The 57671-nt window shown below is 36.7% G+C and carries 54 protein-coding genes (2 of these 54 only partly in view); 52 read left to right on the top strand and 2 right to left on the bottom strand.

The annotated features are described in order from the left end of the window. From J4O15_RS12775 to J4O15_RS12720, 12 genes are all read left to right on the top strand, one after another. Nucleotides 1-1313: the 3' portion of a U32 family peptidase gene (locus J4O15_RS12775; protein WP_208101029.1), read on the top strand. The gene continues 937 nt to the left of window position 1, outside the view; 1313 of the gene's 2250 nt are visible here — the last part of the coding sequence; its start codon lies off the left edge, out of view; the stop codon is at nt 1311-1313. Between the two features lie 68 nt (nt 1314-1381). Further along, nucleotides 1382-1828: an NUDIX hydrolase gene (locus J4O15_RS12770; RefSeq protein WP_009218999.1), complete on the top strand. Its 447-nt coding sequence runs from the start codon at nt 1382-1384 to the stop codon at nt 1826-1828. Beyond that, on the top strand, nt 1815-2438 hold the full coding sequence (locus J4O15_RS12765; RefSeq protein WP_208101028.1) for a hypothetical protein: 624 nt from the start codon (nt 1815-1817) through the stop codon (nt 2436-2438). Before J4O15_RS12770 ends, J4O15_RS12765 begins: the two co-directional genes overlap by 14 nt. Before the next feature lies 1 nt (nt 2439). Continuing rightward, the gene (locus J4O15_RS12760; RefSeq protein WP_009218997.1) at nt 2440-2934 is read left to right on the top strand and encodes a dihydrofolate reductase; all 495 of its coding nucleotides are present in this window, start codon (nt 2440-2442) and stop codon (nt 2932-2934) included. 17 nt (nt 2935-2951) lie between these two features. Then, nucleotides 2952-3977 carry a sugar kinase gene (locus J4O15_RS12755; RefSeq protein ID WP_208101027.1) on the top strand — a complete coding sequence of 342 codons (1026 nt, stop codon included), beginning with the start codon at nt 2952-2954 and terminating at the stop codon, nt 3975-3977. Nucleotides 3978-4118: 141 nt separating this feature from the next. After that, complete coding sequence (locus J4O15_RS12750) at nt 4119-5012, top strand: sulfide/dihydroorotate dehydrogenase-like FAD/NAD-binding protein (RefSeq protein ID WP_208101026.1); 894 nt, start codon at nt 4119-4121, stop codon at nt 5010-5012. Beyond that, nucleotides 5012-6409, top strand: a complete 1398-nt coding sequence (gene gltA / locus J4O15_RS12745; protein ID WP_009218994.1) for an NADPH-dependent glutamate synthase — start codon at nt 5012-5014, stop codon at nt 6407-6409. The genes J4O15_RS12750 and gltA overlap by 1 nt, the downstream gene beginning before the upstream one ends. A 200-nt stretch (nt 6410-6609) precedes the next feature. Continuing rightward, nucleotides 6610-7809: an ABC transporter substrate-binding protein gene (locus J4O15_RS12740; RefSeq protein WP_208101025.1), complete on the top strand. Its 1200-nt coding sequence runs from the start codon at nt 6610-6612 to the stop codon at nt 7807-7809. Between the two features lie 120 nt (nt 7810-7929). Further along, nucleotides 7930-8811 carry a branched-chain amino acid ABC transporter permease gene (locus J4O15_RS12735; protein ID WP_208101024.1) on the top strand — a complete coding sequence of 294 codons (882 nt, stop codon included), beginning with the start codon at nt 7930-7932 and terminating at the stop codon, nt 8809-8811. A gap of 7 nt (nt 8812-8818) precedes the next feature. Then, complete coding sequence (locus tag J4O15_RS12730; RefSeq protein ID WP_009218991.1) at nt 8819-9778, top strand: branched-chain amino acid ABC transporter permease; 960 nt, start codon at nt 8819-8821, stop codon at nt 9776-9778. Further along, nucleotides 9778-10530, top strand: coding sequence for an ABC transporter ATP-binding protein (locus J4O15_RS12725; protein WP_009218990.1), 753 nt, complete (start codon nt 9778-9780; stop codon nt 10528-10530). Before J4O15_RS12730 ends, J4O15_RS12725 begins: the two co-directional genes overlap by 1 nt. Before the next feature lie 8 nt (nt 10531-10538). After that, nucleotides 10539-11249 (top strand): ABC transporter ATP-binding protein, encoded by a 711-nt coding sequence (locus J4O15_RS12720; RefSeq protein ID WP_208101023.1) that lies wholly within the window; start codon nt 10539-10541, stop codon nt 11247-11249. 22 nt (nt 11250-11271) lie between these two features. Here the strand turns inward: J4O15_RS12720 and J4O15_RS12715 are convergent, their stop codons facing one another. Then, nucleotides 11272-11799 (bottom strand): DUF4364 family protein, encoded by a 528-nt coding sequence (locus J4O15_RS12715; RefSeq protein WP_208101305.1) that lies wholly within the window; start codon nt 11797-11799, stop codon nt 11272-11274. 202 nt (nt 11800-12001) lie between these two features. Here J4O15_RS12715 and J4O15_RS12710 point away from each other — a divergent pair, with 202 nt between their 5' ends. The 10 genes from J4O15_RS12710 to fsa all read left to right on the top strand — a co-directional run bounded on the left by J4O15_RS12710 (nt 12002) and on the right by fsa (nt 25409). Then, the gene (locus tag J4O15_RS12710) at nt 12002-15559 is read left to right on the top strand and encodes a DUF5717 family protein (RefSeq protein WP_208101022.1); all 3558 of its coding nucleotides are present in this window, start codon (nt 12002-12004) and stop codon (nt 15557-15559) included. Nucleotides 15560-15619: 60 nt separating this feature from the next. Next, complete coding sequence (locus J4O15_RS12705; protein ID WP_208101021.1) at nt 15620-16849, top strand: DUF5716 family protein; 1230 nt, start codon at nt 15620-15622, stop codon at nt 16847-16849. Next, the gene (locus tag J4O15_RS12700) at nt 16840-17655 is read left to right on the top strand and encodes a hypothetical protein (RefSeq protein WP_208101020.1); all 816 of its coding nucleotides are present in this window, start codon (nt 16840-16842) and stop codon (nt 17653-17655) included. The genes J4O15_RS12705 and J4O15_RS12700 overlap by 10 nt, the downstream gene beginning before the upstream one ends. Nucleotides 17656-17666: 11 nt before the next feature. Next, entirely contained in the window at nt 17667-20309 is a 2643-nt protein-coding gene (locus J4O15_RS12695; protein WP_208101019.1) for a valine--tRNA ligase, read from the top strand. Nucleotide 20310: 1 nt separating this feature from the next. Beyond that, a complete protein-coding gene (locus J4O15_RS12690; protein ID WP_208101304.1) occupies nt 20311-21528 on the top strand; it encodes a bifunctional folylpolyglutamate synthase/dihydrofolate synthase in 1218 nt (405 codons plus the stop codon). Next, nucleotides 21515-21655 (top strand): hypothetical protein, encoded by a 141-nt coding sequence (locus J4O15_RS12685; protein ID WP_009218982.1) that lies wholly within the window; start codon nt 21515-21517, stop codon nt 21653-21655. Before J4O15_RS12690 ends, J4O15_RS12685 begins: the two co-directional genes overlap by 14 nt. Before the next feature lies 1 nt (nt 21656). Further along, complete coding sequence (locus J4O15_RS12680) at nt 21657-22991, top strand: tetratricopeptide repeat protein (RefSeq protein ID WP_009218981.1); 1335 nt, start codon at nt 21657-21659, stop codon at nt 22989-22991. Continuing rightward, nucleotides 22991-23536, top strand: coding sequence for an HdeD family acid-resistance protein (locus J4O15_RS12675; protein ID WP_009218980.1), 546 nt, complete (start codon nt 22991-22993; stop codon nt 23534-23536). The genes J4O15_RS12680 and J4O15_RS12675 overlap by 1 nt, the downstream gene beginning before the upstream one ends. A gap of 88 nt (nt 23537-23624) precedes the next feature. Further along, entirely contained in the window at nt 23625-24677 is a 1053-nt protein-coding gene (locus J4O15_RS12670; RefSeq protein ID WP_208101018.1) for a hypothetical protein, read from the top strand. An 81-nt stretch (nt 24678-24758) separates the two neighbouring features. Beyond that, a complete protein-coding gene (fsa, locus tag J4O15_RS12665) occupies nt 24759-25409 on the top strand; it encodes a fructose-6-phosphate aldolase (protein WP_009218978.1) in 651 nt (216 codons plus the stop codon). Between the two features lie 69 nt (nt 25410-25478). On the opposite strand, the gene rpmB is transcribed toward fsa, so the two are convergent. Further along, entirely contained in the window at nt 25479-25664 is a 186-nt protein-coding gene (gene rpmB / locus J4O15_RS12660; RefSeq protein ID WP_007592637.1) for a 50S ribosomal protein L28, read from the bottom strand. A gap of 243 nt (nt 25665-25907) precedes the next feature. Between rpmB and tkt the strand changes: the two genes are divergently transcribed. The 30 genes from tkt to murQ form a co-directional block, all read left to right on the top strand. Continuing rightward, the gene (gene tkt / locus J4O15_RS12655; RefSeq protein WP_208101017.1) at nt 25908-27899 is read left to right on the top strand and encodes a transketolase; all 1992 of its coding nucleotides are present in this window, start codon (nt 25908-25910) and stop codon (nt 27897-27899) included. A 209-nt stretch (nt 27900-28108) separates the two neighbouring features. Beyond that, nucleotides 28109-28558 carry a MarR family winged helix-turn-helix transcriptional regulator gene (locus J4O15_RS12650; protein ID WP_009218976.1) on the top strand — a complete coding sequence of 150 codons (450 nt, stop codon included), beginning with the start codon at nt 28109-28111 and terminating at the stop codon, nt 28556-28558. A 100-nt stretch (nt 28559-28658) separates the two neighbouring features. After that, a complete protein-coding gene (metG, locus tag J4O15_RS12645; protein ID WP_208101016.1) occupies nt 28659-30623 on the top strand; it encodes a methionine--tRNA ligase in 1965 nt (654 codons plus the stop codon). Between the two features lie 68 nt (nt 30624-30691). Then, nucleotides 30692-31363 carry a TraX family protein gene (locus tag J4O15_RS12640; RefSeq protein WP_208101015.1) on the top strand — a complete coding sequence of 224 codons (672 nt, stop codon included), beginning with the start codon at nt 30692-30694 and terminating at the stop codon, nt 31361-31363. Between the two features lie 32 nt (nt 31364-31395). Continuing rightward, complete coding sequence (locus J4O15_RS12635) at nt 31396-32181, top strand: TatD family hydrolase (protein WP_009218973.1); 786 nt, start codon at nt 31396-31398, stop codon at nt 32179-32181. Between the two features lie 36 nt (nt 32182-32217). After that, entirely contained in the window at nt 32218-33096 is an 879-nt protein-coding gene (rsmA, locus tag J4O15_RS12630; RefSeq protein ID WP_208101014.1) for a 16S rRNA (adenine(1518)-N(6)/adenine(1519)-N(6))-dimethyltransferase RsmA, read from the top strand. A gap of 21 nt (nt 33097-33117) precedes the next feature. After that, nucleotides 33118-34737, top strand: coding sequence for a C40 family peptidase (locus tag J4O15_RS12625; protein ID WP_009218971.1), 1620 nt, complete (start codon nt 33118-33120; stop codon nt 34735-34737). Between the two features lie 206 nt (nt 34738-34943). After that, nucleotides 34944-35729, top strand: a complete 786-nt coding sequence (gene udp, locus J4O15_RS12620; protein ID WP_208101013.1) for a uridine phosphorylase — start codon at nt 34944-34946, stop codon at nt 35727-35729. 88 nt (nt 35730-35817) lie between these two features. Continuing rightward, the gene (locus tag J4O15_RS12615) at nt 35818-36918 is read left to right on the top strand and encodes a BMP family lipoprotein (protein ID WP_208101012.1); all 1101 of its coding nucleotides are present in this window, start codon (nt 35818-35820) and stop codon (nt 36916-36918) included. A 102-nt stretch (nt 36919-37020) separates the two neighbouring features. Beyond that, a complete protein-coding gene (locus J4O15_RS12610; RefSeq protein WP_208101011.1) occupies nt 37021-38565 on the top strand; it encodes a YjjI family glycine radical enzyme in 1545 nt (514 codons plus the stop codon). Next, a complete protein-coding gene (locus tag J4O15_RS12605) occupies nt 38535-39407 on the top strand; it encodes a YjjW family glycine radical enzyme activase (protein ID WP_243762064.1) in 873 nt (290 codons plus the stop codon). Before J4O15_RS12610 ends, J4O15_RS12605 begins: the two co-directional genes overlap by 31 nt. Nucleotides 39408-39449: 42 nt before the next feature. Further along, nucleotides 39450-40967 carry an ABC transporter ATP-binding protein gene (locus J4O15_RS12600; protein ID WP_208101010.1) on the top strand — a complete coding sequence of 506 codons (1518 nt, stop codon included), beginning with the start codon at nt 39450-39452 and terminating at the stop codon, nt 40965-40967. Next, nucleotides 40960-42027 (top strand): ABC transporter permease, encoded by a 1068-nt coding sequence (locus tag J4O15_RS12595; protein ID WP_208101009.1) that lies wholly within the window; start codon nt 40960-40962, stop codon nt 42025-42027. The genes J4O15_RS12600 and J4O15_RS12595 overlap by 8 nt, the downstream gene beginning before the upstream one ends. Further along, the gene (locus J4O15_RS12590) at nt 42027-42962 is read left to right on the top strand and encodes an ABC transporter permease (RefSeq protein WP_009218964.1); all 936 of its coding nucleotides are present in this window, start codon (nt 42027-42029) and stop codon (nt 42960-42962) included. Before J4O15_RS12595 ends, J4O15_RS12590 begins: the two co-directional genes overlap by 1 nt. Before the next feature lie 7 nt (nt 42963-42969). After that, nucleotides 42970-43626 carry a deoxyribose-phosphate aldolase gene (gene deoC / locus J4O15_RS12585; RefSeq protein ID WP_208101008.1) on the top strand — a complete coding sequence of 219 codons (657 nt, stop codon included), beginning with the start codon at nt 42970-42972 and terminating at the stop codon, nt 43624-43626. A gap of 13 nt (nt 43627-43639) precedes the next feature. Then, on the top strand, nt 43640-44608 hold the full coding sequence (add, locus tag J4O15_RS12580) for an adenosine deaminase (protein WP_208101007.1): 969 nt from the start codon (nt 43640-43642) through the stop codon (nt 44606-44608). Nucleotides 44609-44651: 43 nt separating this feature from the next. Continuing rightward, nucleotides 44652-45839, top strand: a complete 1188-nt coding sequence (locus J4O15_RS12575) for a phosphopentomutase (RefSeq protein WP_009218961.1) — start codon at nt 44652-44654, stop codon at nt 45837-45839. A gap of 21 nt (nt 45840-45860) precedes the next feature. Continuing rightward, entirely contained in the window at nt 45861-46682 is an 822-nt protein-coding gene (locus J4O15_RS12570) for a purine-nucleoside phosphorylase (protein ID WP_208101006.1), read from the top strand. Nucleotides 46683-46908: 226 nt separating this feature from the next. Continuing rightward, nucleotides 46909-48360: an acyl-CoA carboxylase subunit beta gene (locus J4O15_RS12565; RefSeq protein WP_208101005.1), complete on the top strand. Its 1452-nt coding sequence runs from the start codon at nt 46909-46911 to the stop codon at nt 48358-48360. A gap of 9 nt (nt 48361-48369) precedes the next feature. After that, a complete protein-coding gene (locus J4O15_RS12560; RefSeq protein ID WP_208101004.1) occupies nt 48370-49083 on the top strand; it encodes an OadG family protein in 714 nt (237 codons plus the stop codon). Nucleotides 49084-49094: 11 nt separating this feature from the next. Beyond that, nucleotides 49095-49460, top strand: a complete 366-nt coding sequence (locus J4O15_RS12555; protein WP_208101003.1) for a biotin/lipoyl-containing protein — start codon at nt 49095-49097, stop codon at nt 49458-49460. 18 nt (nt 49461-49478) lie between these two features. After that, entirely contained in the window at nt 49479-50630 is a 1152-nt protein-coding gene (locus J4O15_RS12550) for a sodium ion-translocating decarboxylase subunit beta (protein WP_009218956.1), read from the top strand. 9 nt (nt 50631-50639) lie between these two features. After that, nucleotides 50640-52055 (top strand): oxaloacetate decarboxylase subunit alpha, encoded by a 1416-nt coding sequence (locus tag J4O15_RS12545; protein WP_208101002.1) that lies wholly within the window; start codon nt 50640-50642, stop codon nt 52053-52055. A gap of 59 nt (nt 52056-52114) precedes the next feature. Next, a complete protein-coding gene (locus tag J4O15_RS12540; protein WP_009218954.1) occupies nt 52115-53455 on the top strand; it encodes a TrkH family potassium uptake protein in 1341 nt (446 codons plus the stop codon). 19 nt (nt 53456-53474) lie between these two features. Beyond that, nucleotides 53475-54164: a potassium channel family protein gene (locus tag J4O15_RS12535; protein ID WP_009218953.1), complete on the top strand. Its 690-nt coding sequence runs from the start codon at nt 53475-53477 to the stop codon at nt 54162-54164. Further along, nucleotides 54151-54747 (top strand): GNAT family N-acetyltransferase, encoded by a 597-nt coding sequence (locus tag J4O15_RS12530; RefSeq protein WP_330638817.1) that lies wholly within the window; start codon nt 54151-54153, stop codon nt 54745-54747. Before J4O15_RS12535 ends, J4O15_RS12530 begins: the two co-directional genes overlap by 14 nt. 202 nt (nt 54748-54949) lie before the next feature. Further along, nucleotides 54950-55300, top strand: coding sequence for a PTS lactose/cellobiose transporter subunit IIA (locus tag J4O15_RS12525; protein WP_208101001.1), 351 nt, complete (start codon nt 54950-54952; stop codon nt 55298-55300). Nucleotides 55301-55343: 43 nt separating this feature from the next. After that, nucleotides 55344-56186 (top strand): MurR/RpiR family transcriptional regulator, encoded by an 843-nt coding sequence (locus tag J4O15_RS12520; RefSeq protein WP_208101000.1) that lies wholly within the window; start codon nt 55344-55346, stop codon nt 56184-56186. Nucleotides 56187-56208: 22 nt separating this feature from the next. Next, nucleotides 56209-57654, top strand: a complete 1446-nt coding sequence (locus J4O15_RS12515) for a glycoside hydrolase family 1 protein (RefSeq protein ID WP_208100999.1) — start codon at nt 56209-56211, stop codon at nt 57652-57654. Then, nucleotides 57641-57671: the 5' portion of an N-acetylmuramic acid 6-phosphate etherase gene (murQ, locus tag J4O15_RS12510; RefSeq protein ID WP_009218948.1), read on the top strand. It continues 884 nt past the right edge of the window; the window shows 31 of its 915 coding nt (coding positions 1-31); the start codon lies at nt 57641-57643; its stop codon lies off the right edge, out of view. Before J4O15_RS12515 ends, murQ begins: the two co-directional genes overlap by 14 nt.

The following is a 57671-nucleotide window of genomic DNA, read 5'->3' as shown; positions in this document are numbered from 1 at the left end:
CTGAAAACAGACAGGTGAATACACAATACTTTGAATATCTTGATAAGACCTTTGTGGAAACTCAAAGAAAGTTGGATATTTTCGGAAGTATAAAAATAAGGGAAAATGAGCCTATTACCTTTGATATCAGTGTAAAAAAATTGGGAGAGCTTTATTTAAGAGATAAGAGCGGTGAAGAGGAATTAAAAATAAATATGATTTTTGACGCACCTCAGAGGGCAATAAATAAAGCAATCAGCCTTGAAGATGTGGATAAACAGCTGAAAAAGACCGGAAATACATTATTTAATTTTAAAAATCTGGATATTTTATTGGATGATAATTTATTTATACCTGTAAAAGTATTAAATGAGATAAGAAGAGAGTCATTGGAAAAATTAGGCTTAGAAATATTACAAAGGTATAGAAGAGATGATGAAGATATAAAGCAATATGAAGGCTTTATACATCCTGTTATAAATATGGCAGGAAAAAACGATAATGTATTTAAGCTCAATATACTTTGTGAAAGTATGGAGCAGATAGATGCGGTAATTGAACTTTCAAGGGAAGAAAATACGGTATTTGATGAAATCAGTATAGAGAGTGAACTTCTTGGTGAAAAAGAATTTGCATCAAAGATTAAAAGTATAAAATCCTGTGCAAGGGCTTGCAATCTGTATATGCCGCATATTTTTAGGAATGAGGCGAAGTCATTTTTTTTAAAATATTTGGAGGACATAAAGCAATATAAGTTTGATAATTTTTTGGTCAGAAGTCTGGAAGAGATTTTTTATATAAATGAAAAAATAAATCCTGATGCAAATATTATACTTGACTATAATATCTATGCATATAATAAAAACACCATAGATTTTTATAATAAAGAATTTAATATAAACAGGCTTACATATCCCTTGGAGCTTAATTTAAATGAAATAAAGCAACTTAAAAATCCGGGAAATGAGATTATTGCCTATGGTAAAATACCTATGATGGTATCTGCACAATGTTTAAAAAAGACTACAAAGGGCTGTGACCATAAAAAAGAAATACTTATATTAAAGGATAGAAAAAACAGCGATATGCAGGTAAAAACGCATTGTGATTTTTGTTATAATACCATATTAAACTCAAAGCCACTTTCAATTATAGGTATGGAAAAGGAAATCAAAAAGATTTCGCCGGGCATATTAAGGCTTTGGTTTACCACAGAGAACGCCCGTGAAACAAAGTTTATTATAAAAAAATATATAGATAATTTCTGCAAAAATCTGGATGTGGACAATATTTCGGATTTTACCAGAGGACATTTAAAAAGAGGCATAGAGTGATATCTTCTTTACTATGAAGCGGCATTGGTTTATACTTCTTTTAGTTATCACTAAAGTGGAGGTGTTGAATGATAGAAGCAACCAGCTGCGGTGGTGTAGTTATATATCATGGCAAGATATTGACCTTGTTTAAGAATTATAAAAATAAATATGAAGGTTGGGTTTTGCCTAAAGGAACTGTGGAAATAGGCGAGACATTTGAACAGACTGCACTAAGAGAGGTTTATGAAGAGACCGGAGCAAAGGCTAGGATAGTACAATTTATAGGAACCAGCCATTATACCTTTAATACAAGTAATGATATTATTGATAAGAAGGTGCATTGGTTCCTTATGAAGACAAACAGTTATTTTTCAAGACCGCAAAGAGAGGAGTACTTTGTGGATTCGGGTTATTATAAATACCATGAGTCCTTTCATCTGCTTAAGTTTTCAAATGAGAGGATGATGCTTGAAAGAGGCTATAATATTTATATGGAATTAAAAAGAATAGGGAGATGGGATGATAGATTTTGATAAATGTTATGTGATGAATTTTGAAAATGCCATGAGAGGAGCGAGAAATCCCATGAATTCATGGGAAAGAGCGGACAGCTATTATGATGATAAAGGTCAATATATTCTGGGAGAGAATGATCTTTCACTTGCAAAGAGACTTAGAAATGCAGGGACAAGCGATCATAGAAAATTTTTAAGACAGATAATGCTCTCAGTGGATATAACCGCTCCGCTTTACTGGTGGAAGGAATATGATACTTATAAGGTTGCTACGGTTGCCAACTCCACTTCCACAATGCATAAGATTCATTCAAAACCTTTTGAAATAAATGATTTCTCACATGATCATCTAAGTGAGAACGGACTTAATATATTAAAGAATATTGTAAATGAATTGGAAAAAATAAGACTTGAATATATAGAGAAAAAAGATAAAGCATTGTGGTATGCTCTGATACAGCTTTTACCTTCAAGCTATAATCAGATGAGAACCTGTACACTGAACTATGAAACTCTTGTAAATATATATAAATCAAGAAAAAATCATAAGCTTGATGAGTGGAGAAGCTTTTGCGAGTGGATAAAGACATTGCCGTATGCAAAGGAAATTATTATAGCTGAGGAATAGGATGAATTTAATCGTTGCGGTGGATAAAAAATGGGGTATAGGAAACAAGGGGAAACTTTTGGTTTCAATCCCCAGAGATAAAAAGCTTTTTAGAGAGGAGACTATCGGAAAGGTGATAATAATGGGACATAATACATTATTAGCACTTCCGGGGGCTCAAGTTTTGCCGGAAAGAACAAATATTGTTTTATCAAGGGATGAAAACTTTAAAGTAAAAGGTGCCATAGTTTTGAACAGTGTGGATTCATGTATTAAATATCTAAGAGAAAATAATATAGAGGATAAAGATGTTTTTGTGATAGGGGGAGAAAGTATATATAAGGATTTCTTGCCCTATTGTGATGTTGCACATGTTACATATATTGATTATGAGTACGAAGCTGACAGATATTTTGTGAATTTGGATATTGATAAGGATTGGAAGCTTGTTTTGGAAACGGAAGAAGAGACTTATTTTGATATTCCATACACATTTAGGTTGTATAAAAGAATTTAGCATTGTGAGGTAGAAAAATGGAGAAGACATTTGATTTGTTGACCTTAGGACAGGCGTTGCTAAGACTTTCACCTGTCAGGGATGACAGACTTACCAGAGGAGATACACTCATCAGACAGGTAGGAGGGGCGGAGCTGAATGTAGCGGTCGGAGCTTCACTGCTTGGACTTAAAACAGGTGTTATTACAAAGCTTCCGGCACATGAAATGGGCGCATATATAAAAAATACTGTCAGATCCTATGGCATAAGTGATGATTTTATAATCTATGATCCGGATAAGGATGCAAGAGTCGGTATTTATTTTTATGAAAACGGAGCATATCCAAGAAAGCCCAATGTAATATATGATAGAAAAAATACCTGTTTTGAGACGATAAGCAGTAAGGAGTTTCCTGAGAGTATGTATAAATCAACCACCTGTTTTCATACCACGGGCATTACATTGGCACTCTGTGAAAACTCAAGAGAAACAGCTGTTGAAATGATAAAAAAGTTTAAGGAAAACGGCTCCATTATATCATTTGATGTAAATTTCAGAGCAAATCTATGGTCGGGAGAAAAAGCAAGAGAGGTGATAGAGAGAATATTGCCATATGTGGATATATTCTTTTGCTCCGAGGATACGGCAAGACTTACATTTGGAAAAGAAGGGAATGTAAGGGAGATGATGAAATCCTTTACCGATGAATATCCGATATCAATAGTCGCATCTACTCAAAGGGTGGTACATTCACCAAAGGTACATGATTTCGGCTCGGTGATATACAATGCATATCAGGATAAATATTATACCGAAGAACCTTATAAGGCTATTGATGTGGTGGACAGAATAGGAAGCGGTGATGCATATATTGCCGGAACACTTTACGGACTTTTACATTACAGACTTGACTGCGAAAAAGCTCTTACCTATGGAAATGCATATTCGGCGGTAAAAAACACAATACCGGGAGATGTTCCGTCATCAAATCTGCATGATATAGATGCTATTATAGCAGACCATAATATGACTGAGGGTTATAAGTCTGAAATGAACAGGTAGCAAAACATAACATTTAGTGTTAAAATAGCTAAAAAAATAACGAACTGTTCTTATATATTGCTTTTATTTAGGTTGGTTTTTTTGTTTTTTTATGTTAATATTAAGGATGAGATTTTATCTAATTTTGGAGGGATAAGCAATATGTTTCCTATTGTAAAGAAAAGAAAGCTGGCTGAAAACATCTATTTATTTGATGTTTTGGCTAAAAGGGTGGCAGCGAAATGTCTTCCCGGAGAATTTGTTATAGTAAAACAGGATAAGCAGGGAGAAAGAATTCCTTTAACTATCTGTGATTATGACCGTGAAGCGGGTACAGTTACTATAGTTATTCAGGTTATTGGCGGCTCAACCAAGCTGATTACAGAGGGATTAAATGAAGGAGATGAATTTATGGACTTTGTCGGACCGCTTGGAAATGCAAGTGATCTCATTTCAGAGGACATAGAGGAATTAAAGAAGAAAAAGCTCCTTTTTGTGGCCGGTGGACTTGGAACAGCTCCGGTTTATCCACAGGTTAAGTGGCTCCATGAAAGAGGTATAAAGGCTGATGTGGTTCAAGGTGCAAAGAGCAAAGACTTTGTAATTCTTGAAGATGAACTTAAATCGGTATCAGATAATTTATATGTATGTACAGATGACGGTTCTTACGGCTTTAAGGGACTCGTAACGGACAAGGTAAAAGATCTCGTTGAAAACGAAGGAAAGAAGTATGATCACTGCGTAGTTATAGGTCCGATGATTATGATGAAATTTGTGGCACTCCTCACAAAAGAACTCGGCATACCTACAATTGCAAGTATGAATACCATTATGGTGGACGGTACAGGTATGTGCGGTGCCTGCAGACTTTCTGTAGGAAAGGAAATTAAGTTTGCATGTGTTGACGGACCTGAGTTTGATGCACATGAAATTGATTTTAATGAGGCACTTCAAAGATTACAAATCTATAAATCGGAAGAAGGAAGAGAACTTTTAAAGATTGTAGAAGGCGATACACATCATGGCGGATGTGGAGTATGTGGAGGTGACAAATAATGGCACAGGATATGTGGAAAAAAGTTGCTGTTGCTGAGCAGGAGCCTGAAGTAAGAGCTAAGAATTTTGAAGAGGTATGTCTTGGATATACCAAGGAAGAAGCTATGGCAGAGGCTGTCAGATGCTTTAATTGTAAAAATGCAAAATGTATAAAGGGTTGTCCCGTATCTATAAATATTCCTGCATTTATTCAGGAGATATTAAAGGATAATATTGAAGGTGCATCAGATGTTATTGCACAGTCAAGTTCATTGCCTGCTGTATGCGGAAGAGTATGTCCTCAGGAAACACAGTGTGAAGGTGTATGTATCAGAGGCAACAGAGGTGAGGCTGTTTCCATAGGTAAGCTTGAAAGATATGTAGCCGATACGGCAAGAAAGATGGGCATTAAGCCAAAGGCAAATCCGAATAAGAACGGTAAGAGAGTGGCGGTTATAGGCTCAGGTCCTGCAGGACTCAGCTGTGCCGGCGACCTTGCAAAGCTTGGATATGAAGTTACAATATTTGAGGCATTACATGAGCCGGGTGGAGTTTTGATTTATGGAATTCCTGAGTTCAGATTGCCAAAGGATGAAGTTGTTTTACCTGAGATACAAAATGTTATTGACCTCGGTGTAAAGATTGAAACCGATGTTATTATCGGAAAAACTGTTACTATAGATGAACTTTTGAATGAGGAAGGATTTGATGCGGTATTTATCGGTTCAGGTGCAGGACTTCCTATGTTTATGGGTATCCCCGGAGAGAATGCAAACGGAGTGTTCTCGGCAAATGAGTATCTGACAAGAAACAACCTTATGAAGGCTTTCAGGGATGACTATCACACACCTATTATAAAGAGTAAGAAGGTATGCGTTGTAGGTGGCGGAAATGTTGCTATGGATGCCGCAAGAACAGCTTTAAGACTTGGTGCGGAAGTTCATGTTATTTACAGAAGAAGTGAAGCCGAGCTGCCTGCGAGAGTTGAGGAAGTTCACCATGCAAAGCAGGAGGGTATCATATTTGATATTCTTACAAATCCTGTAGAAATCCTTGAAGATGAAAAAGGTTGGGTAAAGGGCATGAAGGTTGTAAAGATGGAACTTGGAGAGCCTGATGCCAGCGGAAGAAGAAGACCTGTAGAGGTAAAGGGAAGTGAGTTTATCATTGACTGTGATACTGTTATTATGTCACTTGGTACTTCACCTAATCCTCTTATCGCAAGAACTACAGACGGTCTTGTAATAAATAAGTGGAAATGTATTGAGGCGGATGAAAAGACCGGACAAACTTCAAGAAAGGGAGTATTTGCCGGAGGAGATGCGGTTACAGGAGCTGCTACAGTTATCCTTGCAATGGAGGCGGGAAGAGCCGGAGCAAGGGGAATTGATGAATTTCTTTCAGGAAAATCCGAGTAAACAGTCTAAGAGAAATATATAAATATTTATTATAACCCCTATTATCAATATTTTTTATTGGTAATAGGGGTTTGTTATGTCTTTATGTTATAGGCGATATAAAAAAACAATATACATATTTTACAGGTGTTTATTGACAGAGGTATTTGAAATAAATATAATGAGATGAGTTTTATAAAATTAAAGTTTATGGAGGATTTATGAAAAAAAGAGTATTATTGTCGGCGCTTGCGTTGACTTTCGGATTGGCATTGAGTGCCTGTGGAAATTCAGGTACAGATAAAGGGGCGGATTCAGGCTCAAAGGCGGAGACAGCAGCTGCAGATTCAGGCTCAAAGGCTGAAACAGCTGATGGTGATGTTTTTACAATCGGTACAACAGGACCGCTTACAGGAAGTGCAGCTTCTTACGGTAATTCTGTAAAGAACGGTGCAACTATAGCTATTGATGAGATAAATGCGGCAGGCGGTGTAAAAGTTGGAGATAAGACATATAAGCTTGCACTTAACTTTCAGGATGATGAAGCTAAAGAAGATAAGGCGGTAAATGCTTATAATAACCTTATGGACAGCGGAATCAATGCATTTATGGGTGCCGTAACCAGCGGTTCATCACTTGCACTTACAGATTTAACAGCAAAGGACAATATTTTACAGATTACACCTTCAGGTTCCGCTAAGGCAATTACAGAGAATCCTAATGTATTCAGACTTTGCTTTACAGATCCTCTTCAGGGAAAGATGATTGCCGATTTTGTTGTAGAACAGGGATATGAGAGTGTTGCCGTTCTTTACAATAACTCGGATGAGTACTCAACAGGAGTATATGAGTCATTTAAGGAGGAATTAACCGCTGACGGAAAGGCTGATTTACTTGTAAATGAGCAGTCATTTACAAGTGATGATGTTGACTTTACAACTCAGTTGACACAGATAAAATCTTCAGGTGCAAAGCTTATATTTGTACCGGGATATTATGATGCCGCTGCATATATTGTACAGCAGGCAAAGCAGCAGGGTATTGATGCGGCATTTGTAGGTTCTGACGGTTGGGATGGAGTTTTAGCTCAGGTTACAGATAAAAGTGCTGTTGAAGGTGCTGTATTCTTAAGTCCTTTCTTAGCTACAGATCCTTCAGCCGCTAATTTCACAAAGGCGTATGATACTGCATATAAGGCAACTCCCGACCAGTTCGCAGCTGACGGTTATGATACGGTATATGTAATCAAGGCGGCTATGGAGAAGGCAGGCAGCATCGAGAGTGCCGACCTTATCAAGGCAATGACTGAGATAGAGGTTGACGGTATTACAGGTAAGGTTTCATTTAATGCCGACGGTGAGCCGAACAAAGAACCTAAGTTTGTTACTATAACAAATGGCGAGTACAAGCTTTTTGATTAATCTATGAAATTTTAAAGAGGACGGGATTATTGTCCCATCCTCTTTTTCTGACATAGACCTCGGAAAGCTTCTAGCATGTGGTAGGGGTTTTCCGTAGTTTAGGTAAAGAGGGGTAAAAAGATGTTAATTAACTTTATTGAACAGTTAATAAACGGATTGAGGACAGGAAGCATTTATGCATTGATTGCTATCGGTTACACAATGGTATACGGTATAGCAAAAATGATAAATTTTGCTCATGGAGATATAATAATGGTGGGGGCATATGCTCTTTATTTTAGTATATCAGTATTGGGATTGCCGGTTCCTGCAGCACTTTTAATAACTGTTATTGTATGCTCCGTTTTGGGAGTTTTAATTGAAAAAATCGCATATAAACCGCTTAGAAAGGCTCCGCCTCTTGCAGTTTTGATTACTGCCATAGGTATGAGTTTCTTTTTGCAAAGCAGTTCTTTATTATTTTTCGGATCGACACCGATTCCTTTTCAGTCTGTGATTCCGAATGTAAATATTAAGCTTGGACCTGTTGTAATTTCAAGTATTACTTTGGTTACTCTTGCAGTTACCGCTATAGCAATGATTTTACTTACATTATTTATTAATAAAACAAAGCTGGGTTCAGCTATGAGGGCTGTTTCAGAAGACAAGGGTGCGGCAGAACTTATGGGAATAAATGTAAACAGTACTATTTCCATGACCTTTGCCATCGGTTCCGCACTTGCGGCTGTAGCCGGAATTTTATATATAAGCCAGTATCAGTCAATGAGACCTACTCTCGGTGCATTGCCGGGTATAAAGGCATTCGTTGCGGCGGTTCTTGGAGGTATAGGAAGTATTCCGGGAGCAATGCTTGGAGGTATACTACTTGGTATTATTGAAAGTGTATCAAAGGCATATATTTCAACGGAGCTTGCGGATGCTATCGTGTTTGGAGTTTTGATAGTGGTACTTTTATTCAGACCTTCAGGACTTCTTGGCAAGAGAAAGATTGTAAAGGTATAGGTGTAGTATGAAGGCATTAAATAAAAAAACAATATTTAATATAGCAATAATGTTACTTGCCTATGCAGCGGTTTTTGCATTGATAAACTCAGGAATACTCAGCAGACAGTATAAATCATTGATAGTTCCTATATGTGTAAATATTATGCTGGCGGTATCATTGAATCTGGTAACGGGATTTTTGGGAGAGTTATCACTCGGTCATGCGGGATTTATGTCAATAGGCGCATATATTAGTGCTTTGATATCAATAAATACAGGTTTTTTGCCTCCGGCATTATCATTTTTAACAGCTTTGATTTGTGGAGGTATTATGGCGGCGGTATTCGGATTTTTAATCGGTGTGCCGGTGCTTAGACTTAGAGGAGATTATCTTGCTATTGTAACACTTGCTTTTGGTGAAATAATAAAGTCCGTTATAAATTATTTGGATATTACAGGAGGCTCAAAGGGGCTCAGTAAAATTCCCGTATATTCCGATTATAATAATTTTACGGTTGTTTTCATCATTATGGTGATATGTATTGTGCTTATTTCAAATCTGATAAATTCAAGAGACGGAAGAGCAATAAAGTCTATTCGTGACAATGATATTGCGGCGGAATCCATAGGAATAAAGATAAGTAAGTATAAAGTAAGCGCATTTGTGATAGCGGCGGGCTTTGCCGGACTTGCAGGTGCTTTGTATGCGCATAATGTAGGTATTATAAAGCCGAATATATTTGATTATAATAAATCTATTGAAATACTTGTATTTGTAGTACTTGGAGGTATGGGAAATATTCCGGGCTCCATAATATCCGCTATAATACTTACAGTTTTACCTGAGTTTTTAAGAGGCGCGGATAATCTTAGAATGCTTTTGTATGCAATAGTACTTATTTTAATGATGATATTTAATAACAGTAAATTTAAAGATAGCTTATCAATGAATAAAACCTTCAGAAAGCTTAGAAGGGAGGATTAATGCTGGAGTGTAAAAATCTTGGAATACAATTCGGAGGATTAAAGGCTGTTGATAATTTTAATCTGAATATAGAAAAGGGCATGTTATATGGTCTTATCGGTCCGAACGGTGCAGGAAAGACTACGGTTTTTAACCTCTTAACAGGAGTATATAAGCCAAGCGGAGGTACTATAAGACTTAATGGGAATCTTATAAACGGAAAAACTCCGACACAGATAAATAATCTTGGAATTGCAAGAACTTTCCAGAACATAAGACTGTTTTCAAATATGTCGGTTTTGGACAATGTCAAGGTGGCATTGCATGAGAAAGTAAAATACCCTCTTATAACTTCCATGACTCATATGTTCGGTTTCTCAAAAAAAGAAAAAGAGATGGATGATTTGGCTATGGAAATACTCGAGGTGTTTTCACTGGGCGAAAAAAGAGATATATTATCAGGCAATCTGCCATATGGTGATCAAAGAAAGCTTGAGATTGCAAGAGCGCTTGCAACAAGTCCTTCTTTACTTTTGCTGGATGAGCCGGCAGCCGGCATGAATCCCAATGAGACTGAAGAACTTATGGACACTATCAGAAAAATCAGAGATATGTATGATATGACAATTCTTTTGATCGAGCATGATATGAAACTTGTTGCAGGTATCTGTGAGAAGTTGACAGTGTTAAATTTCGGTACCGAGCTTGCAAGCGGCATACCAAGTGAAGTACTTAATAATCCTGAAGTAATTACAGCATATCTGGGAGAATAGGAGGAACGATGGAAATATTAAATGTAAAAAATCTTGTCGTGAACTATGGTATGATAAAGGCTGTAAAGGGTGCAAGCTTCACGGTAAATAAGGGAGAAATCGTAGCACTTATAGGTGCAAACGGTGCGGGTAAAACTTCTATTTTGCACACTGTCACAGGGCTTCTTGCGGCAAAAGAGGGAAGTATTAAATTTGACGGCAAGGATATAACAAAGACAAAGGCTCATGATATAGTAAAGCTTGGTATGGCACATGTACCGGAAGGCAGAAGAGTTTTCGGAGATTTGACTGTTATTGAAAATCTTAAGCTAGGTGCATATATCAGAAATGATAAGGTAGGAATTGAAGAGAGCCTTGAAAAAATATATAAGAGATTCCCAAGACTTTTTGAAAGAAAATCTCAAGTGGCAGGTACACTCTCAGGTGGTGAGCAGCAGATGCTTGCGATGGGAAGAGCGCTTATGAGTAATCCCAAGGTTATAGTTATGGATGAGCCTTCTATGGGACTTTCTCCACTATATGTAAATGAAATATTTGATATTATAAGAGAGATTCATGATAGTGGAACTACTGTATTATTGGTGGAGCAGAATGCAAAAAAAGCACTCGGTATTGCCGACAGAGCATATGTACTTGAAACCGGAAATATAGTACTTGACGGTGATGCAAAGGCATTGATGAATGATGACAGTGTAAAAAAGGCATATTTGGGCGAATAAAAAGGACACTATGTGTCCTTTTTTAGTCCATGCCCCCAAGCAATCTTTTCATAATATATTGATATATATCCTGGCTGCATGAGCGCCAGTTATTTTTCATTATATTAGCCTGTTCCTCATCGGGAGAGTTTATTTCAATATTTATAAGTGGTGTCTTACCTTCAAGCACCTCGCAATGTACTATAAGATCATTTCCGGGCAGCTTATAGTATTCGGCTGTAGTTGAAACTTCATTTCTCATACGGAATTTGTTTTGTTGTATAAATTCATTGATATCGGTAATAATAGCCGAGGAAATCTGTTTTTCAAAAAATGACAGTGCCTCCTTGCCTTCCTTTGTCATTTCATATCTTGAATTATTATTTATATTTTCCACACTGAGAAGATTTGATTCTAAAAGTTCTGACAGAGCCTGTTGAACTATAAAATATGTGGTATATTCCTTGCTTACAAAAAAGTCGGATATATTTGAATTGGTAAGTGGAAATTTCACTTGCTTTAGCATATAAAGTATCATTAATTTATATAAAGTCATCGGTTCTGAGAGCATCATCGGACCTCCTGTTTAATATACAAGATTTTACAACAAATGCGATATTCTGTAAAGCAAAATGGAGAACGGATTAAAATATAAAGCCCGTAATTTATTTTAGGTAATTTATTTTAGGGCTTTGTCAACCTGTGATTAGATATAGAAATTCATTGCTATTTATGCTAAAATGTAGGATACGGTTTATAGAAGAGGTGTATAGATGAGAGAGCGAATCAATCGTTTGGCAAAGGGTATTATAGAAGAAGAATTACCTGTATTGGTATGTGAACCAAGTAATATAGAAATGCCTATAAAGGTGGATGAATCCGTTCGCTTTGAGATAGAAATAAGAAGTGAAAATGAAGTGCCTTTAAGGGGTGTTGCATATTCTGACAATATTAGAGTAAGGATATTGGAATCAAATTTTGCCGGAATAAAGAACAAAATTGTACTGGAGATAAATTCCGGAAATCTTAATGCGGAAGAAAAAATAGAGGGTAGTATAAATTTGGTCACAAATGCCGGAGAAAGAGAGATACCCTATGTTTTCTATACAAAAAATACTGATAAAATACTGGTTTTGGAATCACTAAAGACTGTGGATGATTTTATGGTCATTGCAAAGGAAGATATAAATATTGCATTGGCTATTTTTATGTACAAAGATTTTACAAAAGCCGGATTTATGAAAGATCTAAGACTTCAAAAAATCTATGAAGCTCTAAGTAACGGAGTCAATTTCAGATCAAATTTAGAAAATTTTTTACAGGCGGCAGGCAATAAAGATGCTGTTAATTTTCAGCTTGAATCGGATGAGATAAATATATCTGCAATTGAAGAAGAAAGAAGCTGTACTGTAAAGATATATAAAGAAAATTGGGGGCTTTTAGATATAGATGTTTATTCAAATGCTCCGTTTATTAAATTAAAAACCGATAAGATAAAAAACGATGATTTCATAGATAATGTATATGAGTTTGAGTTTGGCATTGATCCCGATTTATTGGAAAACAGAAAGAATATTGCAGGAATCAAGTTTAAAAGCGGATTAAATGAAAAGCATCTGGAAATCATAATAAATAAAAATCTTGAAAAGGAATACCAAAGAGAGGCGAGGATTTTTGAAAGAAAGCAGTGGATAAGCTATATAAAGTTAAGAATTGAATATGAACTGAGTAATGACAAGGTTCAAAAAAATGAGATCATATTTAAGATGCTGGCCGTACTTGACAGATTATCGGTGAGTACCTACAGAAGCTTTTTAGTAAAATTATTAAAGGCTGAAATATATTTACTGCAAGGAGATAAGGCTGCGGCAAAATCCATAGTAAACAGTATCGATATAAAGGTAAAAGAAAACAGACATGAATTAAGGGATGAATATCTGTTTATGGAGTATCTTGATACCTATATGTATCCGGATGCTGAAAAGATAAGGGATTTGACAAAGCTTGTAAAAGACCTTTATAAGAAGTATCATTCGGTGATTGAACTTGTTTTAGTATTAAACTTGGATGAGAGTCTTGCCGGGAATCCGGGTGAAAAACAGAAATTTTTAAAGAGAGCATTTGAACTTGGTGACAGATCAAAGATTTTAATGATGGAGTATGCAAGATTACTTTGCAAAAATCCACAGTTGCTTACAGTATGCGGCAGATTTGAGGTCCTGGCATTAAGCTTCGGTATAAGAAATAATCTTATATCGATCAGTTTATCGGGAAAAATCCTGTCTGTAGTGAGAGAAACCAAGAAGATAAACGGTGCAATACTAAATATTTTACTTTCAATATATAATGCATTGCCAAGTAATGAATTACTTTCCGATATATGTGAGATATTTATAAACGGTAAAGTAAAAAAGAGATTTGTAAATGAATGGTATGAAAGATGTATTGAAAAGGGAATAGTGATTGACGGACTATATGAACATTTTATTTATTCCATTCCTGAAAAATATGATCTGCCCATGCCTGAGCCGGTTTTAAAATATTTTGAAAGAATAAATTCAATGGCGGATGATTTCAAAGTAAAAATCTTTGAAAATATAGTAGAATTTTATCCTCATAACAGTGAGATTTATAGAGAGTTTATTAAGAGAATAAAAATATTTACAATTGATAATGCAATGAAATTAAAGATGGATGATCATTTGATAAATATATATTCGGGAATCCTTGAAGAGGATGATATAGATGAGAGACTCGCAAAGATTATTCCGTTTTTGATGAATTCCTATGAGATTTATGTTCCTGATAATGGAGCGGTATCTATTATTGTAGTATATCCGGAGTTAAACGGTGAAAAAAGATATGAACTGGTGGATAAAAAATCCTTTGTGGCACTCTATTCTGAGAATGCAATAATTCTTATAGAGGATGGTGAGGGAAACAGGTATTATTCTAAAAATATGATTGTCGATAAGATATTCCATATGCAAAATCTTGTGGAAAGATCATATGAGATAATAGATAATCATGATATGTACAGACTGGAAATGCTTGGCAAGATTGCTGCAGGAGAAGAGATAGATGACAGGGATGTAAGCTTGATAGAGAGTATATTGGATGAAATAGATATTGATTACAGGTTTAAAAATAAACTTTTATCAAAGCTTATAGAATACTTTTGGAAGGCTTCATTGCATGACGGAGAGGTGAATTTTAAGCTTCTGAGTAAAACAGGTGAGATAAATCCTGATGAGGATGATATTTTTATGTATTGCGATACACTTATGAATACAGGAAATATAAAGGAAGCGATAAATATAATAAAGTCATTCGGCATTGAGCATATTCAAAAAGATGATTTACTCAGACTTGTTTCCAAAGCTATTGATGATGAGGAGTTTAAGCAAAACAAGATACTGGCTGCTATTTCTTTTTATTTATATAAAGAAGGTAAGTTTAGTGATAAAACTTTGGAATTCCTTGCAAGGGTTTACAACGGCAAGACAGTGGATATGTTTGATTGCTTGAAAACATGTGTTGAAAAGAATGTTGAAACCTATGATTTGGAGGAAAGAATCTTAATACAAATGCTTTTTTCAAATCAAACACAGAATCTTGATGAGGCTTTCAGTATTTATACGGAGAGAAAAAGAGTTACGGATATTATTATCAGAGCATATTTTACAATAAAGAGTGATTTATTCTTTATGAATGATGAAACAGTGGAAGATGATGTATTTGAATATCTTGAGGACGGACTCAGTGATGTGGATGATATGAAGGAATTTCCGAATATCTATATGCTGGCATTATCAAAGTATTATTCCAAAAGAGATAAGCTTAATTTTAAGCAGACAAGACTGTGTGAGCTTATTGTAAAAAATCTTTGTGATATGGGAATGGTATTTTCTTATTTTAAAGCATTGGCAAGATTTGTTTCCATAGACAGAGAGATACTCGAATCCACCTTTGTGGAATATAAGGCGCAGACGGATTCTATTATATTAAAGTCAAGGATATTTCCTTTAAATGAGGAGTTTGAAGAGGAAGAGTTTTTAAATGTTTATAAAAATATCTTTGTAAAATATAAAAAAATCTTTGCAGATGAGATTTGGGAATATCAAATCATTGAAAATACGGATGGTGAGCAAAAAATTTCGGTGTCCGACTGTGTTCAGTTTACCAAAGAGGAGAATGCAGGTGAGAGCAGGTTTATTCTTATAAATGATATGGAGGAATTGCCTGAAGGAAAAGATGAGGAAATAAAAGAGAAACTGAGAGCATTTGTATATAAAGATGAGTTGGTGGATAATTTATTTACACTGATATAAAAAATATGAAAGGAATGCAAATTTATTTGCATTTGATATATATCTAAAATGGGAGAAACGATGAATCCAAAGGTACTTGGAATAGATTTATCGGATACAAGTACAGGTCTTATATTTTATCCTGATGAAGAGGCGATAACATTCCCTACCGTAGTAAGTAAAAAAAAAGGTGAGGATGCCTGGGTGGTAGGAGAAGATGCCTATGCCTTTGCACTGGATGGAAAAGGGATAATCACTGATAAATTATTAAAATTGACAAGAAAAGACGGTGTGGCAACCATTGACGGCATAAAATACAAGGGAGTGGATATTTTAAAAATCTACTTTAGAGAGATAATAAATGTCGGTATGGAAAAACTGTATAAGGAAAAACCTGAGGAAGTAGTGGTAGCTATAACGGGTTTGGATGAGGATATAGTAAAAGATATCAGAGGGGCATTTGTAGGTCTTGGATATCAGCCAAACCATATACATGTCATAAGTAAGGAAGAAAGCTTTATTTATTTTGTGCTTTCATTAAAAAAGGATATTTGGAATAATAAAGTGGGTATGTTTGAGTTATCTGATGTCAGTCTTACATATTATGAGATGCTGGTAAACAGAAATTCAAGAAAACTGCTTGTAAGTGCGGAATCGGAAACAATGGATGAGGCATTTAATTTGCAGATACTGAATAATCCTTCAGGTGCCAAACTGGCAGATAAGATTTTGACTTCTGTTGCGGAAAAGGTTATGGATAAAAAGAAGTTTTCATCGATTTTCCTTACAGGTCAGGCTTTCTCTCAGCATGAGTGGGCAGACGGATTTATAGGATTTTTATGCTCCAGAGGCAGGGTGTATCTGGATACAAATATTTTTGCAAAGGGTGCCGCTTTTAAGGGTGTGGACCTTGCAAGTGGTGGTACTATATATAATATAACGGCTACTTGTGAGGGAAGATTAAAATCGGATGTCTTTATAAATGTGGAGAGCAAGGGTAAAAGTTGTAAGGTTTATCTTGGTAAGGTCGGGGACTTTTGGGATGATCCGGGCACAGAGCTTTTATTGATACCGGATGAAAGTGAGATGATAGAGATACATGTGGTGAGTGTGGACGGAAAGCATAAAAAAATCATCCCTGTTTCACTGGATTTTTTACCTAAGAGACCGGTAAAAACCAGAAGAATTTGTTTTAAAACAAATTTTTTGAGCAATAAGACGATGAATTTGGAGATATCGGATGCCGGATTTGGTGATATGTATCCGGCTATGGATGTAAGTAGAAGCATTGAGGTAAGTTTATGGGATTGATTTTATGTGAACCTATTAAGGCAAAAAATCCTTTTCATATAGATGTTTTATCTCTGGATATATACAGTTATGAAGAGCTGTGCTATATAATTTTTGAAAATCCCATTTTAGTTACAGAGGGAATTGTCAGTGATACCCTATTTGATTTTATCAGGAATGATTTAAATTTGGAGAATTTAGCGGATAATTTAAGTAAAAAGAAATCAAACGGAGTGGATGATGAGGATATTTTAGTATATATCATTGATTCATGTGATTTATATAATAATGCCGAATCTATAACTTTTAGAAATACCGTAGGAAAGCTTAAAAAAATGGCGGTTTGGGAAGTGGGAAAGCAGAGAGCCGATTATATGTTTTATATAGGGAAATATGATCCGGCAAAGAAATATTATCTGGAAATACTCGGTATGGAAAAGAAGGCTGACAATAGTTTTATAGGCAGTGTGTATCACAATATTGGGGTGGTATATGCAAATCTTTTTTTGTATGAGGAAGCCTATGAGGCTCTTAAAAAGTCTTATGAACTTACAAATAATGAACATATTTTAACGGAATTGTATTTCCTTAAAAGAATATTTGATCCTTCGGATAAAATGAAAAAAGACGATATGTCGGGAATGCTTAAACCGGAAATGCTTTCGGAGGCGGGCAAAGCCTTTGATATAGCTGTAGACGGTATAAGTGAGAGTGAAAGAGTTAAAAATATAGAGTCCATCTTTATGGTGGAGGATACAGATAAAAAGAAAAAGCTTATAGGTGAATATATCACCGGTTTAAAAACTGATTATAGAAATATGATGTAAGGCAGGTAAGTATGAAGGAATTGGAAAAGACATACAGCCCCGAAAAAATTGAGGGCAGGATATATAAAAAATGGTTGGAGGAGAAATACTTTCAGGCAAAGGTAAATAAGGATAAAAAGCCTTTTACCATTATAATGCCTCCGCCAAATATTACAGGGCAATTGCATATGGGGCATGCTCTTGACAATACTATGCAGGATATACTTATAAGATATAAGAGAATGGCAGGATATGAGGCGCTTTGGCAGCCGGGAACAGACCATGCGGCTATAGCTACAGAGGTAAAGGTTATAGAAAAACTGAAGGCTGAGGGCAAGGATAAGCATGAACTTGGAAGAGAGGGATTTTTAAAAGAGGCATGGGATTGGAAAAATGACTATGGAACAAGAATAATAAATCAGCTTCAAAGACTGGGTTCATCCGCTGACTGGGACAGAGAAAGATTTACCATGGATGAGCATGGGCAAAAGGCTGTAAAAGAGGTCTTTGTAAGATTATATGAGAAGGGATATATCTATAAGGGAAACAGGATAATAAACTGGTGTCCTGTATGTAAGACATCTATTTCGGATGCCGAGGTGGAGCATATAGAGATGGACGGCAATTTCTGGCATATAAAGTATCCTGTTGCGGGAGAAGAAGGAAAGTTTGTTGAAATTGCCACAACAAGACCTGAGACTCTTTTGGGAGATACTGCGGTTGCTGTTAACCCGCTTGATGAAAGATATAAGGACATTATAGGTAAAAAACTTATTTTGCCATTGGTAGGAAGAGAGATACCTGTAGTTGCAGATGAATATGTTGATAAGGAGTTTGGAACAGGCTGTGTAAAGATAACACCTGCACATGATCCTAATGATTTTGAGGTAGGTAAAAGACATAATCTTGGTGAGATCAATATAATGCATGATGATGCAACTATTGATATGCCGGGAAGTAAGTATGACGGACTTGACAGATATGAGGCAAGAAAACTTATAGTTAAGGATCTGGAAGAAGAGGGACTGCTGGTAAAGGTGGTGCCTCACAGCCACAATGTTGGCAGACATGACAGATGTAAGACTGTAGTTGAGCCGCTTATAAAGCCACAGTGGTTTGTTTCAATGAATGAGATGGCAAAGCCTGCCATAAAGGCGATAGAAACAGGTGAGCTTAAGTTTGTACCTGAGAGCTATGCAAAGACATATTTGCACTGGCTTGAGAATATAAGAGACTGGTGTATTTCCAGACAGCTTTGGTGGGGACATCAGATACCTGCCTATACCTGTTCAAAATGCGGTGAGTTGGTTGTAGCAAGACAAAAGCCTGATTGCTGCCCAAAATGCGGATGTAATGAGCTTGTACAGGATGAGGATACGCTTGATACATGGTTCTCCTCGGCGCTTTGGCCTTTCTCCACACTTGGATGGCCTGATAATACCGAGGAAATGGATTATTTTTATCCTACAGATGTTCTTGTGACAGGATATGATATCATATTCTTCTGGGTAGTCAGAATGGTATTCTCAGGATATGAGCAAACCGGAAAAACACCATTCCATACAGTACTTATACATGGACTTGTAAGGGATTCCGAGGGAAGAAAAATGAGTAAATCCCTTGGAAACGGTATTGATCCGCTTGAGGTGATAGATAAATATGGTGCTGATGCTCTAAGAATGATGTTAATGACCGGAAATGCACCGGGAAATGATATGAGATTCTATTATGAGAAAGTGGAAAGCGCCAGAAACTTTGCCAATAAAATATGGAATGCCGCCAGACTTATTATGATGAATATCGGAGAGTCAAAGCCTGAGGCTATAGACAGCTCAAAACTTATGCTTTCAGATAAATGGATACTTTCAAAGTCAAACAGACTTGTAAAGGAAGTTACAACAAATCTTGATAAATATGAGCTTGGTATTGCACTTGCAAAGATATATGATTTTGCATGGGAGGAATTCTGCGACTGGTATATCGAGATGGTAAAGGTAAGACTCTGGAATAAAGAGGATGAGAGCAGAGATACCGCACTTTCCGTACTTACATATGTTTTAAATATTATATTAAAGCTTTTACATCCCTTTATGCCGTTTATTACGGAGGAAATATATTGCACAATAAATGAAGATGCAAAGACTGTTATGATTGAGCCATGGCCTGTAGAAAATCACGAATATGAATTTGAGGATGATGAAAATAAGGCTGAACTTATAAAGGAGGCTGTAAGAGCTGTCAGAAATGTAAGAGCATCTATGAATGTTCCACCTTCACATAAGGCAAAGGGCATTGTGGTAAGTGAGGATGAAAAAATAAGGGATATATTTGAGAGTGCCGGAGATTTCTTTAAGCAATTGGCAGGACTTGATAAGCTGATAATTGATTCGGATGACGGTACTGTTGAAAAGGATTCAGTAAGAGTTGCAATACCTAATGCATCCATCTGTCTGCCTTTAAGAGAGCTTGTAGATATCAAAAAGGAAGTGGAAAGACTGCAAAAAGAAGAAAAAAAACTTATCGGCGAAGTTGCAAGGTCAAAGGGTATGCTCTCAAATGAAAAATTTGTAAGCAAGGCTCCACAGGCAAAGATTGATGAAGAAAAAAAGAAACTGGAAAATTATGAGCAAATGCTTTCACAGGTAAGAGAGCAGCTTGAAAGATTATCCGACTGATATGAATGAAAAGGAATATATAGAGAGTATTCCCATGTGGGCAAAGAAAAAGAATTCTCTTTCGGAAGTCAAAAAAAATATTGACATTTTGGGTGTTAAACTTCCGAAGCTGATACATATTGCAGGCACAAACGGGAAGGGCTCTGTATGTGCATATCTAAGCAATATTCTTATAGAAAATAAAATGAGAGTCGGAACATTTATTTCACCTCATTTGATAGAGCTTAATGAAAGAATATTGCTGGATATGATACCTATAAGTGATGATGAACTTGAGAATATTTCAAAATATGTAAGGGATAGATTAAAAAAATCGGGGAATAAAAATCCGCCTACATATTTTGAATATATTTTTTATATTACAATGGTCTATTTTTCAAATTCAAATCCGGACTATGTGATTTTAGAAACGGGCATGGGCGGAAGACTTGATGTAACAAATGTTTTTGAAAGCGGCTTGAGCATCATTACAAGCATAGGTATGGACCATATGCAATATCTTGGAAACAGTATAAAAGAGATTGCCTTTGAAAAAGCAGGTATTATAAAGAAAAACTCTACTGTGATTTTTGATGATTCAAATAAAGAAGCCAAAGAGATAATAGTAAAAAAGGCAAAAGAGGAAAATGCCTCAATTATAGAGCTTTCAAGTTTTGATTATGAAAGCCTTGATTTTTGCCGTATAAAATATAAGAAAAAAGCTGCTGCACTTGCAATGCTTGCCGCAAGGCAATTACCGGAAAATGTGAAGAATATGGAGGCGGCTGTAAAAAAAACAGTCTGGCACGGCAGAATGGAAGAGATAGAAAAAGATATTATAATTGACGGGGCACATAATGAGCCTGCTGTGTTGGAATTTGTTGATAATGTTTCGGATATTATAAAATCAGGTGATAAAAAAATCAAACTTTTGATATCCGTAGTAAAGGATAAGGATGTTGAAAAGATTTTTGATATTATTACATTAAGGTTGGATGTGGAAAAATATTATATAACCTCCTTAAATTCGTACAGAACAAACAGTACAGATGAACTTTATAATAGCTTAAATATACTTTTAGAAAAAAATAAAAGACAGGCAAGGATAAATTGTTATAATAACAGTAAGGATGCCTTTTATGAGGCTAAAAAAGAAAAAAAAGACAATGAGATTTTATTTTGTGTAGGCTCATTATATTTGATGGGAGAAATATTAGAGGGAATATATGATAGATTTTGAAGAAGAATTAAGTAAATTTAAACCTTCACCGGATATTTCGGCTGTGGAGGATATCATTGCAAAAAGTGATATTTCGGATATGAACGATATTTTGATGGAATTGCTTAAAGAGCAGATAAAGGGCTGATATGAAGAGAAGAAGATATCTGGAGCAAATGTCAAACGGTTACTATAATTTGGCATTGTCTCTTGCAAGAGAAAAGAACCTGTCTGCCGCACTGAATGCGCTAAGTATTGCACTTGGGCTTAACAAAAAAAATATGGATGCCAGAAATCTCTTCGGATTGATACATTTTGAAATGGGTGAAGAGACCAAGGCTTTGATTTCATGGGTTATAAGTATAAATATCAATCCTATAAATAATCCTGCACAGGGTTATTTGCAAAAGCTTAGAAACAAATCATCATATCTGGAGAAATCACAGGATGCCATTTCAAAGTACAATAAGGCTATTTCACAAATCAGAACCGTAAACTATGATATGGCAATGATCACATTAAAGCAGGTCGTGGATATAAGACCGCATTTTGTTAAGGCAATGCTTTTGCTTGCACTCTTATATATCAGAGAGGGCAAGGCAGGTGAGGCAAAAAGGCTTTTAGAATCGGTGCTTGCAATAGATAAGTTTAATATAAAGGCTATTACATATCTGAATGAGCTAAAGCCTGTAAGCGAAAAGAGTGCAAGAAGTGAAAAATTAAAGGTTATAGGCAGACCGGTAAAAAAGAACAAACAGCCGGAAAACAATAATGCCATGCCTGTGACGGAGATTTATAAAAATTATTCAGGAATGTTTACCGCTATAAATGTAGGTATAGGGCTTATAGTAGGAGCCTGTGCCATGGTATTTTTGTATATGCCCACTATGAAGGTGGCATTAAACAATGCTCATAATAAAGAGATAGTGGAAATATCACAAAAACTTAATGATACCAATGTTTCCATGGAAACTTTAAAAAGTGAAAATGAAAGTTTAAGCGAACAGGTAAATAAGCTTACGGAGGTAAATAATACATCCACCGAGAATATGAACTATAAATTGCTGCAATATGTTTATTTTGCAGGTATTATAAAAGAGTTTGATGCAAAAAATTATACTAAAGCCGCAGAAATTTTTTCGGTTCTGGATGTAGGACAGCTTACCGATGTGGACAATGGTCCGGGGGTATCTATAACAGGAATTTTTACGGAGATATCTCCAAAAATCAGAGAGGAAGGTCCTAAGCTTTTGGTTGCAACAGGAGAGACTTTAAATAATGCGGGAGATTTTGCCGGAGCTATAGGATATTATGATGCGGCACTGAGAATAGTGCCCGATTTTGTGGAGGCTAAATTTAAGAAGGCATTGTCATATAAGGCTATGGGGGATGTGGAAACAGCCAATAATTTATTTACTGAAATTATTACAAATTATCCTGATGATAAATTTGCAAATGAATCAAAGAAAGAGAGAGGTTATTGATGAACAGCATTTCCAAAATAAAATATTTTTCACTTCTTTCAGGAATTGTATTTTTAATTGCCGGAATCTATATGATAATAAATCCTCTGTTTATAGCATATACTATGAATATTATATTCTGTGTACTGTTGCTTATAGAGGGAGTTTCACAAATCAGTGCTTATCTGTCAGAAAAAAGAGAGGGCAGAAGTAACTGGAGATTGATTGAGGGTATTGTTTCCATCATTATCGGAATATATTTTCTTGCAGGAGATTCGCTTGGATTTCCTATCGCTATTATAGTGGCTGTAGGTATATGGCTTTTACTTATAGGCATAAGTAAGCTGCTTATGGGAATGAGAGTAATCAAATTTGAAAGAAACATCGGACAGAGGCTTATAATTATAGCTGTAATACAGATACTATTCGGTATTACAGTGATAATAAATCCGGTATTTGTCGCAAGCTATATATCATTGCTGATTGCAATATCATTGATAGTACAGGCTGTGGTAGCTATCTTCAGATTTTTCAGGCTAAACAGGATGGAGAGAAAGTTGAAATAATTAAATAAAAGATTAAATTAAAGGTGATGAATTGAACTTGTTTACAAGAAAAATTCAGCCTCTTTATTATTAAATCGGGGTATAATATATGAATTTTAAAAAGGTATATGGATATTTAACAGTAATCTTAGCCGCTTGTATCTTATTTGGATGTAAAAACACCTCACATAAAGATGGGGAAAATAATTTAACGGAAAATGATAAGAATGATGTATCTACACAAACAAGTTATTTTCCATATGAAGATTTAAAAGAATTATACATTGACAAAAATACCGATAGTGAAAAAATCAAAGAAATAGTAAGTAAACTTCCGGTTCCGACGGATTATTTGGAATTAAGGAATGCTAAAATAGAGAGCACAAAAGAGGGAGATGGACTTATTTTAGAGTATGATGAATTATTTGAAAAGGCAAAAAAACTTGAGCTTCCTGATAACCCATTGTATCATTCACCCTATTTTGATACAGGTATATTTAACAACAGTTTACTTTTGATGCTTGGGAATGAAAATATTTCTTATGTAAAGGTGGATATATCTATTCCAAAAGAATATGCTGAGGAATCCGGAAGAACAATGATTGATGAAATAAGCAGAGAAGATTTAATAAAAAAGGACATTAATCTTGAGTATATGAAGACAAATTCATCATATTATCACGAGGTACTGGAATTTAATAATGCAATTAATGCAGACCGCTTATTTTATAATCGTGTACGCCTGGGTTCAGATGAAGAATTTTTGATATATAGAAATGGTGAACCGGATAGAAAAGAAGAAAGTGAAAATTCAGAAAAAATTTATACATATGGAGATGAGAACAGCTATACTTCATTTAAGCTGAATGCTGAAAATAACGGTTCCGGGGAGGTTGTTGTTACAGAAATTTCGGTACATCCGGGAAAAGGAGATTTTGATGGTGGTGAGATGCTGTATAATTTAGGTCTATTGCCAAAAGATAATGAATTTTTAAAGAAAGACCGGGTAGAATCATATCTTGGAGAACCCAAAATGAAATTTGATAATAGGGTGTATTATAGAATAAGTTCAGATATATCGGATTATCTATATTTTATCTATTCCGGCAAAGGAGAAGTTGTTGAATATGGGGTTTGGAAATGGATTATTCCTGCAAGATAACTTAAATATTATATATAAAACAAATTGAAATAATACACAAAAGTGGTAAAATAGAATAAATAATATATGCGAGGTGTAGTTATGAAATTTTTTATTGATACTGCAAATGTGGATGAGATAAGAGAGGTTGCTGCCTGGGGCGTGTTGGCAGGTGTTACAACCAATCCGTCATTGGTTGCAAAGTCCGGAAGAAAATTCGAGGATGTTATCAAAGAAATCACAGATATTGTAGACGGGGCTATAAGCGGTGAGGTTAAGGCTACCACTACAAAGGCTGAGGATATGGTAGCTGAAGGAAGAGAAATTGCTAAGATTCATAAAAATATGGTTGTAAAGATCCCTATGACTTCCGAGGGCTTAAAGGCGATTGCGGTACTTTCTAAAGAGGGTATTGCTACAAACTGTACTTTGATTTTCACCCCATTGCAGGCTCTTTTGGCAGCCAGAGCAGGTGCAAGCTATGTTTCCCCATTCCTTGGAAGACTTGATGATGTGGGAACCAGCGGTATTTCTTTAATAGATGATATTGTGGAAATATTTGAGATTCACGGTATAGAGACAGAGATAATAGCGGCTTCCGTTCGTAATAATATGCATGTACTTGAATGTGCAAAGGCGGGAGCGGACATTGCAACCATACCATATTCCGTATTTAAGTCAATGCTTAATCATCCTCTTACAGATGTGGGTATTGAGAAGTTTATAGCGGATTATGAGAAATCATTAAAATAAAATCTTAAACAAAAAAGAGCCTCTGACGGCTCTTTTTTGTGTTTGAAAATACGTATTCTCTAATATAAATTATGCACGCTCTACAAAACCTGAACGAAGGCATGAAGTACATACATACATCTTCTTAGATCCACCTTCTGTCTTGACCTTAACGGACTTAACATTAGCCTTCCATATTTTGTTGGATCTTCTATGAGAATGGCTTACTGCATTACCAAAATGAGCAGCTTTTTCGCATATTGAACATTTTGCCACGGTTACACCTCCTTTGAGTTTAATTATAAGGAATTATAATTATTTTGGATTGGACTTCATCACAATCGGGAAAAACCCGTGCAAAATCCATAACGGATACATTTTACCAAAGAAAAATACTATTTGCAAGACATTTTATAATTTATTATATTGTGGTAGAATAAAAAAGATATGAGTTCAGGCTGATTTTTGATTATCTTTATGAACTGTAAATAAATTGTTATGTAAAAAAGGAGCGTACAAATGAGTAATATTGACATAAAGTCCGTAAATACGATAAGAGTATTGAGTGCAGACGGTATTGAGAAGGCAAAGTCAGGTCATCCCGGTCTGCCATTGGGAGCGGCACCGATTGCCTATGAGCTTTTTGCACATCATATGAAACATAATCCTAAAAATCCGGATTGGAAAAACAGAGACAGATTTATTTTATCTGCAGGTCATGGCTCCATGCTTTTGTATTCTTTATTTCATCTGTTTGGATATGGTGATTTGAGCCTGGATGATTTAAAGAGTTTCAGACAGTTGGACTCAAAGACTCCGGGACATCCTGAATATGGACATACCGTGGGTGTTGAGGCTACTACGGGACCATTGGGCGCCGGCATGGGTATGGCGGTAGGAATGGCTATAGCTGAGGCACATATGGCAGCTGTATTTAATAAAGACGGTTTTGATATTGTGGATCATTATACCTATGTTCTTGGCGGTGACGGATGTATGATGGAGGGTATTTCATCAGAGGCATTTTCACTTGCGGGTACACTCGGACTTTCAAAGCTTATAGTTTTTTATGATTCAAATGGAATATCCATTGAGGGAAGTACCGATATAGCATTTACAGAAAATGTAGTGGAGAGAATGAAGGCTTTCGGATTCCAGACAATAGAGGTGGATGACGGAAATGATCTTACAAAGATTGCAAAGGCAATAGAGGAGGCAAAGGCCGATAAGAACAGACCTTCATTTATAAAAATAAATACTGTAATAGGATATGGTGCCGGTAAAAAGCAGGGAACGGCCGGAGTACATGGAGAGCCTTTGGGAAGTGAAGCTTTGGCGACACTTAAATCAGGTTTCGGCTTTAATCCTGAGGAAAGCTTTAAGGTTGATGCAGATGTATATGATAATTTTAAGGCTATAAATGAAAAAAATGCAGGAGTTGAAGAAGAGTGGAATAAGCTCTTTAAAGAGTATGCAAACAAGTATCCGGAGGATGCAAAGAAATGGGATAATTATTATTCACAGACAGATGCTTCTTTGATGGAAAATGATGAGTTTTGGGCGTGGGATGATGCACCTGCGGCTACAAGAAATATCTCGGGAAGCATTATAAACAGATTAAAGGATATATTCCCGAATCTTATAGGAGGTTCTGCCGATCTTTCACCTTCAAATAAAACCGTGATGAGTGGAGAGTCTTATATTTCAAAAGATGATTTCTCCGGAAGAAATATACATTTCGGTGTAAGAGAATTTGCAATGACCGCCATTACAAACGGTATACTGCTCCATGGAGGACTTAGAGCATATTGTGCCACCTTCTTTGTATTCAGTGATTATACAAAGCCTATGGCAAGATTATCCGCCCTTATGAATATACCTACAATATTTGTATTTACACATGATTCCATAGGAGTAGGCGAGGACGGACCTACACATGAGCCTATAGAGCAGCTTGCAATGCTCAGATCACTGCCAAACTTCAATACTTTCAGACCGGCTGACGCAAGAGAGACTATAGCTTCATGGTATGCGGCTATGGAATCAAAGAATACACCTACAGCCATTGTTTTAACAAGACAGAATCTGCCACAGCTTGCAGGAAGTGGAGAAGCTGCACTTAAGGGAGGATATATTATAAAAGAAGCTGTTGGAAATACTCCTGATATGATATTGATAGCATCAGGTTCAGAGGTTTCTTTAGCTGTTGAAGCCGCGGCGGAGCTTGAAAAAGACGGCATTGCCACAAGAGTTGTAAGTATGCCATGTATGGACATATTTGAAGCACAGAGTAAGGAATACAAGGAGGAAATACTTCCGAGAGCGATAAGAAAGAGAGTGGCAATAGAGGCTTTATCAGGCTTTGGATGGGATAAATATACAGGGCTTGACGGAAGAGTAATCTCTATGGATACTTTCGGAGCATCCGCACCACAGGATTTATTATTTAAAAAATTCGGATTTACAAAGGAAAATGTTGTAGCGATTGCAAAAGAAGTGTTTAATCAATAATTGATTTTAAGCAGATGTAGATTTTCTATATCTGCTTTTATATTATTAAGCAAGTATTGTTACAGTTTAGATATACACTATCCAAACTGCAAGCTGATATTACTGCTTGATATGCTCTTATACTTGCTGTCTTGATATTCTTTGATAAATTTAGTATAATACTTGTTTGATAAATTAGGCATTGGATTTTTGTATTCAATGGAAAAAGGATGAGCATTTTGAAAGATTCACAGGCGTTTAAAATAATCCTTGTAAAGTTGTTTAATGATATACTTGAGTATGAAGAAAATGTATTAAGTACTTCAGAATTTAAGGATTTGACGAATAATGATATACATGTAATAAGTGCAATAGGAATGAATACAAAAAAGAATATGTCGATGATTGCCAAAGAATTGGCAGTCACTATAGGAACCTTGACGATTTCAATAAACGGACTGGTCAGAAAAGGCTATGTTATAAAGGAGAGGTCGGAAAAGGATAAGAGAGTGGTTTTTGTAAATCTTTCCAAAAAAGGAGAAAAGGCATTTATAAAAAATGAAGAGTTATATGATGCAATGGTTAATTCCATGATTGAAGGTTTGGATGATATGGAATTGGACATATTGATGAGTGCTTTACGCAAAGTAAATACATGGATTAAGAAAAAAATGGATTAGAAAATGCATGCAGCTATATAATGCATTATCTTTAAAAATTATGGGGAAGATATTTCTCCGGTTTTAAATATACAACAAAAATAAGAAGGTGGAATAATAAATGAGCAAGAAACCATATTATATAACAACTGCCATCGCCTATGCTTCAGGAAAGCCGCATATAGGCAATACATACGAAATAGTATTGGCTGATGCTATAGCAAGATTCAGAAGAGAAGAAGGACATGAGGTTTTTTTCCAGACAGGAACAGATGAGCATGGTCAAAAAATAGAAAACAAAGCAAAGGAAGCAGGAATCACTCCAAAAGAGTATGTAGATAATGCAGCAGGACAGATTAGAAAAATCTGGGATATGATGAATACATCATACGATAAATTTATCAGAACTACAGATGATGACCATAAAAAGCAGGTTCAAAAGATATTTAAAAAGTTCTATGATCAAGGGGATATCTATAAGGGATTTTATGAAGGTATGTACTGTACTGCCTGTGAATCATTCTTTACGGATTCCCAGCTGGTGGACGGCAAATGCCCCGACTGTCACGGTGATGTTTATCCGGCAAAGGAAGACGCTTACTTTTTTAAGATGAGTAAATATGCCGACAGACTTATTAAGCATATAAATGAACATCCTGAGTTTATTCAGCCTGTTTCAAGAAAAAATGAGATGATGAATAATTTCCTGTTGCCGGGACTTCAAGATCTTTGTGTAAGCAGAACAAGCTTTACATGGGGAATACCTGTGGATTTTGATCCGAAGCATGTTACCTATGTATGGCTTGATGCGCTTTCAAACTATATCACAGGTATAGGCTATGATGTGGACGGTGAGAGCAGTGAAAGATTTAAAAAGCTGTGGCCTGCAGATCTTCACCTTATAGGAAAGGATATTATAAGATTCCATACAATATATTGGCCGATATTCTTAATGGCTCTTGATCTTCCGCTTCCAAAGCAGGTATTCGGTCATCCATGGCTTTTACAGGGTGACGGAAAAATGAGCAAATCAAAGGGTAATGTGTTATATGCCGACACCTTGGTGGATTTTTTCGGTGTGGATGCAGTAAGATACTTTGTTTTGCATGAGATGCCTTTTGATAATGACGGTGTTATAAGCTGGGATTTGATGGTGGAAAGATTTAATTCCGACCTTGCAAATGTACTTGGAAATTTGGTAAGCAGAACAATCTCCATGAGTAATAAATACTTTGACGGTGTGCTGACAGATACAAAGGATGAAAGTGTTGCGGGCGCTACAGAAATAGACACGGATTTAAAAGATGTGGTACTTATGTCTGTTGAGAAAGCGGTTAAGAAGATGTCGGAGCTTCGTGTGGCTGATGCCATAACCGAAATATGGACATTGTTTAAGAGATGTAATAAATATATTGATGAGACCACACCATGGATACTTGCAAAGGAAGAGGATAAAAAATCAAGACTTCAAACAGTACTTTATAATTTGGCGGAATCAATAGCTATAGGAGCTTCACTATTATACAGCTTTATGCCTGAAACTTCAGGGAAGATTCTTGAGAGCTTCGGAACAAATAAGAGAAGCTTGGAGGATATGAATAAATTCGGTCTTCTTATGAGCGGTACAAAGGTAGTGGAAGAATCAGATATACTTTTTAAGAGACTTGATATAGAAGAGGTATTAAAGCAGGTGGAAGCTTTAAATCTTGGCGGCACAAAGGGTGAAGAAGAGATAGAAGGAGTAGATGTAGTAGCAAAAGATATAATTGAGTATGATGATTTTGCAAAGCTACAGATACAGGTCGGACAGATAATAAAATGTGAGGAAGTTCCAAAGTCAAAGAAGCTTTTATGCTCCCAGGTAAAAGTCGGAAATACAATTAGACAGGTTCTTAGCGGTATTAAACAGTGGTACTGTGCAAAAGAGATGGTTGGAAAGCAGGTTTTGGTGGTAACAAATCTTGCACCGAGAAAGATTGCCGGACTTGAAAGTCAGGGAATGATACTTATGGCAGAGGATGATGAGGGAAATGCAGTTTTGGTATCACCTGAGAAAAATATAAAACCGGGTTCTGAAATAGCATAGATATAGACGGGGGGAATGCTTTTTTGCATTCCCCAATTTAAAACCTTAATAATTTTAAGGAGGCGGCATTGAAACAAATAAATGTAAAGATTTTTTCTTCCGCAGTATTAAAATATATTGCGATGCTTACAATGCTTATAGACCATATAGCGGCAAGCGGTTTGATTTTTTTATTGATTGATGCCGGTATGTCTACAAGACTATATTTTATTTCCAGAATGATAGGGCGAATTGCCTTCCCTATATATGTATTTTTACTTGTTGAAGGATTTGTTCACACAAAGGACATAAAAAAATATATAATTAGAATTGCATTATTTGCGCTTATATCGGAAGTCCCCTTTGATTTGGCATTTTATAATACCGTATTTGATATATATCATCAAAATGTTATGTGGGAACTTCTTATATGTATGATAATGCTTTGTTGTATCAGAAAGTATCAGGAGTTTGGTGTTGTTTTTGTCGGAGCGGCATGTTTTATAGCATGGTTTTTAAAATTCGACTATGAGTATATTGGTGTACTGGCTGTAGCGGCTATGTATTTTTTCAGAGAGAGAATAATATACAGGAATATATCCGCTGCAATTATTTTTGCCTTTGAGCCTACAGCTTTTTTCGGCCTTATACCTATAAATATGTACAATGGGAAAAAGGGAAAAGACTTAAAATATTTATTTTATCTGTTTTATCCCGCACATTTATTGGCTTTGTTTTTTGCTAAGCATATGCTTCAATAAAAAACATTACGTAAATTTTAAGAAAATATTACATGGACAAAAAAGAAGATTTATATATAATAGATACACATGCCCATTATGATGATGAGGCATTTGATGAAGACAGGGATGAACTCTTAAGAAGTTTTGAAGATGCCGGTATTAAAAGAGTTGTAAATATCGGAGCTTCTATGAAAAGTTCTAAAGACAGCATTGCATTATCAAAGGAATATCCATTTGTTTATGCGGTTGTTGGAATACATCCGTCTTCAGCCAAAGAAATAAATGAAGAAAACATTTTAATACTTGAAAAAATGCTTTCAGAAGAAAAGGTTGTGGCTATCGGAGAGATAGGACTTGATTATTACTATGATGAGCCGGAAGAGTTTTTACAAAAAAAATGCTTCAGAGCACAGCTTGAGTTGGCAAAAAAACATGATTTCCCTGTAGTTATTCATTCAAGGGATGCTGCAAAGGATACCCTTGATATCTTAAAGGAGTTTAAAGGGGTAAGGGGAGTTATACATTGCTATTCTTACAGCAAAGAAATGGCAAGAGAGTTTATAAAACTTGGATATGTACTTGGCATCGGAGGTGTGATTACATTTAAAAATGCAAAAAAGCTTGAAGAAACTCTAAATGAGATCTCATTTGAGGATTTTGTACTGGAAACCGATTGTCCGTATTTATCACCGGTACCCAATAGAGGTAAGAGAAATTCATCCTTGAATTTAACTTATATCATAGACAGGGTAGCACAGATAAAGGGTGTATCAAGAGAGTTTATAATAGAAAAATCACTTGAAAATGCCCAAAGATTATATCCGAAAATGAAATGAGGATTTTCATTATGATAAAGTGGTATGGAGATTGAAATGACAAATATTGCTAATCCGGCAAATACTATAGAGATAATCAAAAAATATGATTTTAGTTTTCAAAAAAAATTCGGACAGAATTTTTTGATAGATACTCATGTTTTAGATAAGATATGTCCGGCATCAGGTCTTGGGGGAAATGACCTTGCTATTGAGATAGGGCCGGGCATCGGTTCACTTACGCAATACCTTGCAAATACCGCAAAAGCGGTGGTTGCAATTGAAATTGATAAAAATTTGTTGCCGATATTAAATGAAACATTGGCAAATTATAAAAATATAAGTATAATAAATGCGGATTTCCTAAAGATAGATTTGGAAAAGCTGATAGAGGATTGCAGACAAAAATACGGTGAGTTTGAAAATATAAGGATAGTCGCCAATCTGCCATACTATATCACAACCCCCATCATTATGAATGTTTTGGAGTCACATATACATATAGACAGTATAACTGTTATGATTCAAAAGGAAGTTGCAGATAGGATGCGGGCGCTGCCGGGAGGTAAGGACTATGGTGCATTGTCTTTGGCGGTACAGTATTACTCTGATCCATATGTGGTAGCATTTGTTCCGCCGAATTGTTTTATTCCAAGACCTAAGGTCGGTTCAAGTGTTATACGCTTAGATATTTACAAGGAGAAACCTATCAAAGCAGATAATGAAAAATTAATGTTTCAGATCATTCGGGCGGGATTTAATCAAAGAAGGAAGACTTTAGTAAATTCCATCGGTAATTTCGGAGAATTTAATTTTTCAAAAGAGAAGATAATTCACGCTTTGTCATTGCTTGGAAAGTCTGAAAAGATAAGAGGTGAAGCTCTTTCTTTGGAGGAGTTTGCAAAATTGGCAGGATATTTAAAAGATAGCATATAAAATTTTGACAAGGAAAAAGAGATGAGCAAAAAAAAGAATGAATTTTTACGAAGTGTAAAAGATAGAGTAGAGACCATCCAGGATATGGATAAAAGTAAAAAAATAATGGCAGGAGGAGTAATCGGAGTAGTAGCTTTGGCGGCTATAATCGGTACTTCGGTAATAGGCAGGAATGCAAGAAATGCCGCTTCAAATACGACCATAGCTGTAGAAACAACCACTACACAGGAACAGGTCAAAGCGGCACAGGTAATGCCTATGGAAAAAGAGGGAAATGAATTCCCATCACTTGATATTGCCATTGAAACAGAGGCACCAAGACCTGAACTCTTAGAGGAGGGTGTACAACACTCATATATTGCAAAGGTTCAGGAAAGACTTATGGAACTTGGATTTATGGAGCATGATGAGCCGACAAATTATTTCGGTAATGTTACAAGATCTGCCGTAATGATTTTCCAAAGACAAAACGGATTGGCACAGGACGGTATTATAGGTCCATCCACACTTCCTCTTTTGATGGATGCAAATGCAAAGCATTATGCGGCAAAGCTGGGTGATGTCGGTGAGGATGTAAAGAGAATACAAACCCGTATGTATGAGCTTGGCTATCTGGCATCTGCGGATTTGATAACAGGTACATATGATGAAAAAACACAGGAAGGTGCATTAAAGCTTCAGCAGATAAACTCACTCAGTGAGGACGGTAAAGTCGGAAGTGAAACAATGAATTTATTGTATTCCGATGAAATAAAGGCAAATACACTTTCACTTGGAGAACATAGTGAAGTGGTGCAGGCTATACAGAACAGACTTTCAGAGCTTGGATATCTTACTACCAGCCCTGACGGAACATATGGAAATGATACTGAGCTTGCTGTAAGAGTATTCCAGTCAAAGAATGACCTTGTCGTAGACGGTTATTTGGGACCGTCCACAAGAGCGGTTATACTCTCAAGTGAGGCAAAGGCAAACGGTCTAAGACTTGGAGACCAAAATGAGCAGGTTGAAAGATTGCAAAGTCTTTTGGCAAAGGCAGGATATTTAAATGATTCAAATGCTACCGGATACTTCGGTGAGATAACGGAAACAGCCTTAAAGAGATTCCAGAGCAATAACGGTCTTTCGGCAGACGGTAGAGCAGGTGCACAGACATTTGCAAAGCTTAATTCAGGAAATGTTAACGGACCTTCAAGAAATGATACCGGAAGAAACAACAGAGGAGGCGGCGGAGATTCCTCAGGAGGATCATCAGGCGGTTCTTCGGGAGGATCTTACTCGGGAAGTGTCGGCAGTATGATAAGCATAGCATCATCAAAGATAGGAAGCCCTTATGTATGGGGAGCAAAGGGTTCCAATTCCTTTGACTGCTCAGGATTTGTATACTGGGTTTTAAAGCAGATGGGTGTAGGACAGTCGTATTTGACATCCTCAGGATGGAGAAATCCGGGAAGATATACAAGAATCAGTTCATTCTCAGACATACAGGCAGGAGATATAGTAGTTGTTTCAGGACATGTGGGCATTGCTGCCGGAGGCGGAGAGGTAATTGACGCTTCATCTTCAAGAGGAAGGGTAAAAAGAAGCAGTATGTCAGGCTGGTGGAGAAATAACTTTATAGTTGCATGGAGAATATTCTAATACAAAAGCTGTTGTGCCTATTGAAGGTACAACAGCTTTTTTGATCGGATTTTTGCTTGATATATAATTATATATTTATGATGAAGTAAAACAGTACTTGTTTTTGGACAGTATAGTATAATATTGTCGGATGAAATATGATTGTAAAACAGTAAATATACAGATATAATCATATTAAAATCCAGTATTTTGAAGGGAAGGAAAATATGATTGATTATACTGAAGGTGCAGGAGTACAGTACCATATCGGAGTCGGGAAGGGAGAAGTAGGAAAATATGTTATACTTCCGGGTGATCCGAAAAGATGTGAGAAGATTGCCGCATATTTTGATGATGCAAAGCTTGTGGCAGACAGTAGAGAGTTTGTTACATATACAGGATATCTAAACGGTGAGAAGGTATCGGTAACTTCAACAGGTATCGGAGGTCCTTCATCCGCTATTGCACTGGAAGAACTTGTAAGATGCGGTGCGGATACATTTATAAGAGTGGGAACATGCGGAGGAATGAAGCTTGATGTTTGCGGCGGAGATTTGGTAATAGCAAGCGGAGCCATAAGAATGGAGGGCACAAGCAAAGAGTATGCTCCTATTGAATTTCCGGCAGTGGCGGATTTTGATATAATAAGTGCATTAAAGGAAGCTTCGGATAATTTAAAATTCAGATCACATATAGGTGTGGTTCAATGTAAGGATGCTTTTTACGGACAGCATGAGCCTGAAAACAAGCCTGTAAGCTATGAACTTGAAAATAAATGGGAAGCATGGCTTAGACTGGGTACATTGGCTTCGGAAATGGAATCGGCTGCACTTTTTACGGTAGCCTCCTATCTGGGAGTAAGAGTCGGCTCAATATTTTTAGCAATTGCCAACCAGGAAAGAGCAAAAAAAGGCTTGAGCAATGAACAGGTGCATGATACAAGCGGTGCTATAAAAACTGCTGTAGAAGCTGTTAAGATATTGATTGAAAAAGAGAAAGCAAAGGACAAATAAATATAAAAACTTGATTACAATTGCTTTATAGGATATACTTAAAATGTTATTAAAACATAATGTTTATGTTCGTTTTTAAGGAGGAAAAATGAAAAAAAGATTATTAGCTATCGCTATGGCGGCACTTATGGGAATTTCACTTGTAGCTTGTTCATCAGGCTCAAGCAATGCAGGAAAGAGTGAATCTTCACAGCAGACCGAGGAGAGTAAAGACTCGGCGGCAAGTTCTGAAGGTGGAGAGAGCAAGGCTGCGGCAGGTCTTAAAGTAGGTATGGTAACCGATGTAGGCGGTGTTAATGACGGTTCATTCAACCAGTCGGCATGGGAAGGACTTCAAAGAGCACAAAAGGAACTCGGAATAGAAGTAAGATATGTTGAGTCAAAGACAGATGCAGACTATGCTACAAATATTGAAACATTGATTGACGACGATTACGACCTTATCATCTGTATAGGATATCAATTGGCAGATGCACTTAAGACACAGGCTGAGGCAAATCCTGACAAAAAATTTGCTATAGTTGATGATGCTTCAATAGAGCTTGATAATGTGGCATGTCTTATGTTTGAGCAGGCACAGGCATCATATCTTGTAGGATATATTGCAGGTAAGACAACAAAGACAAATACTACAGGTTTTGTTATAGGAATGGCTACAGATGTAATGAATGAGTTCGGATACGGATATCTTGCAGGAGTTAAGGATGCAAATGCGGACGCAAAAATATTACAAAACAATGTAAACAGCTTTGCGGATACAGGTGCAGGAAAGACAGCGGCAAACAACATGGTGGCAAATAATGCGGATGTTATCTTCCATGCGGCAGGCGGTACAGGACTTGGAGTTATTGATGCCGCAAAAGAGGCAGGTATTTGGGCTATCGGTGTAGACTCTGACCAGTCAAAGGTTGCTCCGAAGACAATTCTTACATCAGCTATGAAGAGAGTTGACAATGCCGTATATGATGAGGCAAAGGCTGTACTTGAAGGCAACTATAAGGCAGGTGCAAAGACCTATACATTAGAGGACGGAGGTGTTGATATAGCACCTACAACCGACAATCTTTCAAAAGAACTTCTTGAAGAGGTTGAGGGAGTTAAGGCAAAGATTGTTTCAGGAGAAGTAAAGGTTCCTAATAACAAAGCTGATTTTGAAGCTAAGTACGGTGATATTTACGAATTAGACTAATATCTTTTGATATTTTTTAGGGCAGCTTTTTGCTGCCCCCTTAAATATGACTATGAATTTCGTGGTTATATTTAAGGGTATACCCTTATAGAATGGAGTTATATGAGAGATATTAGCTTAGAAAAGGTAAATGAAATAAGAGAGAGAATGCTTGAGACAGTGAAAACCGCAAGCCTCACTCATGAGCAAAAAGTAGCAACAATGGCAAATCATGCGGATTCACTGCTTGAAGTACTTGAATTGCCGAAAGGACTTGATGAACTGCTTGATGCGGATATAGAAAGTCAGTGTATATGCGATTTATTTGAGGGACATGCTCCTATGAGGCCCAGATATATCATACCTGATTATGAAAAGTTTATGAAAGAAGGAAGTGAGTTTCTTCAATTAGCACCTCCAAAGGATTTATATGAGGCCTTGAACTCACTTTTTATTTTTTATCGTCATGTACCCAGTGTAACCAATTTCCCTGTATATGTGGGGCAGCTGGATGAATTGCTTGAACCCTTTGTACATGATATCGACAGAGATTTAGCTAAGAAGATGATAAAGTTGTTCTTTATAAATATGGACAGAACTATTTTAGATTCATTTTCACATGCAAATATCGGACCGAAGGATACTTTGGCAGGAAGATTGATACTTGAAGTGGAGGCTGAACTTGAACAGGCGGTTCCGAATATCACTCTAAAGTATGATCCTGAGATAACAAGTGATGAGTTTGCGCTTATGGGAATAAATACAGCACTTCACAGTGCAAAACCTTCATTTGCAAATCATAAGATGTTCTCAGGCGAACTTAGTGAAAGATATGTTATTGCAAGCTGCTATAACGGCTTACCTCTTGGTGGAGGAGCATATACACTTGCAAGAATGATTATAAAGAATATAGCAAAAAGAGCTAAGAATATAGAAGATTTCAAGACCAATACTCTGCCTTATGTAATGGATATTATGGCAAGATATATGGATGAAAGAATAAGATTTGAGGTGGAAGAGAGCGGATTCTTTGAAAATAATTTTCTTGCAAAGGAAGGCTTTATAAAAAGAGAGAGATTCTCGGCAATGTTCGGAATGGTGGGACTTGCCGAGGCTGTAAATATTTTACTTGAAAAAGAGGGCATTGAAGGAAGATACGGACATAGTGAAGCTGCGGATAAGCTGGCTGTGGAAATAATGGATATAATAGATGATTTTAATAAAAATCATTTTAATAAATACTGTGAAGTATCAGACTGTCACTTCCTCTTACATGCACAGGTCGGTATCGCAACCGATGTGAATGTATCACCCGGAACAAGAATTCCTATAGGTGAGGAGCCGGAGAATCTTATTGAACATTTAAAGCATTGCAAAAAATTCCACAAGTATTTCCCGTCAGGAACAGGAGATATATTCCCTATAGATCTGACAGTACATAAAAATCATGAATATGTATTGGATATCATAAAGGGAGCTATGAAAGAGGATATCAGATATCTTTCATTCTATTCATCGGATTCGGATGTGATAAGGATTACAGGATATCTTGTAAAAAAATCAGAGATAAATAAGCTTGAAAAGGGACAGAGTGTACTTCAGGACACTACAGCTCTCGGAATGGGTGCAAAGCATAATTGCAAGATACTGGAGAGGAAAGTCCGCTAGTGTTTTGTGCCGATATCAATAAGATAATACCGTTTAGCAGTGTGGACGGACCGGGTAACAGAACAGCAATATTTTTACAGGGCTGTAATTTTAATTGCAGATATTGTCATAATCCGGAAACAAGAAATCATTGTATCAACTGTATGGACTGTGTACCGGGATGCCCGACAAATGCATTAAAAAATAATAATGGTAAAGTAGAGTTTTATCCTGAAAAATGTATAGACTGTGATAATTGTATAAATATTTGCAAATATGGTGCCACCCCCAGGATTGTCAGACTCACTTCAAGGGAAACATTTGAAAAAATATGTGAAAATCTCCCCTTTATAAGGGGAGTCACATTTTCAGGTGGGGAGTGTATGCTGTATCCTGATTTTATGAGAGAGGTGTTTAGCCTGTGCAAGGAAAAAAATCTGGGAACATTGATAGACAGCAATGGAAGTGTGGATTTCAAAAAGCATTTAGGACTTTTAGAAGTTACAGACGGTGTTATGCTTGATATAAAGGCATACGATTTTGATGAACATATAAAGGTCACCGATAAGGGAAATGATATTGTATTAAAAAACGCATTATTTTTGGCAGAGAGAGGGAAATTATTTGAGATAAGAACCGTTATTGTGCCGGAACTGTTTGACTTTAGAAAGACGGTTGATGATATTTCAAGGATATTGTCTCCATATCTTGAGAGGTCAAATATAAGATATAAGCTTATTTCCTACAGAGAAAACGGAGTTAGAAAAGAGTATAGGAATTACAGAATGCCGAATGAAAAAGAGCTGAATGAAGCTAAAGATATAGCGGTAAAAAATGGCTTTAATGATATTGTGCTCATATAGTATGAATGGTATCTGCGGGCTTTATATGATAAAGGAGGGAAAATGGATATAGCTGTCAAAATGCAGGACATAGTCAAAAAGTTTGGCGACTTTGTTGCAAATGACGGCATCAATCTCACAGTGCGAAAGGGAGAAGTTCATGCTATCTTGGGAGAGAACGGTGCCGGAAAATCTACACTTATGAATATTTTATATGGTTTATACCATCCCACATCGGGGAAAATATTTATAGACGGAAAGGAAACCACTATAGGTACTCCGCAAAAAGCGATAGACCTGGGGATAGGTATGGTGCATCAGCATTTTATGCTTATCCCTCCCTTTAGTGTTACCGAGAATATTGTTCTTGGAATGGAGGATACGAAGGGTGTTGTGTTGGATCTTAAAAAGTCCAGAGAAAAGATAGTGGAACTTTCAAAAAGATACGGGCTGTCTGTGGATCCGGATGCAAAGATAGAAGATATCTCGGTAGGTATGCAACAGAGGGTTGAAATTATAAAGGTATTATACAGAGGTGCAAATACCCTGATACTGGATGAGCCTACAGCCTCTTTGACTCCACAAGAGATAGTGGAACTCATGGATATCATAAAAAGTCTTACAAAAGACGGCAAATCCGTAATACTTATAACTCATAAGCTCAAGGAGATAAAGGCATGTGCGGATTCATGCACTATTATAAGGCATGGTAAGTATATAGATACTGTTGATGTAAAGGTTACAAGCGAAAGTGAGCTTGCATCCATGATGGTAGGAAGAGATGTTTCATTCAGCGTAGAGAAAGAAAAAAGAGAACCGGGAGAGGTTGTGCTTGAGGTAAAAGATCTCTGTGCAAAAGACTATCGAAAGGTGGATATATTAAAGTCTTTAAGTATCTCTGTAAGAAGGGGGGAGATAGTAGGTATAGCCGGAGTTGACGGAAACGGACAGTCGGAACTTGTGGAAATACTCACAGGTCTGAAAAAAGCGGATTCGGGAAGTGTAAGCATACTTGGAAAGAACGCCTTTAATGTTACTCCAAGACAGAGTTTTGATATGGGTATTACAAGCATACCCGAAGACAGGCAAAAGCATGGTCTTGTACTGGATTTTTCCGTGGCTGAAAATCTTATTTTACAGAATTTTGAAAAAGAACCTTTCTCAAAGAGCGGAATATTAAATGATAAAAATATAGAAGCTCATGCAAATAAGCTTATAGAAAAGTTTGATATAAGACCTAAGGACAGTGCAAAAAAGTCTGCAAAGACATTATCCGGAGGAAATCAGCAAAAGGTAATCATTGCCAGAGAGGTCACAAATGATTCGGATCTTTTGATTGCGGTAAATCCTACAAGAGGTCTTGATGTAGGTGCAATAGAGTTTGTCCATAAGTATCTTGTGGAGCAAAGAAATAAAAATAAGGCGGTTTTACTGGTATCTTTTGAGTTGGATGAGATTATGAATCTTTCCGACAGAATAGAAGTTATCTTCGACGGACAAATAACCGGAGAGGTGATGGGAGAGTATGCCGATGAGAAGGAACTTGGACTTTTGATGGCGGGAGGAAAAAAGGATGAGTAAGAAAAACAGTATACTTTCAAGCAATGCTTTTTATACTCTTATCTCAATAATAATAGGATTTATTGTAGGTGCATTACTTTTAAGTTTTGCAAAGATAAATCCGATGGTGGCATATAAGCAGTTATTTAACGGAATATTCGGCAAGCCTAAGTTTATGGCATGGTGCTTGATATATGCCGCACCTCTTATATTTACAGGGCTCAGTGTTGCATTTTCATTTAAAACCGGAGTTTTTAATATCGGTGCCGAGGGACAGTTTGTTGTAGGAACACTTACAGCCTGTATAATAGGTATATTGGTAAAAGCACCGGCAATCATTCATATACCCCTATGCTTTATCGGAGCCGCTCTTGCAGGCGGTATTTGGGGTGCAATAGTGGGAATCTTAAAGATTAAAAAAGGTGTAAACGAAGTTTTGTCATATATTATGTTTAACTGGATAGCCTTTTATCTTTCAAATTTTGTTGTAAATCTTACAGTAATACATAAGGAAGGCGGAGGTGAGGCGACTAAGGATATTGCCGATACCGCAAGAATCCTTGCACCCAAGGCTGTTATAGCTGCAACAGGTGCATCCGCAGCCAACTGGGGATTTATACTGGCAATATTATTTGCGATAATTGTGTGGTTTATTATAAACAGAACTACATTGGGATTTAAATTAAGAGCCGTAGGTTTCAGCAACAGTGCGGCGGAATATGCCGGTATTGACACGGGAAAATCCTTCCTTACCGCTATGGCATTTTCAGGAGCACTTGCAGGTATAGGCGGTGCAATACATCTTATGGGTATGAGCGGAAGAATACCACAGTTTGCAGGTCAGGAGGGCTATGGGTTCCAAGGGATTACGGTAGCGCTTATAGCATCATCAAATCCGATTGCCTGCATTTTTGCAGGAATATTTTATGGTGCGATGAAATACGGTGGCGGAAAGCTTTCACTTGTAAATGCACCGTCAGAGGTTGTTGATATTATAATGGGTATCATCATACTGTTTATAGCAATATCAAGTCTTTTTAGAAATTTATTTATAAATCATGGAAAGAAGGGAGCGGTATAATGGAAGTTTTAATAAGGAATACAGGTCTTCTTATAAATGCGATATTGATAGCAACACCGCCTCTTCTTTTGGCAGCACTGGGCTCTTGTTTTTCAGAGCGAAGCGGAGTGGTAAATATCGGTATTGAGGGTATGATGACAATAGGCGCTTTTATAGGTGCCTGTGTAGCATATTTTAGCGGAAACGGCTGGCTTGGATTTTTTGCGGGCGGACTTAGCGGTGCAATACTTGGAGCTGTGCATGCAATTGCCTGTATACAGTTTGGAGCGGACCAGACAATATCGGGTACCGCTATAAACTTTATAGGACCGGGACTTGCGGTCTTTCTTTGTAAGGCGATATTTGACAATTCATCAGACTCACCGGCACTTGATACGGCTGCAAAGCTGCCGAAGATGTTTGAAGGAGTGTTTAAGTCCGGTTCATTCGGATATAATGTTTTTTCCACATACTCGGTTGCATATTTAAGTTTTGTTCTGGTGTTTGTAGTATGGTTTGTATTTTATAAAACAAAGTTCGGAATGCATTTAAGGGCTGTGGGAGAGCATCCGCAAGCCTGTGCCACACTTGGTGTAGATGTTTATTTGACAAGATATATCTGTGTTATACTTTCAGGTTTCCTTGCAGGACTTGGAGGAGCATTTGTTACATTGGCTACAGTAAGCCAGTTTAGACCTGCTGTAATAGTAGGACAGGGATTTATAGCTATTGCGGCTGTAATCTTCGGAAAGTTCAAACCGCAGGGAGCATTTAAGGCATGTCTGCTTTTTGGACTTTGTAATGGTGTAAAAGCACTTCTGGGTGCAGGTAATGCTATATCACCGAACCTGGTTTCAATGATTCCGTATGTAGTAACAATTCTTGCACTGGTACTTGTTGTAGGAAGTACAAGAGTGCCTGCCGCAAATGGTAAGCCTTTCTTAAAGGCTAGATAGGGGGAGTATGTTAGCAACAAAATTATTTGATCACACAATATTAAAGGCGGATGCGACAAAGGAGGATGTAAAAAGAGTATGCGAAGAGGCAATGGCATACAGCTTTTGCTCGGTATGTGTAAATTCTTATTATGTGCCATATGTGGCTGAACTTTTACATGGCAGTGATGTAAAGATATGCACTGTGGTCGGTTTTCCGCTGGGAGCAATGTCTACAAAAGCAAAGGCACTGGAGGCAAAGATTGCCGTACTGGACGGTGCCGATGAGATAGATATGGTTATAAATATCGGAGCATTAAAGGATAAGGATTATGATGTCGTACTGGAAGATATCAAGGCTGTAAAAGAAGCCTGTGGTAATGTTTTGCTAAAGGTTATAATCGAAACCTGTCTTTTGACTGAGGAAGAGAAGGTGAAGGCATGTGAACTTTCAAAAGAAGCCAATGCCGATTTTGTAAAGACTTCTACAGGATTTTCTACTGCAGGGGCAAAGGTGGAAGATGTTAAGCTTATGAGAGAAACCGTAGGCAAGGATATGGGAGTAAAGGCAAGCGGAGGAATCCATGATAAGGAGTTTGCAAATGCTTTGGTTGAGGCGGGTGCAAGCAGACTTGGAACCAGTGCTACTATAAAGATAGTGGAATCCGCCTTTTATGATGTTTAATATTGGATAGTTTATGAATAGAGAAGATATTATAAAATTACCGAAACTTGATTTGCATTGCCATCTTGACGGTTCTTTGTCAAAGGTATTCCTGGAGAAAACTTTGGGAAGGAACTTTACCATGGAGGAACTTTCCGTAAGCATGGACTGCAACAGTCTGGTGGAGTATCTTAAAAAATTTGATATTCCGCTTGAAGCTATGAATACTCAAAAAAACATTAAAGCGGCAACTGTTGAGGTTATGAAATCTGCATCAGATGAAGGTGTAAAATATATAGAAATAAGATTTGCACCGCTTTTATCCGTTTCAAATTCTATGAGTACAAAAGCCGTAATTGAAGCTGTAATAGCAGGAATCCAAGAAGGAAGTGAGCTTTTTAATATACATGGTAATGCAATCTGCTGTGCTATGACACATCAGCCGATTGAAGATAGTAAGTCCATGTTTAAAATTGCAAGAGAATATTATGGCAGCGGAGTTGCAGGACTTGATTTGGCAGGAGATGAGGCAAATCATCCTATAGGAGAGTTTAAGGAACTTTTCGAATTTGCAAGGGATTTGGGTATGAATTTTACTATTCATGCAGGTGAGGCAGGACCAAAGTCAAATATTAAGGGTGCCATAGACTATGGTGCAAAAAGAATCGGACATGGTATTGCTATGAGAAATGATGAAGAGCTTTTGAAACTTGCAAAAGATAAAGGTATAGGTATTGAGATGTGCCCGATAAGTAATTATCAGACCAAGGCGGTTTTAAAGGAGCAGACTTATCCATATGCCGACTATATAAGGAGAGGAATACTTGCCACTATCAATACGGATAACAGACTGGTAAGCAATACAAGCATTACAAATGAGATATTGTTTTTACAGAAAAAATCAATGATAGATGACAGAGATATTCTTCAAGGAATCAAAAATGCCATAGAGGTATCTTTTGCAAGTGATGATATTAAAAATATGCTTTGGAAAGAATTATAATTTTTTTCATGATTTAAGTATTATCAGTTGAAGGGTTTTATTTATGAAAAAATATAAAAGAGTTTTTGTTGTTGTATTGGATTCTTTAGGTATAGGTGCAATGCCTGATGCCGAAAGGTTTGGAGATGCCGGTACAGACACCTTTGGAAATATAGTAAAAAGCTATGGAAAACTGAATATACCGAACTTAAAAAAGCTTGGAATGTACAATCTTCATCCTGTAGACGGGGAAAGCGGAGTTGATAAACCGCTTGGAAGATTTTGCAAAATGGAAGAGATGAGTAACGGTAAGGATACTATGACCGGTCATTGGGAGATGATGGGGCTTAGAATTGACAAACCTTTCCAAACATTTACTGATACAGGTTTTCCAAAGGAGCTTATTGATGAACTGGAAAAAAGATGCGGCAAAAAGGTAATAGGAAATAAGTCCGCATCGGGAACCGAGATACTTGAAGAGCTTGCCGAAGAGGAAATAAATACAGGGGCAATGATTGTATATACTTCTGCCGATTCTGTATTGCAAATTTGCGGAAATGAAGAGACCTTTGATTTGCAAAATCTGTACAGATGTTGTGAAATAGCAAGAGAGCTTACAATGAAGGATGAGTGGAAGGTCGGAAGAGTTATTGCAAGACCTTATGTAGGTAAGAAAAAGGGTGAGTTTAAAAGAACTTCCAACAGACATGATTATGCACTTAAGCCATTTGGAAAAACAGCTCTCAATGTATTAAAAGATAATGGGTTTGATGTTATTTCTATCGGAAAGATAAATGATATATTTGTCGGAGAAGGAATAACAAAGGCATATCATTCAGATTCCAGCGTACATGGCATGGAACAGACTATTGATATGTTAAATGAAGATTTTACAGGTCTTTGTTTTACAAATCTTGTGGATTTTGATGCACTTTGGGGACATAGAAGAGATCCTATAGGCTATGCAAAGGAAATAGAGAAATTTGATATAAAGCTGGGTGAGTTTATGGAAAAGATGAATGAGGATGATTTAATTATACTCACCGCAGACCATGGAAATGATCCTACTCATACGGGAACGGATCATACCAGAGAAGCTGTTTTCTTTATGTCATATTCAAAGAAATTTGATGGCGGAAAATTACTTGATACAACCGATACTTTTGCAGTAATAGGTGCAAGTATAGTAGATAACTTTGGTTTAAAGATGCCTGAAAATACTATAGGTTACAGTATTTTAAGCAGCATCTAGGAGTTTTTAAAAGGAGTTTATATGAATCCGATTTATGAAAAGGTAAAAAAAAGTTATGATTACATAAGGACTGTTACGGATTTCACCCCTGAGGTCGCTTTGGTACTTGGCTCAGGACTTGGTGAGTTTGCAAAGCATATGGAAGTGGAATGTGAGATACCTTATTCAAATATCGAGGGTTTCCCCGTATCAACTGTAGCAGGACATGACGGAAAGTTTTTATTCGGCACTGTTGAGGGTGTAAAAACCGTTATAATGAAGGGAAGAGTTCACTACTATGAAGGATACCATGTTACGGATGTTGTACTTCCTACAAGACTTATGATAATGCTCGGAGCAAAAAAACTTATACTTACCAATGCGGCAGGAGCTGTAAATACCTCATATAAACCCGGTGATTTAATGCTCATTACCGATCATATATCCACCATAGTACCTTCGCCGCTTATAGGTGAAAATATAAGTGAATTCGGGACAAGATTCCCTGATATGAGCAATGTATATTCAAAAAGACTTCAAGATGTGGTAAGAAAGTCGGCTGATGAAGCAGGAGTTACTTTAAGAGAGGGTGTATATATGCAGTTTAGCGGCCCTGCTTATGAAACACCTGCCGAGGTGAAGCTTGCAAGACTGCTCGGTGCGGATGCGGTGGGTATGTCCACAGCGATAGAGGCTGTAGCCGCCAATCATATGGGAGTTGAAATCTGCGGTATTTCATGCTTTACAAATATGGCTGCAGGGATACTTGACCGTCCGCTCAGTCATGAAGAGGTTTCAGAGGCGGCAAATAAGGTTTCTCATATATTTGAGGGATTGGTAAAGAGTATTATAAAGAATATATAATAATGAGGGGGCTTTTGCCTCCTTTTTAATAATATAATTCTACGTAAGTGAATATAATTTTCAGATTTAAACCCTTGTTTTTTTATTAAATTCATTATAAAATAGCTTAAGATTGTTTTGTATTTAACAATATTGGTGGCACTATATTGTGTACTTAAATATGGTGCCTGGATGGTCAAAATTTACTTTGATTATCGAATCTTATTAATTATACGGAGGTTTGTATATGGCTCAAATAGGAGTTTCTGCTATGAAACGAATTGAAGATTTGCTAGATACCGGAAGTTTTGTGGAGATTGGCTCATATATAAGTTCAAGAAACACAGATTTTAATCTATCGGGCAAGGATACTCCAAAAGACGGTGTATTAACAGGTTATGGTACGATTAATGACAGTCTGGTATATGTATATAGTCAAGACCCTTCAGTACTTGGCGGATCTATAGGAGAGATGCATGCTAAAAAAATCGTTGCATTATATGATATGGCAATGAAAATGGGTGCACCTGTTATAGGTCTTATCGACTGTGCCGGTTTGAGACTTGAAGAGTCTTTTGATGCATTGGATGCCTTTGGAAAAATATATTTGGCACAGACCAAAGCGAGTGGTGTGATACCGCAGATACAGGCGGTGTTCGGACTTAGCGGAGGTGGAATGGCAATAAGCAACGGACTTAGTGATTTTGTGTTTATGGAGAAGGACAGTGCAAAAGTATTTGTGAATTCACCTAATGCCATTGCAGGAAATTCGCAGGATAAAAATGATTATTCCTCTGCCAAATTCCAGGCTGAGGAGACAGGATTGGCTGATTTTATAGGAACTGAATCAGAGATTATTACAGGTGTAAGAGAGCTTATTTCTTTACTTCCTGCAAATAATGAAGATGATATGTCATATATTGAATGCAATGATGATTTAAACAGAACTACAGCCGAACTTGACGGAAGAATAAAGGATCCTGCACTTGCTCTTGCTACAATTTCCGACAGCGGATATGTACTTGAAGTAAAAAAAGACTTCGCAAGGGAGATGTTTACAGGATTTATCAGATTGAACGGTAATACTGTAGGAGCTATAGCCAACAGAAGTCTTTTATATGATGAAAATGGAGAGATTGTACAGGAGTTTGAGAATGTATTATCTCATCAGGGAAGTGACAAGGCGGCAGAGTTTGTTGTATTTTGTGATGCATTCAATATCCCTGTTTTAACAATTGTGGATGTAAAGGGATATAGAGCTACAAAATGCAGTGAAAGAAGGATGCCCAAAAACGGAGCAAAGCTTACATACGCATTTGCAAATGCAACAGTTCCAAAGGTAAGCCTCATAGTTGGAGATGCTTTGGGCAGTGCGGCACTTTCAATGAATTCAAAATCAACAGGTGCTGATATAGTGTTTGCATGGGAAAGTGCAAAAGTCGGCATGATGAATGCAAGTGAAGCCGTAAAAATAATATACTCTAAAGAAATTGATTCAAGTGATGATATAAAGGCTACTCTTGAGGAGAAGACAAGAGAGTATGAGAATTTACAAAATTCAGTGATATATGCCGCAAGAAGAGGATATGTGGATGATATTATCACAGTAGCTGACACAAGAAAAAGATTATTGGCTGCCTTTGAGATGCTTTTTACAAAGAAAGAAGAAAATCCATATAAAAAACATGGATCAATTTAGAGGTGGATCATGAAAAATAGAATAAAGTATTTAATTTTCAGTCTGCTTATAGTCGTTATTATGGCACTTTGTGCCTGTGGAAAAAAGGTTCCGGAAGATATTTCAACTAACTTGACCTCAGAATCCAAGAAATTTATTATGGGGCTTTATAGCAAAAGCGATAGTGAATTGTACAATGAAATCGCAGCATTTGATCAAAACGGTCAAGCTGTTTATGCCGAAGGATATAGGAACTTTATAGAAACAAGAGAGCAGCTGGGAGGTTTGTTAAATATTAAGGACATAAAAGTATCATATTCAGATGGTAATTATGTTGTTAAGGCGGCTTACTCTGCAGAGCTAGGCAATGGAGAGATGACATTAGGATTAAAAGAAGACGCTAAAGAAATGGTTATATTGTCTTTTACACCTAAATATTCTTTGGCTGAAAAAATGGGCAAAGCCGCATTAAATACCGTTCTTGGAATGGGAACAGTGTTTATAATACTGATTTTTATATCATTTTTGATAAGCTTGTTTAAATATATAAGTATATTTGAAAATAAAATAAAGGTTAAGCAAACACCGGTAATTGAAACTAAAGAAAATAATACAGTTAGCGAGCCGGAGAATCTCGAAGATGATTTGGAGCTGGTGGCTGTTATTACAGCAGCTATAGCGGAGTTTAGTAATACAGATGCATCAAACTTAATTGTTCGTTCAATAAAGAGAGTTAAAAGATAATGGAGGGTAAAATGAAAAATTATACTATTACGGTAAATGGTAAATCATATGAGGTTTCTGTGGAGGAAAAAGGAGGAGTTTCTACTCCTGCAGCTGCGGTAGTTGCAACACCTGCAGCACCTGTCTCTAAACCTACAGCGCCTGTGGCAGCGGGAGGCGAGGGCAGAGTAAAGGTGGTTGCACCGATGAGCGGAAAAATTCTCGGTATCAAGGTAAGTCCTAATCAAGCCGTTAAAAAGGGAGAGGTAGTGGCTGTACTTGAGGCAATGAAGATGGAAAATGATATAGTTGCCACAGAAGACGGTACAATTGCAAGTATAAATGTAAATGTTGGAGACAGTGTTGAAACTAATCAAACTCTTGTAACAATCAACTAATATCCGGAGGGAGAAAAAATGGATTATATATTAAATACATTATCCAATTTGATTGCTCAGACCGCATTTTTAAATCTTACCTTCGGTAATCTGGTAATGATTTTTGTTGCCTTTATATTTCTTTATCTGGCAATAAAAAAAGGATTTGAACCGCTTTTGCTGGTACCTATCGCCTTTGGTATGTTACTTGTAAATATCTATCCTGATATAATGCTTAGACCTGAGAATTCTGCAAATGGTGTAGGAGGTTTGCTTCACTATTTCTATGTATTGGATGAATGGAGTATATTGCCATCACTTATATTCATGGGTGTAGGAGCACAGACGGATTTCGGCCCGCTTATTGCAAACCCTAAATCATTCCTGCTTGGTGCAGCGGCACAGTTTGGAATCTATGCGGCTTATTTTATAGCAATCCTTATGGGCTTTAATGATAAGGCGGCAGCGGCTATATCAATTATAGGAGGTGCTGACGGTCCTACTTCAATATTCCTTGCGGGAAAACTTGGACAGACCGAATACCTTGGACCTATAGCGGTAGCGGCATATTCATATATGGCTTTGGTTCCTATTATACAGCCGCCTATTATGAAATTCTTTACAACAGATGAGGAAAAGAGGATAAAGATGGAGCAGCTTCGTCCTGTATCACAGCTTGAGAAGATTCTTTTCCCTATAATAGTTACAGTAGTGGTATGTCTTATACTTCCTACAACAGCTCCGTTAGTGGGTATGCTGATGCTTGGAAACCTCTTTAAAGAGAGCGGTGTTGTAAAGCAGCTTACAGAAACTGCTGCAAATGCAATGATGTATATTGTTGTTATCTTGCTTGGAACCAGTGTCGGTGCAACTACAAGTGCGGAAGCATTCCTTAAAGTTACAACTTTAAAGATTGTTGCACTCGGTCTTATAGCTTTTGCCTTCGGCACATGGGCAGGTGTAATATTCGGTAAGATAATGTGCAAGGTTACGGGCGGTAAAGTAAATCCGCTTATCGGTTCGGCAGGAGTTTCTGCGGTGCCGATGGCAGCCAGAGTTTCACAAAAGGTCGGTGCGGAGTATGATCCTACAAACTTCCTATTGATGCATGCCATGGGACCTAATGTGGCAGGTGTTATTGGTACAGCTGTAGCTGCCGGAACATTTATGGCAATATTCGGAATAGTATAAGGAGGGATTATGGCAGATATTAAGAAAAAGCCTGTTCAAATAGTTGAGACTGTGCTTCGTGATGCACATCAGTCTTTAGTAGCAACAAGAATGACTACAGAACAGATGCTTCCTATCATAGATAAAATGGATAAAGTGGGTTATAGAGCTGTGGAATGTTGGGGAGGTGCTACATTTGATGCATCGCTTAGATTCTTACATGAAGATCCATGGGAAAGACTAAGGAAGTTTAAGGACGGTTTTAAGAATACAAAGCTTCAAATGCTTTTTAGAGGACAGAATATATTAGGTTATAATCATTATGCAGATGATGTTGTAGAATATTTTGTTCAAAAATCAGTGGCAAACGGTATTGATATTATTCGTATTTTTGATGCATTAAATGATATCAGAAACTTAAAGACAGCTGTAAATGCGGCAAATAAAGAAAAAAATGCCGAAGTTCAAATAGCACTTTGCTATACCTTGGGCGATGCTTATACACTTGATTACTGGAAAGATATAGCAAAAAGAATTGAGGACATGGGTGCGGACTCACTTTGTGTAAAGGATATGGCAGGACTTTTGACACCGTATGCTGCTGAGGAACTTATAGGAAGTCTTAAGGCATCTACAAAGTTACCTATAGAGCTCCATACACATTATACAGCCGGTGTGGCATCTATGACACTTTTAAAGGCTGTAGAGTCGGGCTGTGATATTATTGATACAGCTATTTCACCTCTTGCACTCGGAACTTCACAACCTGCAACGGAAGTAATGGTTGAGACATTTAGAGGAACACCTTATGATACAGGTCTTGATATCAATTTATTATCTGAGATAGCTGATTATTTCCAGCCTATCAGAGAAGGTTTCTTAAAGAGCGGACTCTTAAATCCGAAGGTTCTCGGTGTAAATATAAATACTTTAAAATATCAGGTTCCGGGAGGTATGCTTTCAAATCTTATCAATCAGCTTAAAGAAGCCGGCAAAGAGGATAAGTACAGAGAGGTTTTGGAGGAGATTCCAAGAGTAAGAAAAGACTTCGGAGAGCCGCCTCTTGTTACACCTTCATCACAGATAGTTGGTACACAGGCTGTTATGAATGTTCTTTCAGGTGAGAGATATAAGCTGGTTCCAAAGGAATCAAAGAAGATAATGCTTGGAGAATTCGGACAGACCATCAAGCCTTTCAATAAGGAAGTACAAAAGAAGATAATAGGTGATGAAAAGCCTATTACCTGTAGACCGGCAGACCTTATTCCGCCACAGCTTCCTGAGTTTGAAAAGCAGGTTGCAAAATGGAAGGAACAGGATGAGGATGTGCTTACCTATGCACTTTTCCCAAAGGTTGCAGAGGAGTTCTTTGAGTACAGAGCTGCACAAAAGACCAAGGTTGATATGACTAAGGCGGATAAAAATGCAGGAGCTTATCCTGTATAAATAAAGTATGTATTCAAAAAATCCCTTACTTAATGTAGGGGATTTTTATGTAAGAGAAAATGAGAGAAATAAAGAGAAAAGTTTTAAATCAGTTTAGCAGTGCCAGAATTATTTTGTTTGGATTTATAATTATGATTTTTGTAGGGGCAAGTATTCTCAGTTTGCCTATTTCATCAAGAAGCAGGGAATTTACACCATTTATAGATGCCTTATTTACCGCCACCAGTGCAAGCTGTGTTACCGGACTTATAGTGTATGATACAGCTACACACTGGTCAGTATTTGGGAAAATTATAATAATAGCTATGATACAATGTGGCGGACTCGGAGTGGTTACCATGATAACTGTATTCACTCAAGTAGCAGGTAAAAAAATCGGTCTCAGAGACAGAGCAACATTACAAAGTGCCCTGTCGGCACCACAAATAGGAGGTATTGTAAAACTTACAAGTTTTATATTTAAGGGAACTGTCATTATAGAAATGATCGGTGCAATTCTTATGTTTCCAAGTTTTATGAAAGATTTTGGTGTAACAAAGGGAATCTACTATTCAATATTTCATTCCATATCTGCATTTTGTAATGCAGGATTTGATCTAATGGGAGATGTGAGTAAATTTTCATCTTTGACAAAATACCAATCGGATATAATGATAAATATGAGTATAATGTTGTTGATACTTATAGGCGGTTTGGGATTTCTAATATGGAAGGATATACTAAATTACAAGTTTGGTATAAAAAGATATTCCACTCAAACAAAGATAATATTGGCTATGAGTGTAGTTTTAGTGATATTTCCGTCTGTTTTATTTTTCTTTACAGAGTTTAGCGGCTTGGATATTAAAACAAGAATACTTTCAAGTTTATTTCAGGCGGTCACACCAAGAACGGCGGGATTTAATACAACTGATTACACGAAGTTTAGTGACAATGGTATAGCAATTACTATTATATTGATGTTGATAGGTGGTGGCTCAGGTTCAACTGCCGGCGGTATCAAGATGAGTACAATATTTATCTTAGTTGCTACAATGTGTTCCGTTTTAAAACAGGATAAAGAAGTGGCGGTATTTAAGAAAAGAATTGAGCCGGATATAATAAAAAATGCCGTTGCGGTTTTTGTCATGGATGTTGTCTTATTTGTAGCCGGATCAATGATTATAAGCGGGATAGAAGGATTTTCATTAAAAGACACAATGTTTGAGTGTGCATCCGCAGTCGCAACAGTCGGATTGACTATGGGTATCACTCCACATCTTGGAATTATTTCAAAGGTATTGTTGATTTGCATGATGTATATCGGAAGAGTAGGCGGTATAACGCTTATTTTTGCAGCAGTTACTCCAAAGAATAACGGAAATGCAAGATATCCAAAGGATCAGGTAGCAGTCGGATAAATTTGATATGAGGTGAATTATGAAGAGTTTTTTGGTAATAGGAGTAGGACGTTTCGGGCGTCATTTATGTAAAAAATTATTTGAACTGGGATATGATGTAATGGCTGTTGACAGAAATGAAGACTGTATAGAGCAGGTATTACCATATACTTTAAATTCAATGATTGGTGACAGCACAAAGAGTGAATTTATAAAATCAATCGGAGTTAGCAATTTCGACACTTGCTTTGTGACAATAGGTGATGATTTTCAAACTTCACTTGAAACAACTTCACTGCTTAGCGAGTGTGGAGCAAAATATGTGGTATCCAGAGCATCCAGAGATACACAAGCAAAGTTTTTACTTAGAAACGGCGCAAATGATGTGGTTTATCCTGAAAGGCAGCTGGCTGAATGGACTGCAATAAGGTTCAGTTCAAATAATATTTCAAATTATATAGAGTTACCCGGTGAAAATTCTATATTTGAATGCAAGGTGCCTAAAAACTGGGAAGAGAAAACCGTATTGGAGCTTGATATAAGGAAAAAATATAAAGTTAATATTATGGCAATAAAAAAAGGTGATAATTGGTATATGACTATTACTCCACAGATAAAGTTTGAAAAGGATCAGGATATACTGGTTTATGGGGCAAATAAATATCTGGAAAAGTTTCTGAATTTTGATGCCAGCAATTTTACAACAGGAGAGGAAGATGATGAAGACTAATAATATGTCTATAAGAACTGTAAGACCGGAGGATGCCAAAAATCTTCTTGATATATATGCATATTATGTGGAGGAAACTGCAATATCATTTGAAACGGAGGTTCCAAGTGTGGAAGAGTTTAAAATCAGAATAGAAGAAATATTAAAAAGCTATCCATATATTGTTGCCTGTGATAATGATGAGCTTCTCGGATATGCATATCTTCATCCTTTTGTGGGAAGAAAGGCATATGAGTTAAGTGCAGAGACTACTATATATTTAAATCCGGTAAAAAAGAAAATGGGAATAGGCAAAAAATTATATTCAGTTTTGGAAGATATAGCGAAGGCACAGAATATAACAAATCTGTATTCATGTATAGGATATGTGGATGTTGAGGATGAGTATTTAAATAATAACAGTGTGGAGTTTCATGAACATATGGGTTATAGAATGGTTGGAAAGTTTGAAAACTGCGGACATAAATTCGGCAGATGGTATCATATGGTATGGATGGAGAAGATAATAGGGGAACATAAAGAAATCCATAAGTTTATAAGCTTTAAAGATATAGATAAAGACAGATTTTATATTGGAGATTAGAGGTTGTACAGTTTTCTTGCCGTTTGGACTTTATATTTTTATTAAAAGTTCAAATGGCAATTTTTTTAATTCTATTATGTAAAACATTAATTTTCATTGACAAAAATATGTGAATATGATTAAATAAATTTAGAAATAATATTCCGAAAAATAAAATATTTTATGAAATAATATTTTATTTTATGAACTGACAGGAGTTTTTATGAGAGAAGAAGATTATCAGGTTTCATTTGAAATAATTGCTACAGCAGGAGACAGCAAGGGCTATTCAATGGATGCAATCTGTGATGCCAAAAAGGGAGATTTTGAATCTGCACAGGAGAAATTAAAAGAGGCAAATAAAGGACTTTTAAAAGCGCATGAACTTCAAACTGATATGATTTCACAGGAAGCAGGTGGAGATTCGGTTCCTGTAAATATAATCCTTGTTCATTCACAGGATCATTTGACAATGGCTAATGTAGCACTTGAGTTGGCTGAGGAGATGATTTTACTTTATAAAACAATTGATGATTTAAAGACTGAGATAGAGGAAATAAAAAAGAAAATATAAATATTCGGATATGGGGATTTTCCATAAATTTTGGAGGTACACCTTGGATATAGTATTGCGAATCAAGGAGGAATATTCAAAGCTGACAAAGTCAGAGCAAAGAGTGGCGGACTATTTTATAACCAATTATAAAGAGGCTATAAATGAAAGTACACAATCCATTGCTCTTATAACAAATACTTCTCCGGCTACGGTTATCAGATTTGTAAAAACAATGAAGTTTGAGGGGATTCAACAGCTGAAACTGGCATTGGCGGCGGATATAGATTCGGACAGGAAGTATATTTGTGATGAAATCATTCATCAAAAAGACGGGCTTGAAGAAATTATTGAAAAAAATAAAAGAAATATTGTAAACAGTATTGAAAAGTTGTATGCACTGATGGATATGGATTTGATGAAACAAGCAATAGATGCCATAGACAGTGCGAGAAAGATATATTTATTCGGCGTAGGTGCCAGCGGTATAGTTTGTTATGATATCAATTACAAGCTTTCAAGAATCGGAAAGGATGTTGTATTTAACAATGATATTCATCTACAGCTTGTAAACTTGAACTTTATAAAAAAAGAGGACACCTGCGTATGTATAAGCTATAGCGGTAATACAAGAGAAACGGTACTTGTTGCCGAGATTGCAAAAAAAGCCGGTGCAAAGACTGTAGGTATTTGTTGTTACGGTAAAAATGAACTTTCAAATATCTGTGATATAACACTTCGTGTACCTCAGGATGAGAGGGAACTCAGACTTGGAGCTATTTCAAGTCGTAATACCACACTTACACTTCTTGATATGATTTATCTGGCTATAACACATAGACATTATCCGGATGTATTGCAGGATATTGAATCCACAAGAGATTTGATTAAGAAACTTAGAGATTGATTTTATAAAAGGAAGTAATAAAATGAGAATGCTTTGGGGAGGTGCAAGTGCCTCAAGCCAATATGAAGGCGGATTTGAACTTTTTAATAAGGGAATGGATACACAGGACTGCAGAAGATATATAAAGAGAACCGACAATGCCACTACATCCACAAGACTTTTAACAAAATACGATATAGAAAGAGCAAAGCATCCTGTTTCGGGAGATTTTTTTCCGGGAAGAAAGGGGAGTGAAGGGCTCTTACATATAGATGAGGATATAGAGTATTTAGCTGAACTGGGAATAGATGTTTACAGAATCTCTATTGCATGGTCGAGAATATTTCCTACAGGAGAAGAAGATACTCCGAATGAGGATGCATTGAATATGTATGAAGACATTATAAAAAAGCTTAGTTCAAAGGGTATAAAGATATATCTTAGTCTTACACATTATGCGCTTCCGCTGGCATTAGTCGAAAAATACGGTGGATGGAAGAACAGAAAGCTGGTGGATTTATATGTAAAATATGCAAAGGTAATATTTGACAGATTGGGAAAATATCTTGACTTTGTAGTACCGTTTAATGAAATAAACACGGGTTTTTTCAGTCCTTTTAACGGACTTGGACTACTTAGAGATGAGAATATAAAGGGCAGCGGATATGATTTAAATGATATATTTGCCGGACTTCATAATCAGTTTATAGCATCCGCAAAGGTGATAGAACTTGGGAAAAAGATGTTAAAAGCAAGTTTTGGATGTATGGCTGCCTGCTTTTGCTATTATGGCTATTCCTGTAATCCTATGGATCAGCTAAAGGCATTGCAGTATGAGCAGGTAAATCAATGGTTTTTTACAGATGTACTTGCAGGCGGTGAGTATCCTTACTATATGAGAAAGTATTTCAGGGATAATAATATAAATGTGGAATTTTTGCCGTGGGATGAAAAACTTTTAAAAGATAATACGGCGGATTTTGTAGGATTTTCATATTATCAGTCAAATGTATGTGCATCCACAGAGATGGAAAAGACTGCCGGAAACTTGGTTGTAAGTACAAAGAATCCTTATTTAAAGGCGAATGAATGGGGATGGCAGATAGATCCGGTAGGTATAAGAATCTCTATGAATAAGATTTATGACAGATATAAAAAACCTGTAATGATTACGGAGAACAGCTTCGGATATAATGATGTGCTGCTTGAAGGAAATATTATAAATGATGATTACAGGATTCAGTATTTAAAAGACCATTTTGAGCAGATAAAACTTGCAATAGATGACGGAGTCGAATGTCTGGCATATCTTTTATGGGGCATTGTGGATATAGTGTCAGCCGGTTCATTGGAGATGACAAAAAGATATGGTGTGGTATATGTAGATGCCGACAATCTTGGAAACGGCACATATAAAAGATATAAAAAGAAAAGTTTTAAATTCTACAAGGAATTTATAGCAAAGGAGAGGGAAAGTGTTAAGTCTTGAAAGTTTGGATACGGAAA

The sequence above is a fragment of the Lachnoanaerobaculum sp. Marseille-Q4761 genome (assembly GCF_017565785.1).
Classification (GTDB): Bacteria; Bacillota; Clostridia; order Lachnospirales; family Lachnospiraceae; genus Lachnoanaerobaculum.
This window is presented reverse-complemented; position numbering and strand designations above follow the sequence as displayed.

Bases quoted from the DNA above. Each gene is read 5' to 3' on its own strand.
- J4O15_RS12760 (WP_009218997.1), top strand. From the start codon at position 2,440: ATGAATTTAATCGTTGCGGTGGATAAAAAATGGGGTATAGGAAACAAG.
- J4O15_RS12670 (WP_208101018.1), top strand. From the start codon at position 23,625: ATGAATTTTAAAAAGGTATATGGATATTTAACAGTAATCTTAGCCGCT.
- J4O15_RS12565 (WP_208101005.1), top strand. From the start codon at position 46,909: ATGGCTCAAATAGGAGTTTCTGCTATGAAACGAATTGAAGATTTGCTA.
- J4O15_RS12610 (WP_208101011.1), top strand. From the start codon at position 37,021: ATGAGAGATATTAGCTTAGAAAAGGTAAATGAAATAAGAGAGAGAATG.
- J4O15_RS12730 (WP_009218991.1), top strand. From the start codon at position 8,819: ATGAAGGCATTAAATAAAAAAACAATATTTAATATAGCAATAATGTTA.
- add (WP_208101007.1), top strand. From the start codon at position 43,640: ATGAATAGAGAAGATATTATAAAATTACCGAAACTTGATTTGCATTGC.
- J4O15_RS12710 (WP_208101022.1), top strand. From the start codon at position 12,002: ATGAGAGAGCGAATCAATCGTTTGGCAAAGGGTATTATAGAAGAAGAA.
- J4O15_RS12530 (WP_330638817.1), top strand. From the start codon at position 54,151: ATGATGAAGACTAATAATATGTCTATAAGAACTGTAAGACCGGAGGAT.
- J4O15_RS12715 (WP_208101305.1), bottom strand. From the start codon at position 11,799: ATGCTCTCAGAACCGATGACTTTATATAAATTAATGATACTTTATATG.
- J4O15_RS12595 (WP_208101009.1), top strand. From the start codon at position 40,960: ATGAGTAAGAAAAACAGTATACTTTCAAGCAATGCTTTTTATACTCTT.
- J4O15_RS12740 (WP_208101025.1), top strand. From the start codon at position 6,610: ATGAAAAAAAGAGTATTATTGTCGGCGCTTGCGTTGACTTTCGGATTG.
- J4O15_RS12725 (WP_009218990.1), top strand. From the start codon at position 9,778: ATGCTGGAGTGTAAAAATCTTGGAATACAATTCGGAGGATTAAAGGCT.
- J4O15_RS12545 (WP_208101002.1), top strand. From the start codon at position 50,640: ATGGCAGATATTAAGAAAAAGCCTGTTCAAATAGTTGAGACTGTGCTT.
- J4O15_RS12735 (WP_208101024.1), top strand. From the start codon at position 7,930: ATGTTAATTAACTTTATTGAACAGTTAATAAACGGATTGAGGACAGGA.
- J4O15_RS12535 (WP_009218953.1), top strand. From the start codon at position 53,475: ATGAAGAGTTTTTTGGTAATAGGAGTAGGACGTTTCGGGCGTCATTTA.
- J4O15_RS12685 (WP_009218982.1), top strand. From the start codon at position 21,515: ATGATAGATTTTGAAGAAGAATTAAGTAAATTTAAACCTTCACCGGAT.
- J4O15_RS12680 (WP_009218981.1), top strand. From the start codon at position 21,657: ATGAAGAGAAGAAGATATCTGGAGCAAATGTCAAACGGTTACTATAAT.
- tkt (WP_208101017.1), top strand. From the start codon at position 25,908: ATGAGTAATATTGACATAAAGTCCGTAAATACGATAAGAGTATTGAGT.
- J4O15_RS12570 (WP_208101006.1), top strand. From the start codon at position 45,861: ATGAATCCGATTTATGAAAAGGTAAAAAAAAGTTATGATTACATAAGG.
- J4O15_RS12540 (WP_009218954.1), top strand. From the start codon at position 52,115: ATGAGAGAAATAAAGAGAAAAGTTTTAAATCAGTTTAGCAGTGCCAGA.
- fsa (WP_009218978.1), top strand. From the start codon at position 24,759: ATGAAATTTTTTATTGATACTGCAAATGTGGATGAGATAAGAGAGGTT.
- J4O15_RS12635 (WP_009218973.1), top strand. From the start codon at position 31,396: ATGGACAAAAAAGAAGATTTATATATAATAGATACACATGCCCATTAT.
- gltA (WP_009218994.1), top strand. From the start codon at position 5,012: ATGGCACAGGATATGTGGAAAAAAGTTGCTGTTGCTGAGCAGGAGCCT.
- J4O15_RS12615 (WP_208101012.1), top strand. From the start codon at position 35,818: ATGAAAAAAAGATTATTAGCTATCGCTATGGCGGCACTTATGGGAATT.
- J4O15_RS12625 (WP_009218971.1), top strand. From the start codon at position 33,118: ATGAGCAAAAAAAAGAATGAATTTTTACGAAGTGTAAAAGATAGAGTA.
- J4O15_RS12720 (WP_208101023.1), top strand. From the start codon at position 10,539: ATGGAAATATTAAATGTAAAAAATCTTGTCGTGAACTATGGTATGATA.
- J4O15_RS12525 (WP_208101001.1), top strand. From the start codon at position 54,950: ATGAGAGAAGAAGATTATCAGGTTTCATTTGAAATAATTGCTACAGCA.
- deoC (WP_208101008.1), top strand. From the start codon at position 42,970: ATGTTAGCAACAAAATTATTTGATCACACAATATTAAAGGCGGATGCG.
- J4O15_RS12765 (WP_208101028.1), top strand. From the start codon at position 1,815: ATGATAGATTTTGATAAATGTTATGTGATGAATTTTGAAAATGCCATG.
- J4O15_RS12750 (WP_208101026.1), top strand. From the start codon at position 4,119: ATGTTTCCTATTGTAAAGAAAAGAAAGCTGGCTGAAAACATCTATTTA.
- J4O15_RS12550 (WP_009218956.1), top strand. From the start codon at position 49,479: ATGGATTATATATTAAATACATTATCCAATTTGATTGCTCAGACCGCA.
- J4O15_RS12575 (WP_009218961.1), top strand. From the start codon at position 44,652: ATGAAAAAATATAAAAGAGTTTTTGTTGTTGTATTGGATTCTTTAGGT.
- J4O15_RS12700 (WP_208101020.1), top strand. From the start codon at position 16,840: ATGGGATTGATTTTATGTGAACCTATTAAGGCAAAAAATCCTTTTCAT.
- J4O15_RS12600 (WP_208101010.1), top strand. From the start codon at position 39,450: ATGGATATAGCTGTCAAAATGCAGGACATAGTCAAAAAGTTTGGCGAC.
- J4O15_RS12695 (WP_208101019.1), top strand. From the start codon at position 17,667: ATGAAGGAATTGGAAAAGACATACAGCCCCGAAAAAATTGAGGGCAGG.
- udp (WP_208101013.1), top strand. From the start codon at position 34,944: ATGATTGATTATACTGAAGGTGCAGGAGTACAGTACCATATCGGAGTC.
- J4O15_RS12705 (WP_208101021.1), top strand. From the start codon at position 15,620: ATGAATCCAAAGGTACTTGGAATAGATTTATCGGATACAAGTACAGGT.
- J4O15_RS12755 (WP_208101027.1), top strand. From the start codon at position 2,952: ATGGAGAAGACATTTGATTTGTTGACCTTAGGACAGGCGTTGCTAAGA.
- J4O15_RS12560 (WP_208101004.1), top strand. From the start codon at position 48,370: ATGAAAAATAGAATAAAGTATTTAATTTTCAGTCTGCTTATAGTCGTT.
- J4O15_RS12690 (WP_208101304.1), top strand. From the start codon at position 20,311: ATGAATGAAAAGGAATATATAGAGAGTATTCCCATGTGGGCAAAGAAA.
- J4O15_RS12770 (WP_009218999.1), top strand. From the start codon at position 1,382: ATGATAGAAGCAACCAGCTGCGGTGGTGTAGTTATATATCATGGCAAG.
- rsmA (WP_208101014.1), top strand. From the start codon at position 32,218: ATGACAAATATTGCTAATCCGGCAAATACTATAGAGATAATCAAAAAA.
- metG (WP_208101016.1), top strand. From the start codon at position 28,659: ATGAGCAAGAAACCATATTATATAACAACTGCCATCGCCTATGCTTCA.
- J4O15_RS12555 (WP_208101003.1), top strand. From the start codon at position 49,095: ATGAAAAATTATACTATTACGGTAAATGGTAAATCATATGAGGTTTCT.
- J4O15_RS12675 (WP_009218980.1), top strand. From the start codon at position 22,991: ATGAACAGCATTTCCAAAATAAAATATTTTTCACTTCTTTCAGGAATT.
- J4O15_RS12650 (WP_009218976.1), top strand. From the start codon at position 28,109: ATGAGCATTTTGAAAGATTCACAGGCGTTTAAAATAATCCTTGTAAAG.
- J4O15_RS12515 (WP_208100999.1), top strand. From the start codon at position 56,209: ATGAGAATGCTTTGGGGAGGTGCAAGTGCCTCAAGCCAATATGAAGGC.
- J4O15_RS12590 (WP_009218964.1), top strand. From the start codon at position 42,027: ATGGAAGTTTTAATAAGGAATACAGGTCTTCTTATAAATGCGATATTG.